This is a genomic window from Rhizobium sp. P38BS-XIX, from assembly GCF_012641435.1.
In the GTDB taxonomy this organism is placed as follows: Bacteria; Pseudomonadota; Alphaproteobacteria; order Rhizobiales; family Rhizobiaceae; genus Rhizobium.
The window spans coordinates 1-40,536 of sequence record NZ_JABAIJ010000020.1 but is presented as its reverse complement, the minus strand read 5'-3'; the positions used below and the strand labels follow the sequence as shown (position 1 = coordinate 40,536).

The 40,536-nt window shown below is 58.4% G+C and carries 41 protein-coding genes; 18 read left to right on the top strand and 23 right to left on the bottom strand.

From position 1 onward, the window contains the following. From HGP17_RS33050 to HGP17_RS33030, 5 genes are all read left to right on the top strand, one after another. Positions 1-472 (top strand): autotransporter outer membrane beta-barrel domain-containing protein (locus tag HGP17_RS33050; RefSeq protein ID WP_168816230.1); only part of this gene is annotated, 472 nt, incomplete at its 5' end. 533 nt (positions 473-1,005) lie between these two features. Continuing rightward, positions 1,006-1,536, top strand: a complete 531-nt coding sequence (locus HGP17_RS33045; RefSeq protein ID WP_168816228.1) for a tail fiber protein — start codon at positions 1,006-1,008, stop codon at positions 1,534-1,536. Between the two features lie 36 nt (positions 1,537-1,572). Then, a complete protein-coding gene (locus tag HGP17_RS33040; protein WP_168816226.1) occupies positions 1,573-2,103 on the top strand; it encodes a tail fiber protein in 531 nt (176 codons plus the stop codon). A 27-nt stretch (positions 2,104-2,130) separates the two neighbouring features. Next, complete coding sequence (locus HGP17_RS33035) at positions 2,131-2,664, top strand: tail fiber protein (protein WP_168816224.1); 534 nt, start codon at positions 2,131-2,133, stop codon at positions 2,662-2,664. Continuing rightward, the gene (locus HGP17_RS33030) at positions 2,664-3,206 is read left to right on the top strand and encodes an N-acetyltransferase (protein WP_246704325.1); all 543 of its coding nucleotides are present in this window, start codon (positions 2,664-2,666) and stop codon (positions 3,204-3,206) included. The genes HGP17_RS33035 and HGP17_RS33030 overlap by 1 nt, the downstream gene beginning before the upstream one ends. Before the next feature lie 34 nt (positions 3,207-3,240). Here HGP17_RS33030 and HGP17_RS33025 read toward each other — a convergent pair whose 3' ends face one another. The 5 genes from HGP17_RS33025 to HGP17_RS33005 form a co-directional block, all read right to left on the bottom strand. After that, entirely contained in the window at positions 3,241-3,534 is a 294-nt protein-coding gene (locus tag HGP17_RS33025; protein WP_168816220.1) for a hypothetical protein, read from the bottom strand. Between the two features lie 195 nt (positions 3,535-3,729). Next, positions 3,730-4,929, bottom strand: coding sequence for an ABC transporter permease (locus tag HGP17_RS33020; RefSeq protein ID WP_168816218.1), 1,200 nt, complete (start codon positions 4,927-4,929; stop codon positions 3,730-3,732). Between the two features lie 4 nt (positions 4,930-4,933). Continuing rightward, positions 4,934-6,076 carry an ABC transporter permease gene (locus tag HGP17_RS33015; protein ID WP_168816216.1) on the bottom strand — a complete coding sequence of 381 codons (1,143 nt, stop codon included), beginning with the start codon at positions 6,074-6,076 and terminating at the stop codon, positions 4,934-4,936. Beyond that, positions 6,073-6,783: an ABC transporter ATP-binding protein gene (locus HGP17_RS33010; RefSeq protein WP_168816214.1), complete on the bottom strand. Its 711-nt coding sequence runs from the start codon at positions 6,781-6,783 to the stop codon at positions 6,073-6,075. The genes HGP17_RS33015 and HGP17_RS33010 overlap by 4 nt, the downstream gene beginning before the upstream one ends. Further along, positions 6,780-7,916 carry an efflux RND transporter periplasmic adaptor subunit gene (locus HGP17_RS33005; protein ID WP_168816213.1) on the bottom strand — a complete coding sequence of 379 codons (1,137 nt, stop codon included), beginning with the start codon at positions 7,914-7,916 and terminating at the stop codon, positions 6,780-6,782. The genes HGP17_RS33010 and HGP17_RS33005 overlap by 4 nt, the downstream gene beginning before the upstream one ends. A gap of 337 nt (positions 7,917-8,253) precedes the next feature. Here HGP17_RS33005 and HGP17_RS33000 point away from each other — a divergent pair, with 337 nt between their 5' ends. Then, complete coding sequence (locus HGP17_RS33000; protein WP_168816236.1) at positions 8,254-8,547, top strand: PAS domain-containing protein; 294 nt, start codon at positions 8,254-8,256, stop codon at positions 8,545-8,547. A gap of 85 nt (positions 8,548-8,632) precedes the next feature. Here HGP17_RS33000 and HGP17_RS32995 read toward each other — a convergent pair whose 3' ends face one another. Together HGP17_RS32995 and HGP17_RS32990 are read right to left on the bottom strand one after the other, a co-directional pair. Then, the gene (locus HGP17_RS32995; RefSeq protein WP_168816212.1) at positions 8,633-9,013 is read right to left on the bottom strand and encodes a nuclear transport factor 2 family protein; all 381 of its coding nucleotides are present in this window, start codon (positions 9,011-9,013) and stop codon (positions 8,633-8,635) included. Positions 9,014-9,039: 26 nt separating this feature from the next. Then, the gene (locus tag HGP17_RS32990) at positions 9,040-9,792 is read right to left on the bottom strand and encodes a glucose 1-dehydrogenase (protein WP_168816211.1); all 753 of its coding nucleotides are present in this window, start codon (positions 9,790-9,792) and stop codon (positions 9,040-9,042) included. Between the two features lie 108 nt (positions 9,793-9,900). Between HGP17_RS32990 and HGP17_RS32985 the strand changes: the two genes are divergently transcribed. Further along, a complete protein-coding gene (locus HGP17_RS32985; protein ID WP_205926242.1) occupies positions 9,901-10,812 on the top strand; it encodes a LysR substrate-binding domain-containing protein in 912 nt (303 codons plus the stop codon). 55 nt (positions 10,813-10,867) lie between these two features. Here HGP17_RS32985 and HGP17_RS32980 read toward each other — a convergent pair whose 3' ends face one another. From HGP17_RS32980 to HGP17_RS32970, 3 genes are read right to left on the bottom strand one after another with little or no spacing between them, the layout of a single operon-like run. Continuing rightward, complete coding sequence (locus HGP17_RS32980) at positions 10,868-12,409, bottom strand: amino acid adenylation domain-containing protein (RefSeq protein WP_168816209.1); 1,542 nt, start codon at positions 12,407-12,409, stop codon at positions 10,868-10,870. Between the two features lie 11 nt (positions 12,410-12,420). Beyond that, positions 12,421-13,410 carry a pyruvate dehydrogenase (acetyl-transferring) E1 component subunit alpha gene (gene pdhA / locus HGP17_RS32975; protein WP_168816208.1) on the bottom strand — a complete coding sequence of 330 codons (990 nt, stop codon included), beginning with the start codon at positions 13,408-13,410 and terminating at the stop codon, positions 12,421-12,423. A gap of 47 nt (positions 13,411-13,457) precedes the next feature. Continuing rightward, positions 13,458-13,787, bottom strand: a complete 330-nt coding sequence (locus HGP17_RS32970) for a multidrug efflux SMR transporter (protein ID WP_168816206.1) — start codon at positions 13,785-13,787, stop codon at positions 13,458-13,460. Positions 13,788-14,167: 380 nt separating this feature from the next. Between HGP17_RS32970 and HGP17_RS32965 the strand changes: the two genes are divergently transcribed. Beyond that, the gene (locus HGP17_RS32965) at positions 14,168-15,073 is read left to right on the top strand and encodes a LysR family transcriptional regulator (protein WP_168816204.1); all 906 of its coding nucleotides are present in this window, start codon (positions 14,168-14,170) and stop codon (positions 15,071-15,073) included. Positions 15,074-15,099: 26 nt separating this feature from the next. Here HGP17_RS32965 and gstA read toward each other — a convergent pair whose 3' ends face one another. Continuing rightward, a complete protein-coding gene (gene gstA / locus HGP17_RS32960; protein ID WP_168816202.1) occupies positions 15,100-15,717 on the bottom strand; it encodes a glutathione transferase GstA in 618 nt (205 codons plus the stop codon). Between the two features lie 103 nt (positions 15,718-15,820). Beyond that, positions 15,821-16,423 carry a TetR/AcrR family transcriptional regulator gene (locus tag HGP17_RS32955; RefSeq protein ID WP_168816200.1) on the bottom strand — a complete coding sequence of 201 codons (603 nt, stop codon included), beginning with the start codon at positions 16,421-16,423 and terminating at the stop codon, positions 15,821-15,823. Between the two features lie 242 nt (positions 16,424-16,665). Here HGP17_RS32955 and maiA point away from each other — a divergent pair, with 242 nt between their 5' ends. After that, complete coding sequence (gene maiA, locus HGP17_RS32950; RefSeq protein WP_168816198.1) at positions 16,666-17,325, top strand: maleylacetoacetate isomerase; 660 nt, start codon at positions 16,666-16,668, stop codon at positions 17,323-17,325. A gap of 67 nt (positions 17,326-17,392) precedes the next feature. Here maiA and HGP17_RS32945 read toward each other — a convergent pair whose 3' ends face one another. Together HGP17_RS32945 and HGP17_RS32940 are read right to left on the bottom strand one after the other, a co-directional pair. Then, a complete protein-coding gene (locus tag HGP17_RS32945; RefSeq protein ID WP_168816196.1) occupies positions 17,393-17,863 on the bottom strand; it encodes an MEKHLA domain-containing protein in 471 nt (156 codons plus the stop codon). Between the two features lie 135 nt (positions 17,864-17,998). Next, positions 17,999-18,901 (bottom strand): LysR family transcriptional regulator, encoded by a 903-nt coding sequence (locus HGP17_RS32940; RefSeq protein WP_168816194.1) that lies wholly within the window; start codon positions 18,899-18,901, stop codon positions 17,999-18,001. Positions 18,902-19,032: 131 nt separating this feature from the next. Here HGP17_RS32940 and HGP17_RS32935 point away from each other — a divergent pair, with 131 nt between their 5' ends. From HGP17_RS32935 to HGP17_RS32920, 4 genes are all read left to right on the top strand, one after another. After that, positions 19,033-20,265 carry an HlyD family secretion protein gene (locus tag HGP17_RS32935; protein ID WP_168816192.1) on the top strand — a complete coding sequence of 411 codons (1,233 nt, stop codon included), beginning with the start codon at positions 19,033-19,035 and terminating at the stop codon, positions 20,263-20,265. A 144-nt stretch (positions 20,266-20,409) separates the two neighbouring features. Beyond that, a complete protein-coding gene (locus HGP17_RS32930; RefSeq protein WP_168816234.1) occupies positions 20,410-21,951 on the top strand; it encodes an MDR family MFS transporter in 1,542 nt (513 codons plus the stop codon). 29 nt (positions 21,952-21,980) lie between these two features. After that, the gene (locus HGP17_RS32925; RefSeq protein ID WP_168816190.1) at positions 21,981-23,189 is read left to right on the top strand and encodes an adenylate/guanylate cyclase domain-containing protein; all 1,209 of its coding nucleotides are present in this window, start codon (positions 21,981-21,983) and stop codon (positions 23,187-23,189) included. Between the two features lie 482 nt (positions 23,190-23,671). Next, positions 23,672-25,234 (top strand): glycosyltransferase family 39 protein, encoded by a 1,563-nt coding sequence (locus HGP17_RS32920; RefSeq protein ID WP_168816188.1) that lies wholly within the window; start codon positions 23,672-23,674, stop codon positions 25,232-25,234. 19 nt (positions 25,235-25,253) lie between these two features. Here HGP17_RS32920 and HGP17_RS33875 read toward each other — a convergent pair whose 3' ends face one another. Both HGP17_RS33875 and HGP17_RS32910 read right to left on the bottom strand, forming a co-directional pair. Continuing rightward, on the bottom strand, positions 25,254-25,676 hold the full coding sequence (locus HGP17_RS33875; protein WP_168816186.1) for a DoxX family protein: 423 nt from the start codon (positions 25,674-25,676) through the stop codon (positions 25,254-25,256). A gap of 153 nt (positions 25,677-25,829) precedes the next feature. After that, positions 25,830-26,441 carry a MarR family transcriptional regulator gene (locus HGP17_RS32910; protein WP_168816184.1) on the bottom strand — a complete coding sequence of 204 codons (612 nt, stop codon included), beginning with the start codon at positions 26,439-26,441 and terminating at the stop codon, positions 25,830-25,832. Positions 26,442-26,701: 260 nt separating this feature from the next. Here HGP17_RS32910 and HGP17_RS32905 point away from each other — a divergent pair, with 260 nt between their 5' ends. Beyond that, the gene (locus HGP17_RS32905) at positions 26,702-27,343 is read left to right on the top strand and encodes a hypothetical protein (RefSeq protein ID WP_205926239.1); all 642 of its coding nucleotides are present in this window, start codon (positions 26,702-26,704) and stop codon (positions 27,341-27,343) included. A 125-nt stretch (positions 27,344-27,468) separates the two neighbouring features. After that, a complete protein-coding gene (locus HGP17_RS32900; protein ID WP_168816182.1) occupies positions 27,469-27,723 on the top strand; it encodes a hexameric tyrosine-coordinated heme protein in 255 nt (84 codons plus the stop codon). A gap of 64 nt (positions 27,724-27,787) precedes the next feature. Here HGP17_RS32900 and HGP17_RS32895 read toward each other — a convergent pair whose 3' ends face one another. From HGP17_RS32895 to urtA, 6 genes are all read right to left on the bottom strand, one after another. Continuing rightward, positions 27,788-29,164 carry a phosphatase PAP2 family protein gene (locus HGP17_RS32895; RefSeq protein WP_168816180.1) on the bottom strand — a complete coding sequence of 459 codons (1,377 nt, stop codon included), beginning with the start codon at positions 29,162-29,164 and terminating at the stop codon, positions 27,788-27,790. A 160-nt stretch (positions 29,165-29,324) separates the two neighbouring features. Continuing rightward, on the bottom strand, positions 29,325-30,020 hold the full coding sequence (urtE, locus tag HGP17_RS32890) for an urea ABC transporter ATP-binding subunit UrtE (protein ID WP_168816178.1): 696 nt from the start codon (positions 30,018-30,020) through the stop codon (positions 29,325-29,327). Positions 30,021-30,096: 76 nt separating this feature from the next. Next, positions 30,097-30,852, bottom strand: coding sequence for an urea ABC transporter ATP-binding protein UrtD (gene urtD / locus HGP17_RS32885; protein WP_168816176.1), 756 nt, complete (start codon positions 30,850-30,852; stop codon positions 30,097-30,099). 5 nt (positions 30,853-30,857) lie between these two features. Then, complete coding sequence (gene urtC / locus HGP17_RS32880; protein WP_168816174.1) at positions 30,858-32,015, bottom strand: urea ABC transporter permease subunit UrtC; 1,158 nt, start codon at positions 32,013-32,015, stop codon at positions 30,858-30,860. Beyond that, the gene (gene urtB / locus HGP17_RS32875; protein WP_168816172.1) at positions 32,012-33,637 is read right to left on the bottom strand and encodes an urea ABC transporter permease subunit UrtB; all 1,626 of its coding nucleotides are present in this window, start codon (positions 33,635-33,637) and stop codon (positions 32,012-32,014) included. Before urtB ends, urtC begins: the two co-directional genes overlap by 4 nt. Before the next feature lie 69 nt (positions 33,638-33,706). Further along, the gene (gene urtA / locus HGP17_RS32870; protein WP_168816170.1) at positions 33,707-34,996 is read right to left on the bottom strand and encodes an urea ABC transporter substrate-binding protein; all 1,290 of its coding nucleotides are present in this window, start codon (positions 34,994-34,996) and stop codon (positions 33,707-33,709) included. 230 nt (positions 34,997-35,226) lie between these two features. Here urtA and HGP17_RS32865 point away from each other — a divergent pair, with 230 nt between their 5' ends. The 3 genes from HGP17_RS32865 to HGP17_RS32855 all read left to right on the top strand — a co-directional run bounded on the left by HGP17_RS32865 (position 35,227) and on the right by HGP17_RS32855 (position 40,110). After that, entirely contained in the window at positions 35,227-38,616 is a 3,390-nt protein-coding gene (locus HGP17_RS32865) for an ATP-binding protein (protein ID WP_168816168.1), read from the top strand. Continuing rightward, positions 38,609-39,547, top strand: coding sequence for a response regulator transcription factor (locus HGP17_RS32860; RefSeq protein WP_168816166.1), 939 nt, complete (start codon positions 38,609-38,611; stop codon positions 39,545-39,547). Before HGP17_RS32865 ends, HGP17_RS32860 begins: the two co-directional genes overlap by 8 nt. Positions 39,548-39,762: 215 nt before the next feature. Beyond that, entirely contained in the window at positions 39,763-40,110 is a 348-nt protein-coding gene (locus HGP17_RS32855; protein ID WP_348649017.1) for a response regulator, read from the top strand. Positions 40,111-40,207: 97 nt separating this feature from the next. Here the strand turns inward: HGP17_RS32855 and HGP17_RS32850 are convergent. Continuing rightward, positions 40,208-40,536: autotransporter domain-containing protein (locus HGP17_RS32850; RefSeq protein ID WP_168816162.1), on the bottom strand; the 329-nt coding region annotated here is incomplete at its 5' end.

The following is a 40,536-nucleotide window of genomic DNA, read 5'->3' as shown; positions in this document are numbered from 1 at the left end:
CGGCTCGAACAACACCATCAACACCCAGTTCTGGGACGGCGGCTTCAAGACGACGCGCTGGATGGCCGACACCTCGATCGAGGGACAGTGGAACCTCGACGAGGCCACGACGATCTCGCCGAAGCTCCGGGCCGTTTACTTCTCGGAAAAGGTCGACGACTACACGGTCAAGAACAGTTCCGGCGATGCCATCACCATCGACGGCTTCAACGAGGACCAGTTCCGCGTCAGCCTGGGGGCCGAGATCGCCCGCTCGTTCACGATGGAGAACGGCACGAAGCTGACGCCGAAGCTCGGGCTGACGGGCGGCTATTCCGGCATGGACGGCGCCGGCGCGTTCGCCGCCATCACCGCCGGCGTCTCGCTGCAGACCCAGAACTTCTGGATGCTCGACACCAGCATCCTCTTCAACATCGAGGGCGATGGACAGAAATCCGTCGGTGCAAAGGTCGCCGCGTCCAAGAAGTTCTAAACGAGATAGCTCCGACGAGGCCGATAGACTCGGCGGAGCTGCCGTAACCTTCAGAAGATCGCGTGATTCGAATTATCTAACGACATGAGCCCGGTCTGTTTGCAGCTCTGCATCTTGGATGCATGCCATTACAATTTAACATTAACCCTCTAAAATTCCATGGATGGCTTTATCTGGCATAAAAGCGCAATCCCGGGTGCGCACCGCAAAACGTTCTTCTATGAGCACACGGGAGAGGAATTACTGCTCCAGCTGCGATCCGCCTTCCTTACGTAGCCAAGAAAAAGTAATCGCGATAAAGTTGTTGCAAATTCGCCTTTTAGTAGAAATTGGCACGTTAATTTCTACTTTATTACTTGTATAAGTCATCCGAAATTCAATTTCTTCAAAGCTGCCGCCGCATTCCGAGCTTTTTAAAAAAATATAAAATCGGCCTTTAAATTTTATACCGCAGATAGATCAATTTGTTGTTGATTTTATCGTAATGATTGAGTGATGATACCAGCGAATAAGTAAATATTCAGGGGTGTGGTATGTCAGAAGTCTTTCTCGGCCAGATTATGCTTACGGGATTTTCTTTCGCTCCAAAGGGGTTTGCCTTGTGCAACGGTCAGACCCTGCCGATCTCCCAGAACCAGGCCCTGTTTTCACTGCTGGGTATCAACTACGGCGGAAATGGAGTGACTACATTCCTGCTGCCTGACCTGCGAAGCCGTACACCCGTCGGCTCTGGCTCGTCCGTAGACCCCAGCTGGCAACCATCACCTTATAATATCGGTGAGCGTGCCGGCGTCGAGAACGTGACCTTGCTGCAGTCGGAAATGCCGCAACACACACACATCGCCAACGGAACGACTGCGCCTGGTACAACGCGCAATCCGAGCGGTACGCTGTATGGCTCCAACTCTGCCGACGTATACGCCCCGTCTTCCGGGCAGCAGGTTGTTCTTTCAAATCAGACCGTATCGCTTGTCGGCGGGAATCAACCCCATATCAACATACAGCCATACGACACCATCAGCTTCAGCATAGCGCTGCAGGGAATCTTTCCGTCACGCAACTAAGCAATCTATATCGATCTATCAGTCGGAGGATCAACGATGAGCACTCCCTACGTCGGAGAAATCCGGTTGTTCGGCTTTTCCCGAGTACCCAACGGGTGGCTGCCCTGCAATAACTCCTTATGGTCTATTGCACAATATGAAGTGCTTTATTCGCTGATCGGCACGACATATGGCGGTGATGGAATAACCACATTCGCAACGCCGAACCTCAGCGGGCGCGTGCCGATTCATCAAGGGACCGGAACGGGCTTGTCACCATATGTCATGGGGCAGGCTGCGGGGACGGAAAACATCACGCTACTGTCTATGCAGCTACCCTCGCACACGCACCCATATCTGGCGACAACGGGATCGGCTAACGCAAAATCAGTCGGAACAACGGTTGAGCTAGGAGCACTCACGGGCGACACGATGTATGCAACCGACTCGGTTGGAGCGTCTCCATATATAACCTCACCCGCATCAACTCAGCCAACAGGGTCAACATCCCCTCACGACAATACAATGCCGACACTGACGGTCCAGTATTGCATCGCCTGGGCTGGCATCTATCCCACGCAAGGCTAAGCAACCCAACTCATCAAGGATATTTCAATGACAACACCATTCCTCGGCGAGATCCAACTGTTTGCCTTCAACTTTGCCCCCTATCAGTGGGCTTTCTGCAATGGTGCGACAATGGCGATCCGGCAGAATACCGCGCTGTTTTCCCTTTTGGGCGTGCAATATGGCGGTGACGGAGTAACGACGTTTCAGTTACCGAATTTTGCCAACCGTGCGGGTTGCAACCAGGGGCGCGGCCCGGGCTTGACGCCGCGCGATGCCGGAGAAACCTTTGGTAGTAACAGTATAACGCTGTCCCAATCGGAAATGCCCGCTCACTTCCATTCCCTGACGATTTTCAATCAGAACAATACTGCCAAGAAAACCGCAGGGCCGACCAGTGGGGGCGTTCTGGGCGTGCCGAGTAGTAGCAGCCCGTTTGCTCAAAATGCTCAAGCCAATGCACAATTCGCCCCAAATGTCATCGGTCAAGCGGGAGGCAATCAACCCCATGAGAATCGCCAGCCCTATTTAGCGGTGAATTTCAGCATTGCGCTCGCCGGCGCATTTCCCTCCTTTGGCTGATGGTGACTGCAACGGCGGACAGGCTGCCGGCATTTCCAGCGCGACGAGTTGATGAGAGGTTGCTTTCTACGGCATGCTCACTGCGCGCTGCAACGCTTGATGATGTGCCGTTTCTACGCTCTCTCTATGCCTCATTTCGGGCAGCTGAATTGGCGCCGATACCTTGGTCGTTGCATGAAAAGCAGGCGTTCCTGAACCAGCAGTTCGATCTTCAACATCGCTATTATGTCGCAACGTTCCCAAAGGCCGATTTCGTGATGATCGAGAAGGATGGCGTTGCAATAGGGCGTCTCTACATCGATCTCAGTACAGATCTTTGGCATATCATCGATATCGGGCTTTTGCCCGAATATCGTGGTCATGGTATCGGCCATTCGCTGCTGGCGGCTATCAAAGCTGCCGCTGTTACCGCAACGAACTCCAGCATTGCTCTCCACGTCGACAAAGCCAACGTGCGCGCCTACACGCTCTATCTATCGCTGGGCTTCATTGTCATCGATGCGACCGACACTCACATGTACATGCGTTGGTTCGCGCATTAGCTTGCGATTGATGCTACCTGCGTGGTTCAAGCTATTAATTGAAAATGGCTTGGTAGATGATACCTTCCTGATCCCTTGCCACCGGCACCAGAAAAATATCCAGAATCCCGAGCGTTGCATTCTTTAACCGGTAGATCTGTTGCGGCAACACGACCTTTGAGCCGCTGCGGAAAAGCAGCGAGAATGGCGCTCTCGTCATTCCGGCAAAACCGCGATCCGGCAAGGGCCGCACTTCGGTCAGCGTAAACGTGACCGAAGCCGTTCCCATATCGACGTCAAACCCTTCACCAACGCAAGGGGCGAAGTGTTCCAGCGCTACGATCCCCATCCCAACTCCAATTGCTTGCTCGCCCCTTGATTGAAAAGAGCGTACGATTCATACCCGTAATCGAACTCTACCAAGAGACTGCAGAGAAGCAAGCCGGCATCGACTATGTCGAGCGATGATCAATGATTTGTGGCTAAGAAGGGCAGAACTTCACTGGTTTCCCCTGTCGTTAAATTGCCATCCCGCCGCAGGTCATCAACGGCCTGAACGCAAGGCCATCGACAGGGGAAGACGGCTGGCGACAATAGCTGGCACCGCGCCGCCCAGAGCGCCGATCGCAAGCCCCAGCAGGCCGGCGGTTGTCATCACATCGCCGGTCACCGCCAGCTGAAACGCAATGCGAGCGCCATTGACGCCGACTGTGCTTGCCTGCCAGCCATTGAAGACCAACCAGGAGGCCGATAGGCCGACGGCAACACCGATCGCAGCAAGCAGAACTGCTTCGATCCAGGTGCCGGCGAAGGCGGCAAAGCCGCTGAAACCGAGCGCGCGAACGGTCGCGATCTCGATCGTGCGATCGGAGACGGAATTCATCATCGTATTCAGAGCGCCCGCAGTCGCGCCGATGGCCATCAACAGCGCGAGTGGCCAACCGAACAGCCGTATCAGGCTCGCAATACGACCCGATTGCGCAGCATAGAGATCGGCCTCGGCGAGCGCGCGCAGCGGCGTCGTACCGATCGTGTCGAGCGTGTTCTGCAATCGCGGTAGTGCGGCCGGATCTGTAAGGCGCATCCGCAGGCTTTGTACCTGCCCCTGCCGATCGAAAGCGGAACGCACCGCGTCCAGATCTCCCCAGATCTCGGATTCGAACGCACTGCCTCGTGCCGAGAAAAGGCCGACCACCGTCCAGTCAACGACGCCGAGACGAACAACACCGCCAATCAATAGGTGAGACTGTTGTGCGAGCCGCTCTCCCACCACGATCTCGCGCGTCCCTGGCGCAAAGAGGCGTCCTGCGGACAGAATGATATTGTCGCGGATCGACGGGCCGGACGGATCCATCCCGCGCAACGCCAACGTCCGGCCCGTATCGGCGGCGTCTAATTTCGCATCGACGGCAACAACAATCTCCCGTGAGGAAATCGGCGCCCCATTCGCATCGCGCATGACGCCGATATCGCTTGTCATGGCGCTCAGCGTGCGAATGATCGAGCCCGGAACATCGGAGCCATTCTCCTGGTTTGTGCCGCCGCCGAGGATGACTGCGACCGAAGAGGAGCCCGCACTTTGCAGAGCGGCTTCGAAGCCTCTCGCCATTGCCAGAAAGCCGGTGAGAACGCAGACAACAAGCGCTACGGACAGAACCATGGAGGCGGAGATGGCAAGACGCCTCGGTATAGAAAAAAGATTTGCACGGATCATCATGGCTGCTTGCCTGGTATGGGAAGACATGGATCTACCTCGTTCTGAAGGCGGAGATTATCGGGAGGCGAAGAGCGCGTAAGGCCGGAAGAGCTCCTGTTGCCAGCGCAAGCACGGTGATCATTGCAAGAGCGCGCACGACGATAGCGGCAGAAAATACCAGGCCGACTGATGGCCCAGTGATGAGCGTTGCCAGTGAGGTCAGCACGAGGCCGGCAGTTCCTCCGACGAAGAAAATGAAAAGCGTCTCGCCGAGGGTCAATGCCATGATCCAGCTGCCGGAAAAGCCGAGGGTCTTCAGGACGCCGATTTCGAAGGTGCGTTCGCGAACGGCAAAAACCATGGTGTTGCCGACGATCATCAGCAGCGTGACAAAGGCCGCGCCGACGACCATGTTCACAATCAGTCCAATGTCGGCATATTGGCGCAGGAAGGCTTCGAGAAACTGCTTTTCCGACCTGGTTTGCGTCGGCATTGAAGAATTGGCAAACAGCCCGTCGATTTTCGCGGCGAGTTCTGTGGTCTGGGCACCCGGCTGCGCTCGGACGATGAAGGCATCGACCGTATCCTTGTTGCGGGCACGCAGGGCATTCACATAGTTATATTGAGCAACCACGAAATAGGTGTCGGTCGAGGCGGTCTCACCGTCGAATATCCCGGCGATTTTGAAAGTCCAATCGCGATTGCCATCCTGCTTCGCCATCTCGAAACTTGTCACCGTAATGGTCTGGCCGACGGTCCACCCTTGCGCATCGGCGAGCGCCCGACCGACGAGGATCGTGCTGCGATCGCTATCCAGTGCGCCGACGAGCGCCGGCGTCAATCCCAGCTCCTTGCCGTTCGAATTCAGGAGGCGTTCCGGGTCGGCGGCGCTCACCGGAATGATATTCTTTTCCACCGTCGCAAAGCCACGCAAGCGCGTCATGTAGCCCACGGTCGCGACATCAGGCTGCGCGCCAATTCGATTGAGATAGGATAGCGGCATTGGCTGCGTGCGTCCGGCCGCACTCATGACGCCGAGAATATCGTCGCTCGCGGCTGTCGATCCCTGGCTGCCGTCGACGAAGCTCGTCGTCAGTCCGTAGATCAGGAAAGCGGTCGCGACGCTGACCATCAGCAACATCGTACGCACAGGCTTTCGCCATGCGCTCTTTCGCACAAGATCCACGAATGTCATGCATCGGCCCTCCCCTGTTCGATAAACGTGCCCTTGTCGAGATGCAGCGTGCGGCCGGCATAACTTGCTGCCTGCGGATCGTGGGTGACCATGATGATGGTTTTGCCAAGCTCAGCGTTGAGGAAGCGCAACATCTCCAGCACCTCGTCGGCCGATTGGCGATCGAGATCGCCGGTCGGCTCGTCGCAGAGCAGCAGCGCCGGATCGGCGACGATCGCCCGCGCGATGCCGACGCGCTGCTGTTGACCGCCGGACATCAGCTTCGGGTACTGTTTCTGGCGACCGGCGAGTCCGACGAGATCCAGAACCTTGTCGACACGAAGCCGGCGCTCTCGTGAAGAAAGCGGTTTGAGCAGCAGCGGCAATTCGATGTTCTCGGCGGCATTCAGCATTGGCAGGAGATTATAGAACTGGAAGACAATGCCCATATTGTGGGCTCGCCAGGAGGAACGGGCCGCTTCTCCCATCTGATCGAGATTGCTGACGCCGATGCGCAGCCGACCATGATCCGGTCTGTCGATGCCCGACAGCATGTTGAGCAATGTCGATTTTCCTGATCCCGATGGTCCCATGATGGCAACGAATTCGCCGCGGGCGATCGCCAAATCAAGGTTCGAGAAGATCGAAATGGTCTCCGGACCGATCTTATATCCCTTCTTGACGCCGCTCAGCGCGATATAGGGCTCTTTGTCTGCTGAAGAGGTCATTGCGAGATGTCTCCTTGCCGCTGTGTCGGATTGGTTGTGATGCGGATGCGCGCGGCCATGTTCGGCAGAATGCCGGCGGGCGGGTCGACAAGCGCGAGACGCAGGGTGATCGTACCTTTCTCCGCCGAAGCGACAGGCCAAAGCTGTTGGACCTCGATGGTAAAGGGCTTTTCCGGAAAGCCGTCGAGGACGGCCTCGCCGCGAAGTCCCGGACGCAGCGCAGCGATGTTGGTTTCCGCCACGTCAGCATCGATCGCCAGACTTTGGGTATCGGTGATCGTCAGCAGGCTTTCGTTTTCCTTGATGCTATCGATCCGGGCCAGAATGCGACCGCCAACATGGGCGTCGAGCCGGGTTACCGTACCTGCGATTGGAGCCCTGACGATGAGCGCATCGATACGCTCCTGCGCCATCGAGACGCCAAGCTGAGCCCTGACGTACGTTTGACGAGCCTGATCGACGGCGTTTTCAGCCATATCCCGGGCAGTCTGCGCTTCTTCGACGGCCTGGGTCGAGACGGCATTCCTGGCGGAGAGTGCTATGTTGCGCCGCAGGGAATTGCTGGCCTGCCGGAGTTCAAGGATCTTGCCGTCGAGGACAAACCTGGCTGCATCGGCATCAGCTCTCGCTTGCTGGAGCGTAAAATCGGCGCTGATATCCTCGATGCCGACCACAATCTGCCCGGTCTCGACATGATCGCCGATGCGGGTACGTATGGAGGCAACCTGCCCCTCATATTTGGAGAACACCGTCACGGCGCGTGGCGCAACGACGAAGCCGGAACCGGTTATCTCCGCCAGGGATGTCGGTCGGGGGAGAGAGGCTTGGCGCGGCGAACCCGCTGCAGAGACCGTTGAAACCGCTCTGCTGCCTTCCTTCTCGCTCAGAGACACGTTGCTTTTGCCAGCGGCGGTTCCGGGATTGGGCTCGATCATCGTCTTAAGGAGAGGCGCAACCTCCGACCAGAGGACAACAAGCGCGATTGCGCCAATGCCCAGTGTGAGCATGACACCCGAGAAAACAAGTCGCCGATGTTTTTGGACCGGCGGCTCGATGGTTGGCAACGAAGGCTCAAGCGAAAAAGACCTGAGCGTCTCGGCAAGTTTGCGATTGTATTCGGTCATCGTGTTCATGCCGCCAACATGAACAATTGACGCGGAGCATCGACCTCAAACACGTTCGAGACAGTCCTCGATCGCGATCTCGTCCTTTCGACGCTTCACCGTCCGCGAGATTATTCGACATCTTCACACCACCTGAAGGTGCACTAAGATTCAAAGACAATCGAAGCTAAGTATAGATAAAGAAAAACATTTTCGCCCAACAGAGCAACGAACAAGAGGAGACAGTCGGCAGAAATTATGCTAAATAGTATTATGATTGCAGGTGGGGATATTATTGGTGACGGCGGACATAGAACAATGCCAGCTCGAGGAAGCAGGCATTTGGACATGGAGTATAGAGAGCAATATGGTCTTTGCGGATACGGCAGTCGCAAAGCTATTTGGCCTTGAGCAGCAGGATACTCTTCGCGGATTGCCACTCGAAAAATATCTGGCTCGAGTCCATGTTTCAGATCGGCCGCGCCTTGCGCGAAGCATAAGGCGGGCAATCATCGACGCGATGCCTTACCGAGAGGAATATCGCGTTCATGATCGCAACGGTATCGCCCGATTGGTGATGGCGCAGGGCCGCTGCTTCCGAGATCGGTCGGGAAATCCCGTCCATTATGCCGGGATCGTTCATCCCGTCGATTGCGCCTGAAAACTCCCAGGCATCAAGATGTAGGCAAGCCGCCGATGAATTGAATCGGCGGCTTATGATGTTTAGGCCGCAGCGATCACGCCGCTTAAGACAGATTTGTCGGATCAGGCTGCCCGTCAAAAAAGAGATAGATCGCAGCGATCTTACCGTCTTTGGCAACGATGAAATCGGTGCCGGCATAGACTGGAGACTCTCCGGGCTCGCCGGCGACCCATTTCACACGGCCTGCCTGCTCCTGAAGCACGTCTGCCGGCGCCAGCGGCGTATAGTGAAAGCTCGGATGCTTGGCGCGGATCTCACCGGCGATCCGTACGATCTCATCGCGTCCGCGATAAATGCCATGTGGCTCAACGAAGACGGCGTCTTCAGCGAGAATCTCGTCGGCCACCTTGCGGCGGAGAGTTTCATCACCCTCCCCGAAAATGCCCTGCAAGTTCCGCTCAAGCAAAGTCGCAATGTCTGCCATGTTTGCTCTCCTTAAAACCGTATCGATCAGATCTGGACTTGGCCGCCATCGACGAAGAGTTCTACACCGTTGACGAAGGACGCATCGTCGGAGGCAAGAAAGAGAACAGCCTTGGCGATCTCTTCGGGCTTGCCGATGCGTCCGGCCGGAATGAGGCCGGCGAGGTAGTTCTTCGTTCCCTCAGCCTGGTTGCCGCTGCCGAAGAGCTCATTGAGGCCTTCGGTGTCGGTGACGCCGGGGCTGATGGCGTTGACACGGATGTGGCGATCTTTCAGATCGAGGATCCAGTTGCGGGCGAAGTTACGGATCGCGGCCTTTGTTGCCGAATAAACGCTGAAGGCCGGCGTGCCGGATACGCTTGTCGTCGACGACGTCAGGACGATCGACGCGCCGTCGCGCAGAAGCGGCAATGCTTTCTGAACCGTGAACAATACGCCCTTCACGTTGGTATCGAACGTCTTTTGATAATGCTCTTCCGTAATCGCGCCCAGCGGGGCGAACTCGCCGCCACCGGCATTGGCAAAGACAACGTCGATGTGGGAATGCTTCTGCTGAACAGCATCATAGAGCCGGTCGATATCCGCGAGCTTGCCCATGTCGCCTCTCACGCCGGTAACGCGACCGCCGATGGCCTTGACTGCGGCATCGAGCGTCTCCTGCCGACGGCCGGTGATGAACACGGAGGCACCCTCGGCCGAGAACGCCTTAGCGGTCGCAAGACCAATGCCGCTGGTGCCACCGGTGACGATTACGACCTTGTTTTCAAACTTGTTGCTCATTGTCATTCTCCTCTGATCCGGCTTGTTTGCCGTTGAGAAGACAATGCCAGCAGAACGCTGATGCAAATAGTCGGCAATAATGCTACTTACCGTTCTATATGGAGAACGATGATGCGAGCGGACCTGAACGATCTGGTATATTTTGCGGAGGTTGTGACACATGGCGGTTTCGCTGCCGCCGGCAGGGCGCTGCGCGAACCCAAATCGAAGCTCAGCCGCCGGGTCGCCGGGCTGGAAGCCAGGTTGGGCGTCCGGCTGATCGAACGTTCCAGCCGGCGTTTTCGCGTGACCGACGTCGGCCAGTCCTTCTACGCGCGTTGTAAGGCGATGCTCGCCGAGGCCGAACGAGCCGAGGCGCTGGTGGCTGAAGCTCAGCTGGAGCCGCACGGATTGATCCGCATGAGTTGCCCGACAGGCCTCATCGAGCCTATTTCCGGAATCGTGACGCAATTCCTGGATCGCTATCCCAAGGTACACTTGCAACTCGTCGCCGTTGATCGGCCAGTCGACCTTATCGCCGAACGGATAGACGTCGCGTTGCGCGTACGCACGGTGCTCGACGGCGACGCTTCGCTGACCATGCGCTCGCTCGGCAATTCGATCCGCATTCTCGTCGCGAGCCCACAGCTCGCGAGCCGCATCGGTACTATCGAGGAGTTGGCAAACCAGCCGGCGCTTTCCACGACCGACGACCAGGGCGAAGTGAACTGGTTTCTGGAGACCGACGACGCTCGCGCGCATACGCTTCGGCACGAGCCGAGAATGGGGTGTGCCGATTTCACTGCCATCCGAGCGGCGGCAATCGCCGGCCTTGGCGTTGCGCTGCTGCCGGATCATACCTGCCGTCAAGCGCTGGCGGATGGGAAACTGGTTCGGGTGTTGCCGGCATGGCGCGGCATGAAGGGACTGGTACATCTCGTGTTCACGACACGACGCGGTCTTCCACCCGCCGTGCGCAAGTTCATAGACACGCTTGCGGCTGAATTCCCAAAGGACGCCTTGGCGGGCGGATCAGGGTGAAGGTCGCCGCATGATAGTTGCCAGAGCCCGCAGAAGCAGGCAATCGGCAGCGCCGTTATTGCTGCATCAGTCGATCAAGATTGTCGCGCATCTCCGTCAAGGCTCGGTAGTCGATCTTGCCGTTCACATTCAAGGGGAGGTCATCGATAAAATGGATCTCGGCCGGAAGCATGTAGGGCGGCAATAAAAGAACCAGGCCCCTCCTGATTGCGTCGATATCGCGCTGACCGCCCGCCACAAATGCCACGATGAAATCGATCGTTCCGTCCGGGCGCCGTGGCCATGCAATAACCGCCGCTTGCTCGCTCTGCGAAGCCCGCGTCAGAGCGGCCTCGATATCCTGGAGTTCGACGCGATATCCGCGAAGCTTGACCTGACGATCCAGCCTGCCCGCGAAGATGACCCCGTGTTCCGCATGCCATCGGCCGAGATCGCCGGTTCGATACCACCGCTCATCTCTGTCGTGAACAAATTTCTCGGCATCCAACGCCGGTGCGTTCCAGTAACCTGCCGTCATTTGCGGGCCACTGAGCCAGATCTCGCCTGTTTCGCCATCTGGCACTTCTTCTCCATTCTGTCCCCGGATCGATAATTTCTGTTCACCGATAGCCCAGCCGATCGGCGTTACGGCTCCCTCGAAGACATTCCCTGCATCAACGCGATAACAGGAAGTGTGGATCGTACCCTCGGTCGGACCGTAAAGGTTGAAGATCGCTGCGTTGGATGCCGCCGCCTGCCATTTGCGGCCAAGGGAAACCGGGAATGCTTCGCCGGCAAAGAGACTATATTTGAGGGAGGGCATGCAATTGTCAGAGACCAGCCCAAGCTCGACGGCTTTGGCGGCGGCAGACGGGACAATGAGACAGGCCGTGAGGTTGTTCGCCTTGATTAGCCGCGGCGCAAGAATAGCGCCATTCTGTGGTGCGACAAACAGCTCCGCGCCATGAAGCCAGCACAGCATCATATCGTGGACTGATAGATCGAAGGTCAGATCGACCGCCTGAAGGACACGGTCACTGGTATCAAGCGGAATGAGCTTATGAACCGCTTCGAGATAAGATGTGAGATTGCCAGCACTGATCGGCACTCCCTTCGGTATCCCGGTCGTTCCCGATGTGAAGAGCAGATAGGCGACCGCGTCATCCTTAAGAGCCCGACGCGAGACGAAGCTATCGAGGTCCGCGCCGTTCGCGAGGAATCGCGGATCGGCATCCACCTCCAGCATGGTGACGCCTGCCGGGAGACTGCCGATATGATGCTCCATCCGGGTGGCGACGCTGTTATCGACAATGAGCGCCGTGGCCTGGGACGACGAAAGGATCTGGCTGTTTCTAACCGATGGGAACGTCACGTTCAAAGGCACATAACCACACCCTGCAAGCAGAATACCCAGGATGGAGGCGTAAGCCGTAAAGGTTCGTTCCGCGCAGATTGCAACCAGCTGGCGCGGTTCGACACCGGCGCTTCTCAAGCGCTCGCAAACCTTGATGGCGGCAAGAAACAGCTCCTCATAGGAGCCCCGATCGCCGGCCACCGTGATTGCAGGCCTTTCGCGAAACTTTCTGGCCGCAGCCAGAAGCGTCTCATCAAACGTCATTCGCCCGCCTCTCATGCATAGACGTCGGTATAAAGCTCCGAGACATCCGGCATCGGGCTCGCCTTGGCAAAATCGACCGCCTCGGCGACGATGTCCTTGATCTCCTTTTCGATCAGCTTGATATCCGCTTCGGTGGCATGACCGTCTTCAAGAATGCGGGCGCGAGAATGATCGATCGGATCATTTTCGGTCTTCATCTTCTGCACCTCTTCGCGAGAGCGGTATTTGGCAGGATCCGACATCGAATGTCCGCGATAGCGGTAGGTCAGCATTTCGAGAATGAACGGGCCTTTGCCCGATCGCGCATGGTCGACGGCTCGAGCGCCGGCGGCGCGCACTGCGCGAACATCCATCGCATCGACCTGTTCGCCGGGAATGCCGAGAGACAGTCCACGCTCAGAAAGATTGAGATTTGCCGAAGCACGCTCGATGCTGGTGCCCATGCCGTAGTGATTGTTTTCGATAACATAGACGACCGGCAGGCTCCAGATTTTCGCCATGTTGAAGCTCTCGTAGACCTGGCCCTGGTTCGATGCGCCGTCGCCGAAATACGTCAGGCTGACACGGTCGTTGCCACGGTATTTGTTGGCGAAGGCAAGGCCGGTGCCCAGCGATGCCTGGGCGCCGACAATGCCGTGACCGCCGTAAAACCCCTGCTCGGGCGCAAAGATGTGCATGGAGCCGCCCTTGCCCTTCGACGCTCCGGCCATGCGGCCGGTCAGCTCCGCCAGGACAATCTTGGGATCCATGCCTGCCATCAGGGCATGACCATGGTCGCGATAGGCCGTGATGACCTGATCGCCCTCGCCGATCGTCATCTGCATGCCGACGACGACGGCTTCCTGACCGATGTAAAGATGGCAGAATCCTGCGATCAGGCCCTCTCCATACATCTGGCCACATCGCTCCTCGAAGCGGCGGATCAGAAGCATGTCGCGGAAGGCTTTCAGCTCCTCAGCCTTGGAGAAAACGAAATTTGGATCGGCGTTCGACTTGGCCATGATATTTCCTTCGTATTGAAAATGAGCAGCGGCACCCCGTAAGGGTTTCAGGCGCTCGATAGCTTGAGACCGACGATTCCGCTCAACGTGACCGCAATCCAGAAAAGGCGAGCGAAGGTCGCAGGTTCGCGGAAGATCACGATACCGACGACGATCGATCCGATCGCGCCGATGCCTGTCCAAACCGCATAGGCAGTGCCGATCGGCAGGACCTGAAGAGCCTTGCCGAGGGCATAGATGAAGGCCGCGAGCAGAACGAAGGACAGGATGGACCATGCCAACCGGCTATAGCCGTCGGCCATCTTCACACTGATCGCCCAGCAGACGTCGAGAAGACCGGAAAGGACGAGCAGTATCCACGCCATACCTGTTCCCATTCATGCCTCCGTTCCATCGTTGTTTCGCCTCGCAATGCCTTGCTGGCTTAAAACCGCATCGGCGAAGGCATCGCTGGAAATGATAGGGAGGCTGCGGCGGTTAGGCCCGTTGTCGTTTGGCAAGTCGATATTTCCGCGCGGCAATTGCGAACACCGGGCCGGCGACACACCTTGCAGAGCAGCAACACGACAACGCCGACTACGCTTGCGAATTTGCAAACGAGAAAGGCCGGCTTGCACGTTTGCAATGCAAAAGAGCTTGTTCGAACGCTATAGTCGATTGCAGAACTGCACGACGGAGAGCTTTTTGCGATAACAAGCTTTCCATTTTGCAATACGAAATACCGAGCCGTCGGGTAGATTTGCGAGGGAGCAAGAGCGTGAGAGATTGGAACGAATTCAGGATTGTGCTCGCGATCGGCCGCGCCGGATCGCTCGTCGGCGCCGCGAAAGATCTCGGTCACGATCATTCGACGATATTTCGATGGCTGAACGCCCTGGAAAAGCGACGCGGGGTCAAGCTCTTCGACCGAAACTCGAACCAATATGCCCCAACGGAAGCCGGCCTGCAGATGGTGATGGCCGCCGAGCGGCTTGAAGCGGAAATCCTGGCGCTCGATCGTTCGATCACCGGTCAGGACGCCCGGCTTTCCGGGAAGCTCAAGATCACCTCATCCGAAACGCTCGCCTATCGCATCCTCAACGAGGTGCTGGCGGGCTTTCGCCGAGAGCATGACGGCATAGAGCTTGAACTGCTGGTGGATAACAGACAGCTCGACCTCCTGCGCCGCGAAGCCGACATCGCCATCCGTGCAACCCGGCCGCACGAAGGCGAACTGTTCGGACGCAAGATCGCCTCCACGCCCTGGACTTTCTATGGCAGCAGCCTTTACCTTGCCGATCGCGGGCGGCCCACGGATGTTGACTCATTGTCGGACCATGCCGTGATCGGCTGGGATAGCGGTGCCGTCGCGGCGGCATCGAAATGGCTGACCGAAAATATTTTGTCGCGCGCCTTCGCTTATCGTTCGAGCAGCCTCATCAACCAGCTGATGGCGGTCAAAGCGGGCCTGGGACTGGCGCTGCTGCCCTGCTATCTGGGCGATCTTGAACCGGATATCGAGCGTGTTCAGCAGCCACTTGAGGAACTGACACGCGAACTATGGCTGATCACCCATAAGGACTTGCGCAATACGGCGCGTGTGCGCGCCTTCTTCGATCATGTCGGGGGCGGCCTGCTTGCGCGCCGCGCATTGCTGGAGGGCGAGCAAGCGAGAGTTCAATAGCCGCCGACTGAGCCAGAGCCGCATTGTTATTTGCGCAGGCCCTCAGCAACGAGCGTTGCATGCACGCTGGGGCGCTCGGCGATCCGTGACACGTACCGGGCCAGATTGGGCCATGGACCGAGATCGATACCGCGCCCCTTGGACCAGTTCATGATGGTGAAGCAATAGGCATCGGCAATGCCGAAACGCCCGCCGACGAGATAGTCCTGCGTGGCGAGATGGTCTTCCAGAATATCGAAACGTGTCTGCAACCTCTGTCTGGCGACATCCGCGGCCTGCGCACCGTACTCCGGATGAAACAGCCAGGGACTGAATGTCTTGTGCAGCTCCGAGCTGACGAAGGTGAGCCATTCCTGAAGTCGATAACGATCGAAGCCGTCCTGCGAGGGTATCAGCATCGCCTCCGGCTTCACGTCCGCAAGATAAAGCAGGATCGCGACCCCCTCCGTCAGGATCTGACCGTCGTCCAACTCCAGGACGGGCACCACATTCTTTGCACTGACAGCCTTCAGCTCACGACCGTCCTCGACACGATGCGGCTCGCTGCGAATATCGACCTTCAAAAGATCAAGAGAAAGTCCAGCCTCGACCGCAACGATATGGGCGGCCATCGAGCAGACTCCCGGCGCATAATAGAGCTTCATTTGAATTTCTCCGTGCAATGTCTTTCACGCCGGCATCATAATCGGTTGGAGAGCAAAAGGCCGGTTGGAAGCTGGCAAGTTCGGGTTGTCACCCGACAAAGCGCTAGATCTGACGACAGGCAATCGCGATGGCGCGAGCAACGGTTTCCGGCACCAGCGCGTGGGCATCCCTCTCGCTCATCAGACCGAGTAGACGCTCTCGATGGAGGCCGCTCAGAAAGAGATCCAGGAGCGTGCGGGCGGCCGACAGCGCGGCGAGACCGGGGATGATCTCATGGTCGGACAGAAACTCGGCCAGGATGGCAAGCCCTCGTTGAAAGCCGCTTTCGAAGAAAGCCTTGCAGGGCTCCGGCATGCGATCCGCCACCGCGATGACTGTTCGTCCGGCAAGAATGGCTGGCTCACTGGTCATCATGTAGGCAAAGGCTGCCCCGAAGCGGGTCAACCATTCGCGATCGGTCTCTGCCGGATAAGTGGCAAGCAGCCCAGTAAAAACACGATCATGAATCTCATCGCAGAGCGCCCGGAATAAGGCTTCCTTGCTGTCGAAATATGCATAGATCGTCCCCTTGGAGACACCGGCCTCCCGTCTCAATTCATCGACGGAGGCGCGATCGTAGCCACGCGAGAAAAACACACGTTCGGCGGCAGCCAGAATTTGCGCGCGTTTTCTCGCATGCGCTTGATGACCGTCTCTTTGCTTCATAACCCTGTACAAATATCGATGCCGATGTTCCAATCCTTAGATTGGCGGACAGGATATGCAGCTTCGCCGTCGGAAGCCGCTTGAAAACTCACAAGACATCCTTGCGGTGCGGCAATGGATCCATGCGAGACACGCAACAGAATCCTCCGCTAGACAGAGCGAACTCACGATGGTGCGCGGCAAATACCGGCCGCCTTTCCAGTCGCAATCCAATCATCCAATTGAGAAAACGGATCTATCCAATGACAATCCAGCTCTACACCTTCTGGCGCTCAAACGCGGCATTCCGCGTCCGCGTCGCTCTCGCCTTGAAGAAGCTCCCCTTCGAGGAAATCGAAATCGACATTCTGTCGGGCCGCCAATTCGATCCGGACTATTCGGAGGTGAATGCGGAGCATGTTGTCCCGACGTTCGTCCACGACGGACATCGCATCTTTCAGTCACTGGCGATCATGGAATATCTCGACGATATCCAAGCCGAGCCGCGGCTCTTGCCTGAAGACGCCAAGGAGAAAGCCTATGCGCGCTCGCTTGCCCTGGTTTCGATTGCCGATTCCCATCCCTTGATCGTGCCGCGCGTGCGCAAGCATCTCGGCCAGGCATTCGATGCCGATGCGGCTGCGATCGAGGCATGGTGCAGTCACTGGACGGAGGAAGGCCTTGCGACCTACGAGCGGCTGCTGACGCGGCGTCCGCCGGCACCCTTCGCGCTGGGGGCGACGCCGACGATCGCCGATATCTGCATCGCCGGCCAGATCGTCATGGCCAATCTCTATAAGCTGGACCTATCCGCCTTTCCCGCCGTGGCGGAGCTGGGAAAGCGCTGCTTCGAGCTTGAGAGCTTCGCCAAAGCGCATCCGTTCCAACAGCCCAGCTATCACACCCGCAAGCAGGATCATTGAGGCATAGACGGAAGACCGGCGGCATCGGGATTTCGCCGTCGACGGCGGTCATCCTTGACACAAACGCCTAGGCGTCCTTCCACTTGGTAAACGTCGCGGCCTGCCCGCGGCGATTTCCTTCGGCGTCGATCAGCTGCCACACAATGCCATCCTCGATCCAGAATCGGCGGCCAGATTTGGCGATCCGCAATCCACGATAATCCGAGATGAAGCCATCGCGCGTGACCGCCTCCAGAAGCGTCTGACGCTCGGCGCGATTGGGAAGCTCGGCCGAAAGCCTTGAAGGAAGCGTCGTAAACTCATCGAACGGATATTCGAAGCAGGCCTGAGCGGCCTTGTTGGCATAAACGAAACGCGGATCAGCATCGGTATTGTGGGCGACGACGACGAAAGGTGCATCGTTGTAGAGCCAATCCGGCCCAAGCCCGTCGCTGACGAGAGGCGTACCGACGATGCGATGAAAACTCTCCGTCAGCAGTTTGAAAAACGAGGGGTCGACTGACAAATTCGCGGCGCTGTCTTCGGGCATGCTCACCATTCATTCCAATCCGGTTACGACGAGGCAAAAGTAAGGGAGGCGTCGTCTCAAACAAGAGGCGCATGCCGTAATTATATACCGGATCCTGACGCTGTACGGTCGGCTGGCGCTCGTTGGGAGGAAGCGGCGAAACGCTCATACCATCCATTTGCGATGTTCGGCGAAGCGCTCTGCCAAAAGGTCGATGAACAGTCTGACCTTGGTCGGCAGATGGCTTCGATTGGGGTAGATCGCACTGATGGTGAATTCGACGGCCTGATAATCCGGCATCATGCGCACGAGGCGTCCCGCAGCCACATCCTCGAAGACGATGAAGCTGGGGGCGAGGAATATGCCGCGCCCGTTTTCGACGAGATAGCGAAGCGTCTCGGCACTATTGGTCATGACGTTGCCTGAAACCTTGACGCCTTCCTGCCTGCCCTCAGCATCCTCGAAGCGCCATTCGTCTCCAAAGGGGAAATAGGCATATTGCAGGCAATTATGCGCGGCGAGATCTGCGGGCACCTTCGGCATTTCGTGGCTGTCGCGGTACTCAGGCGTACAGACCAGCATATGCCGCCAGGGTGTCAGCTTGCGGGAAATGAGTGTCGATTCCTGCGCCGGCAGAGTGCGGATCATCAGATCGTACCCCTCCTCGACCATGTCGATCGAACGCTCGCCGGCGCTGAAGTCGAGCGAGATCGCGGGATAGAGCGTCATGAATTCGTTGATGACGGGAAGCAGGAAACGAACGATGGCGCTGGCGGTGTAGATCTTGAGCGTGCCGCGCGGCATGGTGCTCAACGCGCCTGCCGTTCGATCGGCCTCGTCGAGATCGGCGAGGATCTGCGCCGAGCGTTCATAGTAATATTTGCCAGTCTCCGTCAGACTGACCTTGCGGGTCGTCCGGTTCAAGAGACGCACGCCCAATCGATCTTCCAGCGACTGCACGTGATTGCCAACCATGGTGACGGACATGTTGAGCCGGCGTGCCGCGGCGGAAAAACCGCCGCACTCCACGACCCGGCCAAAGACTGTGAGGCTGGTCAGCCGATCCATTCTGATTATCCACTGTGAGTTGATGATGCTTCCAGATTTGAGGAGATTATCAGAAGGCCGGTTCCGGCGCATCTTCCCCCCATCAAAAATGCCCCCAAGCATTGGGGTGAAGATACTGAAGGAAACGGACGATGGTCGAACTTCCCCGCAACGAAGCGTTCAAGAACGCGAGCCAAGCCGATGCTGCCCCTGTCGGCGAGGTGGCAAAGTCCCCTGCCACCGAGGCTCCCAAGGGGCCGGCGGTCGATGCGCCGGCCCCTGCCGCGGTGAGTGCGCCCAAGACGGGCAGCAAGCTTGTCAAGCGCGGCGTACTCTTTGCGGTCCTTCTTGCCGGCGTCGCGATCGGCGCCGATTTCGGCTATCATTACTGGACAGTCGGCCGCTTCATCGAATCGACCGACGATGCCTATGTAAAGGCCGATTACACCACCATCGCCCCGAAGGTTGCCGGCTACATCAAGGAAGTGCTCGTCAACGACAATGACACCGTCAAGGCCGGACAGATCTTGGCCCGCATTGACGATCGCGACTTTCAGGCTGCTCTTTCGCAGGCCAAGGCCGATTTGAAGGCAGCCGACGCGGCGATCTCCAATATCGACGCGCAAATTCTCCTGCAGCAATCGCTGATCGGACAGGCCAAGGCAACGATCGACGCGTCCCAGGCGTCTCTCGACTACGCACAATCCGATGCTGCCCGTCAGGCCCGGCTGATCAGCAATGGCGCCGGCACACAATCGCGGGCCGAAGAAACGCAATCGGCCAGCAAGCAGGCCGCAGCCGCCGTCGAACGCGACCAGGCAGCGCTCGTTGCTGCGCAGAACAAGGTTCCAGTTCTGCAGACCCAGCGCGACCAGGCCGTCGCCCAGCGCGACCGCGCTGCCGCTGCCGTTCAGCAGGCCGAGCTCAACCTCTCCTATACGGATATCGTTGCCGCCGTCGACGGCACGGTCGGCGCCCGCTCGATCCGGGTCGGCCAATATGTCACCTCTGGCACGCAGTTGATGGCCGTCGTGCCGCTGCACTCGGTCTATGTGGTCGCCAACTTCAAGGAAACGCAGCTGACCTATGTACGCCCCGGCCAGTCGGTGGATATCAAGGTCGACAGCTTCCCGGATGTCGCCATCAAGGGCCATGTCGACAGCGTCTCGCCGGCAAGCGGTCTCGAATTCTCGCTGCTGCCACCGGACAATGCGACGGGCAATTTCACCAAGATCGTGCAGCGCATTCCCGTGAAGATCGTGATCGACGACGAGCATCTCGCCGGGCTGCTGCGCTCCGGCATGTCTGTCGAACCCGAGATCGATACCAAGGCCTTCCAGACCTCGACCGCCAACGCAGGAGGATCGTCCGGCCACGCCGGATGATCGCAGCTGTCATACATCTTGCTATCGGCATGAGATTATTCCGGCGTCGCCGGAAGGAGAAGTATCGTGACCACCCTTCAGACAGCCGCAAACAACAATTCCGCCCCTGCGAACATCGCTCCAGCGCCGGTTGCCCGACCTGCCATGAGCCCGCTGCGCATGTGGACCGCCGTGATCGGCTCCACGCTCGGCGCCTTCATGGCCGTTCTGAACATCCAGATCGTCAACGCATCGCTTGCAGACATTCAAGGCGCGATCGGCGCCGGAACAGACGATGGCGGCTGGATATCCACTTCCTACCTGATCGCCGAAATCGTGGTCATTCCCCTCAGCGCCTGGCTGGCGCGCGTCTTTTCGGTGAGGCTCTATCTGCTCACCAACGCTGTCCTCTTCCTGCTCTTTTCGGTCGGCTGCGCCTTTGCGGCAAACCTGCAGCAGATGATCATTCTGCGCGCCATTCAGGGCTTTTCCGGCGGCGTGCTGATCCCGATGGCCTTCACGATCATCATTACCCTGCTGCCGAAGCCCAAGCAGCCGATGGGCCTTGCGCTTTTTGCCCTTTCCGCGACCTTCGCGCCGGCCATCGGCCCGACCATCGGCGGCTACCTCACGGAGAGCTGGGGCTGGGAATATATCTTCTACGTCAACCTCGTCCCCGGCATCCTGATGGTCGGCATGCTCTGGGTTTCGCTCGATCGCACGCCGATGAACCTCTCCCTGCTTGCCAAAGGTGACTGGCCCGGCATCATCACCATGGCGATCGGTCTTGCCGCCTTGCAGACCGTGCTCGAGGAAGGCAACAAGGATGACTGGTTCGGTTCGCCCTTCATCGTGCGCCTATCCGTCATCGCCGCAGTCTCGTTGACACTGTTCCTGATCGTCGAGCTTCGCGCCGCCCATCCGCTTCTCAATCTGCGCCTTCTGGTCCGCCGCAATTTCGGCTTCGGCATCATCGCCAATTTCCTGATGGGCGTTGCTCTCTACGGCTCCGTGTTCATTCTGCCGATCTATCTCACGCGCATTCAGGGCTATAATTCCGAACAGATCGGCATGGTGCTGGCCTGGACGGGCATTCCTCAGCTGCTGCTGATCCCGTTGGTGCCGCGACTGATGAAACGTTTCGATGCGCGTCTGCTTGTTATCGTCGGCTTCGCGCTGTTTGCCGCATCGAACTTCATGAACGTCCATATGACCGGCGACTATGCCAGCGATCAGCTTTTCTGGCCGAACATCGTGCGCGCCATCGGCCAGGCATTGGCCTTCACACCGCTGACCGCGATCGCAACGGCCGGTATCGAGCAGGAAAATGCAGGCTCCGCTTCGGCGCTCTTCAACATGATGCGAAACCTCGGTGGCGCGGTCGGCATCGCGATGCTTCAAACCTTTCAGGCCAAGCGCGAGCAATTTCATTCGAACATTCTCACCAACTCGGTGTCCATGTTCGAAGAGGCGACACGCGCCCGTGTCGCCAGCCTCACCAACTACTTCATGAGCCATGGCGTCAGCGATCAGGCTGCAGCCACGCATAAGGCGATCATCGCCGTCGCCGCAAGCTTGCGCAAGCAGGCCAACATCATGTCGTTCAGCGACACGTTCTATCTGCTTGGCGTGGCGCTGGTCATCGCCCTGATTGCCAGCCTATTCCTCAAGAAAGGCGGCCACCTCTCCGGCGGCGGCGCCCATTGAGCACGGCGTAACGAGCGGAGGACCGAGCAATGACCTTGTTTCACGACGCACCCGAAACTTCGAGCCGCAACGCTCGTTCGAAGTACACCCGAAACGACGCAACGGCTGCCCTGAGCCTTATCGAGTGGCTGACCGGAGACGAGTGCCATGCTCTCGACGAGGCCAGCCTTGTTTCCGGTCTCGGCCGCCGCCTGCAGGCGCTCGGCCTTCCCGTTGACAGACTGACGTTGCATCTGACCACGCTGCATCCCGAATTCATCGGCCGCACCTTTGCCTGGGCGCCCGGTGAGCCGATCGAGATCCATGACCGGGAACACGGATCACGGCTGGTTCTGGCCAATACGCCCCTGCTCAAGGTGCAGGGCATGCGCGAGCCGTTGATCGTCGGTCCCGGCGAAAGCCTGCATGGACCGTGGCAACACATCGACATTTTTGCCGGACGAAAGCTCGTGCAGCTGGTGATCGCCCCCCTTTGCAATGCGGATGGACCGATCAGCACCGCCGTATTCGCGACCCGCCGTCCGGGTGGCTTCACCCCCATAGAGCAAGACGTCATCGAGCGGATTCTGCCGGCATTGCGCAATACCTGTGAGCTGCGTGTGTTGCGTCAATGCGAGCTCAGCCTGCTGGACACCTATATCGGACCCATGACGGCAAGCCGAATCCTTGCCGGCCATATCCGCCGCGGAGACATCGAATCCATGGAGGCCGCGCTGCTCTTGTGTGATCTGCGCGGCTTTACCGAATTATCCAATCAGCTCCCCGGCGCCACCGTCATCGGTTTGCTGAACGAGTACTTCGACAGGGCTGTGCCGGCGATTACCCGCGAAGGCGGCGAGGTCCTCAAATTCATGGGCGATGCCGTTCTCGCCTTCTTCCCGGATATCGATGCCGCCCGAGCCTGCGAAGCCGCATTGATTGCGGCGAAGACGATCCTCGATGAAATCGAGACCTTCGTCTATGACGGCATTCGCATCAAGGTCGGCATCGCGCTCCACTATGGCGAGGTCCGATACGGCAATGTCGGGTCCGGCAATCGTATGGATTTCACCCTCATCGGCCGAGACGTCAATGTGGTCAGCCGCATCCAGGGTATCTGCAGCGAAAGGGGCGATGCTCTCCTGATGTCGGAATCCTTCCGTCGGCAGGCCGGTATGGCAAATGCGATATCGATCGGCCCGCAACGACTGAAGGGGCTTGTCGAGCCGATGGAGCTCTTTACCATCGCAACCGAATAGAGCGTGATAATAAAACCCTGGGCGGCAGATCGTCTTCAAAAGGATTGCGGGCTCGCCCCATTGCCGTACCCTGATGCACCCTTTCAATGGAAAAGGCTGGCACGGAGCTTGCGCATAACGTTGCGAGCGTGCCATTGAGTATCTCCATCAGGCTGGATTGGATATTCGCGAGACAGGCACACACCGTCCTGTCTCTAGGATATTAGGCTGGGAATAGTGATTGCTTACTCCGTTGCGAAGGTTCTGGTCAGGCCGGCGCTTCAGTTGAATACATCGAAGAACGAGGATGCATTCGTGAATTCGTTGTATATCGCAGCAATTCCAATCGATTTAGGGCTAATCCAGGACGACTGTCATAAAACCATTTCAGAAAAATTCATAAGCCATGCGACGTCTCCGTTCAGAGCGGAGATGACAAGTCGCTATGAGCGAAAGTGATTAAACGCTGACAAGGACATCGAGACAGCGCTACGGAGATTTGCATGACGCCTTTTCCACATAGCGGTTTTTCGCACACCTTCAATCGGATCAAAGGGACGCCCAGCATGGGTGTCTTCTCCGACTACAAATGGGTGCCCTGGATCCTCGCCGTCTACTTCATCGTACAAGCGACCATTCGCATACTCATTTCGAATTCCGTACGCATTGACGAAGCGCAGCAATTTCTGGTTGGGCAATGGCTGGCCTGGGGATATGACGCTCAGCCGCCGCTTTACAACTGGCTGCAATACGGCGTGTTCGAGATCTTCGGCACCAGCATCGCATCGCTGGTCATACTCAAGAACGCACTGCTTTTCCTTGTCTATCTTGCCTATCATAAGTTGGCGCGGCAGCTCCTGGTTGACCGCAGATTAGCGGCTCTCGCGACCTTGTCGCTGCTGACCATGCCGCAGATGTTCTGGCAAGCGCAACGCGACCTGACCCACACGGTCGGCACGTTGCTCACGATTACCTTGTTCATCTACTTCGTGGTGAAGACGGTTCGCAATCCGACGATCTCGTCCTATGCGATGATCGGCTTGTGGGCTGGGCTGGGCATGCTCACCAAGTATAATTTCTCCCTCATCATCGTCAGTGTCCTGGTCGCAATTCTGTGCCAGCCCGGCGGGTTCAAGAGAGTGGCGAACTGGCGCTTCCTTCTGACACTTTCAGTTGCAGCACTCGTTTTCCTGCCGCACGCGCTGTGGATGATATCCAATATGGATCTCGTTCTGACCACGACCGTCAAAACTATGTCGGAGCAGGATCAAGGCAGCAAGCTTTCCGATATCGGCCATGGTCTGATCGAGCTGATCACGACATCCGTCGTCATCATTGCCCCGACCACGGTGATATTCCTGCTGTTTTTCCGCCAGTCTTTCCTCCGGGCGATGCGTGCAAAAAGCCAATGGAGCGACTTCTTTTCAAGGATCTTCTTGAGTACGGTCGCGATCCTGCTGATCCTGATGGTGTTTGCAACCTTAACGGAGTTCCGTGATCGCTGGTTGCTTCCCCTGTTGTTCCTGGTGCCTCTCTACTTCTGTCTGAAGCTTGAAGCTGCGGGCGACGCAAAGCCGGAAGAGGTGAGGAAATTCTTCACCCTCACATTCGCGATGATGATTGCACTACCGATCATCATTGCCGCAGGTGTCATGCTTCCGCGCGTATTCAATTCTTATGAACATCTGAACACGCCCTATGCGAGTTTCATCAACAAGGTGATCCCCGAGGAAGGCAAACTGCCGAGGGCAGTGGTAACCACGACGTGGCTGAAAGCCGGCAATATCCGTGTGAACATGCCACACACGACAGTCATATCCACAGAGTATCCCAAATCGGACCTGACGCGAGAAGCGATCGGAAACGGGCCTGTTCTACTGGTCTGGAACGAGCGTGACGGTCATCAGTCGACCATGCCGCACACGCTGCAGGATTGGCTGACGACGAAGTACGGGGCCTCCGTCGTCCTGCCTTCACAAAACGATGTCGCGCTTCCCTATTATTACGGGCGAAAGGCGGATCGGTATCATTTCGGCTATGCATGGTTCGTCCCACCTGCGCAATGACAAGCGCGAGATCATGCACTCATGCTCTTGCCGGCCACCCCATCCTGACGGCAAGCACGCTGCCCGGTCCATGCACGGCGGCGAAGAACAGGCCGGCGAGGAAGGTGAAATGATCGACGAAAAAGCCGAACTCAGCCTGGTTCGCAGCCCAACGGCTGGGACCATGGAATGAAAATCCGAGAAAGACGACATAGACGGCTGCGATCAACGCCGCCGGCGTGAAGAATGCGCCGCTCAGAAAAGCGACGACCAAAAGTGTTTCGAGGATGGCCGCACACCAGGCCAGAAACAACGGGAACGGAAAGCCGGCCGCAGCGATATAGCCTGCGGTTCCACCCATATCCATGAATTTGAATGAGACGGCCATCAAAAAGACGGCGGCGAAGATCAGGCGAGCAATGAGAATGGCGGCGGTCTGCCAGGTCGTTTGAGCGTTTTCCACGGTATCCCTCCAGATTGAAGCGGTTGATGCTCCAAGGACGGACGGAAAAAGAGGATTCCGACACCGATTAGAAATTTTTCTTGAGACGACGGTCGCAATAACGCAACGCCTCAATCGACGCTGATCTCACCGGCAATCCGGCTTTGTAGACATCTAGCCCGCGGATTGCTTGATGAGGTACTGGCAAATCAAGCGATCATCGCGCAGACACTGCTCGGTTGCCGGAAGACCCGTGGCTTCCGAGAAGAAGGCTGCAAGCGCGCGACAGACACATTTTTCTTCTCGAACGGCGCTTCCGAGCGGGCAGCTGTAATTGCGCACCAGGACTCCATCGGACTGGACAATGGCTTCCGTGCTGGCCCCGAGCGCATCCGCCGCCGCCATGGCGGCCTTCAGCCCGCTTTCGAAATCGACCGGCTTGGCCAATCCGGCATCGCGGGCAAGCTGACGGCCGGCCTCGTCAAGAGCATCGCCAAGATCGGATGCATCCGTTCGATTGGCGAGCGTCTTCAGCAGGCTGAGCAGGATGACGCGGTATCCACCCGATGCGATATCCTCCGTGCCCGGAGAGGTTTCGTAGAAAACGGCCGGCTTGCCCAGGCCGCTATATTGCCGAAGCTTGCTTTGGCGAATGAGCCCTTCCGCCTCCAGTTGCTTGACCTGCACGTTGACGGCGTTGCGCGTCACGCCAAGCTGCTCGCACAGTTGAGAGATTGTCAGCGGGTTTCGCCGCAGCAAGCTCAAGATTTCATTCTTCGTCGTCACTGCTCACCAAAATCTTTCTGGACACGGCTGGATATCGCAGATCGAGCTAAGCATCAACAAAAAACATTAATAACAATTTTTATTGTCATTAATGATGTTAAATGATACCTCCCGCTTGCCAAGCCCGAAACGAGCCAGCGGCAAGGCCGATCCAAAAGGGGATCGATTGGACAGTCCGCGCGACGGTGATCACCTGCCTTGAAGGATGCTTGCCGGCGCGGAATCGACGAACTGGCCCGAATGGAGAAGGGAAATCGAAAATGAAGATCTGTCAGCACGTCTTGCGGTCAGCCACCGCAATCTCGGCAGCAACCGCTTTGATGTTTACTGCGGTGGCCGCCAACGCAGAAAGCTACAAGGCGCATCTTACATCGCTCAACACCGGTAAGATCGGAACATCAGCACAAGGCGACGCAACCTTCAAAGTCGTTGGAAACGATCTCGAAATCCATATCAAGATGACCGGCGTTCCCGCTGACATAGAACATTGGGAGCACTTTCATGGCTTCCCCGGCGGCCAGAATGCCACCTGTGTGACGCCGGATCTGGACAAGAACAAGGACGGATACCTGGATCTCGGCGAAACCGAGCCCGTTTCCGGCACGACGATGGTGCCCTTCAACGACAAGCCGGAAGAAATGAATATTCCGACCCATACCTATCCGCATGCCGACGCCACAGGAGCCTATGAATATACGAAGGTGGTGCCGCTGAAGGCGCTTCAGGAGAAATTTGGCGAGGTCTACAAGGGTGGATCAATCGATCTCGATAAGCGCGTCATCATGGTTCACGGCGTCCCGGAGGGTCACGCTCTGCCTCCAAGCGTTGGCTCGCTCGGAACCATCCCCTCGCATGTCACCCTTCCGATCGCCTGCGGCAAGATCGAGAAAGTGGCCGACTGAACGATCATCGAAAGCGAGCAGTCGAAACAAACCGACCGCTCGCGGACGCTTTTCCACGCCTCGTCTGATCACGCGCCCATGGCGGCCAGTATCAGTGAGCGGCTTTCACTTCCGGAGCATCGACCATGAATACGTCTCTTATCCCGAACAACAGCCTGATCACCGCAACACCCGAAGACGGGCGGCAACTGGCCATCAAGATGGCCCGGCTTGTCATCAAGACCACGCAGCCGGACGATTCCATCAGAAAGACACTACGCGAAATCTACGAGAAGGATGCGGCGATGCTGATCCAGATCGGCCAGGTGGTTGCGACGGAATTTTCCACGATCGCAGCTGCCAATCATTATTGGGCAAGCGCCGATAGGCTCGATGCCTAAAGGCAGGAAGGGGTGATCACGCGTCGGCAGACCGGGTGCCGGCCGACGCGTGAATGGGCGGATATTATTTTGTCTGCGCGGCCTTTTGTGCAGAAAGATCCATCGCCATCTGCGATGCGGCCTGAAGATTGAGACGCGAGTAGACGCCGAACGACGAGCCGTCGTCGAGGAAGCCGCCGCCCGGACCTTCGGTCTCGGTCAGGATCTGATTGGCCTCTTCAAGGCTTAAGGATGGGAAGGCGGCGGTCAGAAGGTGGCCCGCTTCCGGCGCCAGCTTGTTGACGTCTTCCTTCACGCCGAAATTCTTGGGGTAGACGACCGGCAGGCCATAGGTCTGCGTCACGTCATAGGCCGCCTGATTCATGGCCGGATTGCTGAGCCTGCCTGTATCATCCTTGGCGCAAACGGCGATTTCGGCGCCGCAATTGCTCTTCAGAGCCGCCGTCACGTCTGCCCGTGCCGCCGCCAAGGCTGCCGGATAATCCTTGATGACAGGCGCGCCCTTCACGGTCTGGCCGACATAGGCCGGATCGTTCGCAAGCAGATGCGCCAGATCGTAGGTCGCAAGCGTGCGCCCGCCCAGCACGTCCATGGCGTAGTGCGCGCCGATGATGATGCGGTCGTTGCCATATTCGGAGGCGCGCGTGATCATCTCCGGATAGCGTTCCGGCACGAGAAGCGCCAGCAGTATGGATCCCATGTAGCCGTAGGTCGTGTGGCCGCTCGGGAAGGATGGGCTGTCGACCAGGTTCATGACCGGTCCGCGATTGTAGACCGTGTTGTTGGCCGGCGCGCCGAAATAGTCGCGGCCGACGATCGCAAGAACCTGAGGCTCCGTCTGGAACGGACGGGAATCGCCGTAGGCATCCGCGCCAGCCGTCCCGGCCGGACGACCATAGTTTACACCGAAGACATCGGAGCTTCCGCCATTCTGCTTCAGAATATCCGCGGCTTCTGCCGACACCGCCGTTTTGCCGTCCGTCGTGGCGTTGGCGAAGAAATACTTGCCGGAATTGGAATCCGAACCGGTCGTGCCGTTCGTATAGGCGATCAGATCGGCAACCGCCTGCGATATGCTGGTGAAATGCTCCCGGTCCTGATAATGCGCCCTTGCGACATAGGCGGCTCCGAGCGTGGTGCCGAGACCGTCAGCGAGTTCAGCGAGATTGCCGTCGGTGATGAAGGCGTCTCTCAGCGCCTGCTGCTGTTGCTCAGCAAAAGGCAGCAATGTCGGCTGCCGTATGTCGCCCGTCTGAATTCCGCCGGTCACGGTGAAATTCGAAGAGAGGGCTGCCTTCCCATTTTGGGTCTTGCCGAGAACCGACAAGGGCGAAAGTCCCTTCAGGACCGCGATGTTGGTGGCTGTTTGCGCCATCGCCGGGACGATTGCGGTCGTCAGGCTGAGGCTAAAGGCGATCGCAGCACAATTCAAAATCCGCATGGTTCACTCCAATTCGAGCCGATGGGTCCGCGCACAATTTCCCACTACGGCCGGATTGGCAACATGTTTTTAAGCCCTGCAGCAGGGCAAAAAACGCCAGAAAGATGAGACTTTATCAAGAGTTGAGCAATGACACGGCGTCAACCATGTCACCAATTTGTCAAACAGTCAGATGACGGCGGGCTTCTGGCGTATCCAGCGTCTGCGCCTCGCCCTGGTGCACGATTTCGCCCCGATCCATGATGTAGACGTAATCGGCCAGCTCTCGGCAGAAATCGAGATATTGTTCGACGAGAAGAATTGCCATGCCCGTGGAATCGCGCAGGTATTTGATCGCCCGACCGATATCCTTGATGATCGAGGGCTGGATGCCCTCCGTCGGCTCATCGAGAACGAGGATCTTCGGCCGAGTGACCAAGGCACGGCCAATGGCGAGCTGTTGTTGCTGACCGCCGGAAAGATCGCCGCCGCGCCTCGACAGCATCGATTTCAAAACCGGAAAGAGTGTGAAAATGTCCTCCGGCAGAAATCGTTCCTTGCGGGCGACCGGCGCGTAACCCGTCTCCAGATTTTCCTTGACCGTCAGCAGCGGAAAGATCTCGCGGCCCTGCGGAACGTAGCCAATGCCAAGCTTGGCGCGGGCAAAGGGCGCCATGCCGTTCAGAGCGACGTCATTGAACGCGACCGTACCGCCGCTCAAGGGATGTTGCCCTGTGACCGCCCGCAGCAGCGAGCTTTTGCCGACGCCATTGCGCCCCAGGACGCAGGTGATCTTTCCCATCTCCGCCGTCAGCGATATCCCGCGAAGCGCCTGTGCCGCACCGTAATGCAGGTTTGCTTTCTCTACAGCCAGCATCGCGATGCTCCCCGGTTTGTCGAACTCTCGTTTGGCAAAAAAACATGCATGGGACGTGATGAACTTCCTTGCATCGTCATCGCCCCAGATAATTCTCGATGACTTTCGGATCGTTGCTGACGTGATCGATCGATCCCTCCGCCAGCACCGACCCTTCCGCAAGGCACGTCACCTTGACCCCGAGTTCGCGAATAAAGCCCATATCGTGCTCGACGACGACGACCGAACGCGTCTTGGCAATCTCCTTTAGCAGGATGGCTGTCTCGGCCGTTTCGGCATCGGTCATGCCGGCGACCGGTTCGTCGACCAGAAGCAGTTTCGGCCCCTGCGCCAGAAGCATGCCGATCTCCAGCCATTGCTTCTGCCCATGCGAGAGGTTTGCCGCCAGCTCGTGCTTGCGATGCTGCAGCCGCACCGTGTCGAGAATCTCCTCGATGCGCTGGCGGTCCGCAGTTGTCAGCCGGTAAAACAACGTCGAGAAAACGCCACGGCTGCGATTCAGCGCCAGCTCGAGATTGTCCCAGACAGTATGGCTTTCGAAAACCGTGGGCTTCTGGAATTTCCGGCCGATGCCGAGTTGGGCTATATCCGCCTCGTCCTTCTTGGTCAGATCTATCTGGCCGTCGAAAAATACCTCGCCCTCGTCCGGGCGTGTCTTTCCGGTGATGATATCCATCATCGTCGTCTTGCCGGCACCATTCGGACCGATGATGGCGCGCAGTTCACCCGGAGCGATGACGATCGACAGGGAGTTCAGCGCCTTGAAGCCATCGAACGACACCGAGACGTTGTTTAGATAAAGCATGCTTGTCGGCTTGCCGTCAGGTATCATGATCTCTACTCCGCAACCTGAATGGAGTGATCGGTACCGGTCTTTTCCATCACTGCCGAGGCTTTTCGCGCCCGTCTGTTCTCCGCGTAGTGACGGACCGTGCCGACGATGCCGCGCGGCAGGAAGAGCGTAACGGCCACGAACAGGCCGCCTAGTGCGAACAGCCAGAAATCGGGAAACGCACCGGTGAAAATGGTCTTGCCGCCATTGACGAGGATCGCGCCGATGATCGGACCGATCAGCGTGGCGCGACCGCCCACAGCCGTCCAGATGACGACTTCGATTGAATTGGCGGGCGCGAATTCTCCAGGATTGATAATGCCGATCTGCGGCACATAGAGCGCACCCGCGATCCCCGCCATCATCGCCGATACCACGAAGACGAACAGCTTCATGTGTTCGACGCGATAACCGAGGAAGCGTGTCCGGCTTTCGGCATCGCGCACGCCGATCAGCACCTTGCCGTATTTCGAGCGAACGATGGCCGAAGACAACATCAAGGCTGTTGCGAGGAACACTGCAGTTACAGCGAACAAGACTGCGCGCGTCTCGTCGGCCTGGATGTTGAAGCCGAGAATATCCTTGAAATCGGTGAGGCCGTTATTGCCGCCGAAACCCATGTCGTTGCGGAAGAAGGCAAGCAGCAGCGCATAAGTCATCGCCTGGGTGATGATCGACAGATAGACGCCGTTGACACGCGAACGGAAGGCGAACCAGCCGAAGATGAAGGCAAGCAGGCCGGGTGCAACGAGGACCATGAGCATGGCGAACCAGAAATGATCGAAGCCGTACCAGAACCATGGCAAATCCTTCCAGTTCAGGAAGACCATGAAGTCGGGCAGGACCGGGTTGCCGTAGGTGCCGCGCGAGCCGATCTGGCGCATCAGGTACATGCCCATGGCATAACCGCCGAGCGCGAAGAAGGCGCCATGGCCAAGCGAGAGAATGCCGCAATAGCCCCAGACGAGATCGAGCGCCAGCGCCAGCAGCGCATAGGTCAGATACTTGCCGAACAGCGACATCAGATAGGTCGGCACATGCAGCGCACTCGTTTCCGGCAACAGCAAGTTCGACAGCGGTACAAAGATCGCCACGACAAGCAAGACCGCGATGGCGATGCTGATGCGACGATCCAGCGAGCGAAGGAGAAAGGCCGTGATCATGCTTCCACCGCCCTTCCCTTGAGCGCGAACAGGCCGCGCGGACGTTTCTGAATGAAGAGAATGATGAGAACGAGCACCAGGATCTTGCCGAGGACGGCTCCCGCATAGGGCTCAAGGAATTTGTTGAGGATACCGAGCGAGAAGGCTCCCACGAGCGTCCCCCAGAGATTGCCGACACCGCCGAAGACGACCACCATGAAGCTGTCGATGATGTAGCCCTGGCCGAGATTTGGAGAGACATTGTCGATCTGCGAAAGCGCTACGCCCGCCATGCCGGCGATGCCCGACCCCAGCGCAAAGGTGAAGGCGTCGACCCAGGATGTGCGAATGCCCATGGACGACGCCATGCGCCGGTTCTGCGTCACCGCGCGCATTTGCAGACCGAAGGCCGAACGCTTGAGGAGGAGCAGCAGCGCGACGAACACGCCGAGCGAAAAGACAATGATCCAGAGCCGGTTCCAGGTGATGGAGAGATAGCCGAAGTCGAAGGATCCGGACATCCACGAGGGGTTGCCGACTTCCTGATTGGTCGGCCCGAAGATCGAGCGCACAGCCTGTTGCAGGATCAGGGATATGCCCCAGGTGGCCAGCAACGTTTCCAAGGGTCTGCCATAAAGGAAGCGGATCACGCCACGCTCGATGACGAGACCGACGGCACCGGTGACGATGAAGGCAACCGGGAGCGCGATCGCCAGCGACCAATCGAAGAGCGCGGGATAGGACGTCCGGATGATGCTTTGAACGACGAAAGTCGAATAGGCGCCGAGCATCACCATCTCGCCATGCGCCATGTTGATGATGCCCATGACGCCGAAGGTGATGGCAAGACCGATGGCGGCCAGCAACAGCACCGAGCCGAGCGAGAGGCCGTACCAGACATTCTGCACCGCATCCCAGATCGTCAGTTGATCCTTAATGCTGGCGATGGCGGCGGCAATATCGGGCTTGAGGCTGTTGTCGACTGTGACCGACGAGAGGATGCCGATGGCGTCGCGGCCGCCTTCGACCCGAATGGTCTCGATCGCCGCTCTCTTGTCTTCTGTCGGTCTGTCGGAGCCGAGCACGGCGACCGCTCTTGCGCGCTCCAGCACGCCGCGAATTCCTGCATCCTTCTCGCTCTGGAGCGCCGTCTCGACGGCCTCTAGCGAATCCGCGCTCGGGGATTTCAGGATGGATTGAGCCGCCTCGAGGCGAGTTGCGCGGTCGGGGCTCATCAGCGTCAAACCGCCGAGAGCCGCGCGAACGGCACGGCGCAGATTATTGTTGATCTTGATCTTGCTGAGATTGTCCTTGGCTTCCTGGCCGGCAGCCTGAGCCGTCAGCGGATCGGTAAGGCTCATCATATCGTCAGCGGATTTTGCGATGAAAACCTGGCTGTCGGATTTTCGCATGTAGAGATCGCCGTCCGAAAAAGCCTGCAATGCCGATACAACCTTCGGATCGCCAGTTTTCGCCAGATCCTGAACGATGGCGCCTGCCTGCTGGAAGTTGGCCTGACCGAGTTGGTTGATGAGCCCGTGGACGTCTTCCTGGGCGCGCAGGCTCGTGGCGGTCAGCGTCAGCAGCAGGCAGAGGCCGGCGACCAGCGCCGTGGCCATGCGGTAAACGAGTTTGTCGTGCATTGTTGTCCCCTCAAGATGCCGCGGGCAGCAAAGCCTGCCCGCGGCGGTCTCTTGTGAAATCAGCGGAGATCAGGAACCCTTGCCGCCGCACTTGCCGGTGGTGACGTTGAAGTTGCCGCAGTTCATCGGCATGCGCCAATCCGAGATCAGATCCTTGCTGTCGGGCAGGTAGTCGGACCATTCCTTGCCGACCACCGAAGGGGTCTGCGAGACGACGTCGAACTGGCCATTTTCCTGCACTTCGCCGATCAGGACCGGCTTGGTGATGTAGTGGTTCGGCATCATCGTTGCGGTGCCGCCGGTGAGGTTTGGAACGCTGACGCCAACCAGAGCGTCGATCACCTTGTCCGGATCGGTAGTGCCGGCCTTTTCGACGGCCTTCACCCACATGTTGAAGCCGATATAGGCGGCTTCCATCGGATCATTGGTCACACGCTTGTCGTTCTTGGTGTAGGCGTGCCATTCCTTGATGAAGGCGGTGTTGGCCGGTGTGTCGACGGACTGGAAGTAGTTCCAGGCGGCAAGATGCCCGACGAGCGGCTTGGTATCGACACCGGCAAGTTCCTCTTCGCCGACCGAGAAAGCGACGACCGGAATGTCCTCCGCCTTGACCCCCTGGTTGCCAAGTTCCTTATAGAAGGGAACATTGGCGTCGCCGTTGATGGTGGAGACGACTGCCGTCTTCTTGCCGGCCGAACCGAACGTCTTGATCTTGGAGACTTCCGTCTGCCAGTCGGAGAAGCCGAACGGCGTGTAGTTGATGATGATGTCTTCGTCCTTGACACCCTTGGACTTCAGGTAGGCTTCGAGGATCTTGTTGGTCGTGCGCGGATAGACATAGTCGGTGCCTTCAAGCACCCAGCGCTGCACGCCTTCGTTCTTCATCAGATAGTCGACGGCCGGGATCGCCTGCTGGTTTGGCGCAGCACCCGTGTAGAAGACATTGCGCTCGGACTCCTCGCCCTCGAACTGGACCGGGTAGAAGAGAATCGAATCCAGTTCCTTGAAGACGGGCAGCACGGACTTGCGCGACACCGAGGTCCAGCAACCGAACACGGCGGCGACCTTATCCTTCTGGATCAGTTCACGAGCCTTTTCTGCAAAAAGCGGCCAGTCGGAAGCCGGATCGACGACGACGGGCTCGAGTTTCTTGCCGAGAACGCCGCCCTTCTTGTTCTGCTCGTCGATGAGCATCAGCATGGCATCCTTCAGCGTCGTTTCCGAAATCGCCATGGTGCCGGACAGCGAATGCAGCACACCGACCTTGATGGTGTCGTCGGCTGCGAAAGCGCCGTGAAATGCTGTCGTGGACATGATGGCGCCGAGCAGCGCGCCTGAAACGAGAGTCTTAAATTTCATCTACAGTTCCCCTCTTTTTTGTCTGCTGCAACGGTCGGTAAACAGGAATTTGCCGTTGCCTGCAGCGACTATCCGGCAGCCCCTGGGGAAACCACATACGTAATATGACGTAGACGCCGGGGCGAAATCTGCAGCTTTCGGCACCCCCATGCCCTTAAGCACCGTCTCGATCCATGTTACGACATCTCTGGACTGCCGGAGAGTTGCGGCGGGACGGCTGAAGGGTAAGCATGGCTGCGCGGCAACGCATCATTCCGGTAAGACGCGAGTACAATCGCTGGGTCGCAAACCAGACGCTGGAAGACTACGCCCTGCGTTTTACCGCCAAGAGCGCGCGGCAATTTTCCTCGCAGCGCATCTCGCAGACGGCAATCGGCGCGATTTCTTTCCTGGCGCTGGAAGCCATCGGCGGCGCCATCACGCTCTCCTACGGCACCACCAATGCCTTCTACGCCATCATCGTTGCGAGCATCGTCATGTTGGCGGTGGGCTTGCCGATCAGCCGCTATGCCATCCGCCATGGCGTCGACATCGATCTTCTGACACGCGGCGCGAGCTTCGGCTACATTGGCTCGACCATAACCTCGCTGATCTATGCCAGCTTCACCTTCATGCTGTTTGCGATCGAAGCCTCGATCATGTCCGGCGCGCTGGAACTGACGCTCGGCATACCTGTGTGGATCGGCTACATCGTCAGCGCCGTGATGGTGATCCCGCTCGTTACGCATGGCGTTCGCCTCATCAGCCGCTTCCAGCTGTTGACGCAACCTTTCTGGATCGTGCTCAACGTCCTGCCTTTCGTCTTCATCGCTTTTACCGATTGGGGAAAGTTCGATCTGTGGCGCGCCTTTGCAGGCATTCATCATCCTGCCAGCGCCTCAGGCAATGCAGCGCCCTTCGATCTGGTGGAGTTCGGCGCCGCCTCCGCCGTGATCCTGGCACTGATGTCGCAGATCGGCGAACAGGCCGATTTCCTGCGCTTCCTGCCGCCGGACGGCCATCGCAAATGGCGCCATCGCGTCGCCGTCTTCCTTGCAGGACCGGGATGGGTGATCATCGGTGCGCCAAAGCTTCTGGCCGGCTCTTTCCTTGTTGTCCTGACCCTGACTTCGGGCGTGCCGGCCGATCGCGCTGCCGATCCCGCCCAGATGTACCTGACAGCCTTCGGCTACATGATCCCCTGGCACAACGCCGCCCTGCTCCTGATGGCCGCCTTCGTGATGATCTCGCAGCTGAAGATCAACGTCATGAACGCCTATGCCGGCTCGCTCGCCTGGTCCAACTTTTTTTCGCGACTGACGCACAGCCATCCCGGCCGCGTGATCTGGCTCGTCTTTAACGTCGCCATCGCGCTCCTGTTGATGGAGCTCGGCATTTATCGGCTCCTGGAAGAAACTCTTGGTATCTTCTCGATCATCGCCATGGCGTGGCTTTGCACGATCTCGGTCGATCTCTTCGTCAACAAGCCGCTGGGGCTTGCACCGCCCGGCATCGAATTCAAGCGCGCACATCTCTATGACATCAATCCGGTCGGCCTCGGCGCCATGGCTCTCTCGGCAACCATCGCCCTTGCAGCGCATTTCGGCGCTTTCGGCTCGGTCGTAGCGTCGCTCGCGCCTTACCTGACCCTGATCGTTGCGCTTATTGCCTCGCCGGCCATCGCCTGGACCACGAAAGGCAAATACTATCTCGCCCGCAAGCCACGTCAGAGCTGGAAGAACCAGACGACGATCACCTGTTCGGTCTGCGAGCACCCTTTCGAGCCGGAGGACATGGCCTGGTGCCCAGCCTATGCAGCACCGATCTGCTCGCTTTGCTGTTCGCTCGACAGCCGTTGCCACGACATGTGCAAGCCGAAAGCCCGGCTCAACACGCAGGTCGCCACCGTCGCCAAGACCCTGCTGCCGGAAAGCATCGTCGCAAGACTTGCCACGCGCCTCGGTCGCTATGGCATAGCCGTTGCCGTCGCGCTGACCGCGATGGGTGCGATCCTTGCCATGATCGCCCATCAGGTCGGCGCCGCCTCGCCCGAAACGGCTTTCGTGGTCAATCGCACGATCCTGATCGTCTTCTTCGTCTTTGCGGTAATCGCCGGCGTCGTCTGCTGGTTCTACGTGCTTGCCCATGACAGCCGCGTGGTCGCGGAAGAGGAATCCTCTCGCCAGAACACGCTGCTTCTCAAGGAAATCGCTGCGCATAAGAAAACGGATGCTGCCCTACAAGGCGCCAAGGAGGCGGCTGAGGCCGCAAACCGCGCCAAGAGCCGCTATGTCGTCGGCCTCAGCCACGAATTGCGCACCCCGCTCAATGCCGTGCTCGGCTATGCGCAAATCCTGGAGCGGGACGAGACGATCCCTGCCCCCAGGCAGTCCTCCTTGAAGGTCATCCGCCGGAGCGCCGAGCATCTGTCAGGCCTGATCGACGGGCTACTCGATATTTCGAAGATCGAGGCCGGCCGTCTTCAGGTCTATTCCAACGAGATCAACATCCAGGATTTCCTCGACCAGATCGTCGACATGTTTCATCCGCAGGCGCAGGCCAAGGGGCTGATGTTCGTGCACGAACGTTCCACTGCCCTGCCCGATTATGTGCGCACAGACGAAAAAAGGTTACGCCAGATCCTCGTCAACCTGTTGTCCAATGCCATCAAGTTTACGGACGCAGGCAGTGTCCGCTTCGAGGTCGGATACCGCAATCAGGTGGCGACTTTCACTGTTTCGGATACCGGCCGGGGTATAGCTGAAAAGGACCTGACCCGCATCTACGAACCTTTCCAGCGCGGCGAGGCCGATAGCGTCAGGCCAATGCCCGGACTGGGCCTCGGTCTGACCATTACCCGGCTGCTGACGAACACGCTTGGCGGCGAGATTTCCGTGACGAGCGAAAAGGATTTAGGCTCGACGTTCCGCGTGCGGCTGATGCTGTCGGCGGTGATCCGCCCGATGAAGCCGCCGGCGCAGGAGCAGCGCATTACCGGCTATGACGGACCGCGACGCACCATCGTCGTCGTCGACGACAACGAGGATCACCGCGAGCTGATGCGGGAAATCCTGTCGCCGCTCGATTTCATCGTGCTCACGGCGGCCGGTGGCCCGGATTGCCTGACGCTGATCGAGGGTATCAAGCCGGATCTCTTTCTCGTCGATATCTCCATGCCCGGCATGAATGGCTGGCAGCTTGTCTCGCGCCTTCGGGAAAATGGCCAGACGGCGCCGATCCTGATGCTATCGGCCAATATCGGTGATGCCGCTGCGGCGAGCGACAGCGATGACAGCCACAATGACGCCATCTCCAAGCCAGTCGATATCCGCCAGCTTCGCGACAAGCTCGCGCTGCATCTCGGACTGAAATGGGCCTATGCCGATGCCTCCGCGCCAATAGTCCCGAAGCCTCCGCCGCTTCTGAAGAGTCCGGGTATAGCGCATGTCCGCGAACTGATGCGGCTTGCCGAAATCGGCTATATCAGAGGCATCGAGGCGAAACTTGCTGACCTTGCCAAGCTGGAGGAAAACAGACCCTTTACCGATGCTTTGCGGGCTCATGTTCAGGCATTCGATCTCGGCGGCTTGTTGGCGGCGCTGCGCAATTTCGACATGGAAGAGGTAGACCAGAGTGAGTGAGACGGCCCTGCCCCGCGACATAGTCTTGCTGGTGGACGATTCACCGGAAGCGCTTGGCTTCTTGACGGATGCGCTCGAACAATCCGGTTTTTCCGTGCTGATCGCAACCTCGGGTTCCGCAGCGCTCAGCATCGTCGAGCGTATTACGCCCGATCTCATCCTGCTTGATGCCGTCATGCCGTCGATGGATGGCTTCGAGACCTGCCGCAGGCTGAAGGCCAATGCCGCGATCGCCCAGATTCCGGTCGTCTTCATGACTGGACTGACCGAGACCGAACACGTGGTCAACGCGCTGGATTCCGGCGGTGTCGACTATCTGACCAAACCGATCAACATCGACGAACTGCGCGCCCGCATCCGGGTTCATCTGCGCAATGCCCGCTCTGCCCAGAGCTCCCGCGTGGCGCTCGACGTCGCGGGACGACATTTGATGGCCGTCCGCCGCAATGGCTCTGTCTTATGGTCGACGCCGCAGGCGACCCGCCTCGTCAACGCCGCCTCGGGAACCGACGAGGGCTTGAACAGCCTGGTGATGCCGATCGCCGCTTTTATATCCGCCCGAGACAATGGTGGCGCACCTCACGACACGAACTTTGCCGTCAAGATCAAGGGCGAAGTCGCGCTGCAGCTTTCTTTCCTCGGCACCATAGGTGCCGACGAATATCTGTTTCGTCTGACCGCCACGAAGCAGGTGCCGGACGACGAGCTTCTTCGCTCGCGATTCAAGCTCACGCAGCGGGAATCCGAAGTCCTGCTATGGATCGCCAAGGGAAAGGCGAACAAGGACATTGGCGAGATCCTCGGCCTTTCAGCGAGAACCGTGAACAAACATCTTGAGCAGATCTATATCAAGCTCGGCGTTGAAAATCGCTCTTCCGCCGCCGTGATGGCAGCGGCTGCCTTTCACGAAAACCGAGAGAGCAACGCCTGAAAAGTCGACGGCTCGGCCGAATGACGGCGGCCCCAGGAATGAGCGCCGGCTAAAACAATCTCAAATGGCAGCCACTTCAAACAAACCCTTCGGCCGCATGGAACCAACTCATGCAGACATGGTTATGTCTCCTACCGTACAAAAGCTCGCGCGGATGTCCCGGAGCTCCAAGCCGATGGAGAAGCAAGCTGGCCGACCCTCAAGACCAAGTTTCCGTGCTCGTCGTCGAAGATGAACCTCTTCTGCGCCTGTCGATGGTCACTGAGCTCGAACTTGAGGGCTTCACCGTCTTCGAGGCAGGGAATGCCGCCGAAGCAATCGAGATCATCGAAGCAAACCCGGAAATCCGATTGCTCTTCACCGATGTCGACATGCCGGGCACAATGGATGGATTGCTGCTTGCCGCCTTCGTTCGAGATCGCTGGCCGCCCATCAAGATCATCGTCACCTCGGGACATCGCCTGCCCGAAGACTGCGAGCTCCCGGAAGGCTCGCCCTTCATGAGCAAACCCTACGTTGTCAGCGAAGTCATCTCTACGATCCGCATTCTCGTCACTGGGTAGAATGAGGGCCGTTGGCTCAGAATTACCGTAGATGCAGCTGCATAAGCAGGTCGCCGCGGCTGTCACGGCGACCTTGTTGAGCATGAGGCAGGTTGGACTAGAACTTCTTTCCTGCGGCGACTTTTGCACCGACGGATTTCTGCCCATCGCCTTCGATGTTGAAGAGGATGCTGGTGTCGAGCATCCAGAAGTTCTGGGTCTGCAGCGAGACGCCGGCGGTGATGGCGGCGAACGCGCCGGCGCCGTCCATGCCGGAATAGCCGCCGGTCAGCCCGAGCTTCGGCGTCAGCTTCGTGCCATTCTCCATCGTGAAGGAGCGGGCGATCTCGGCCCCCAGGCTGACGCGGAACTGGTCCTCGTTGAAGCCGTCGATGGTGATGGCATCGCCGGAACTGTTCTTGACCGTGTAGTCGTCGACCTTTTCCG

What these genes read in the sequence shown, in the direction of transcription:
- HGP17_RS33045 (WP_168816228.1), top strand. Translation starts at nt 1,006, where the DNA reads ATGTCAGAAGTCTTTCTCGGCCAGATTATGCTTACGGGATTTTCTTTC.
- HGP17_RS33040 (WP_168816226.1), top strand. Translation starts at nt 1,573, where the DNA reads ATGAGCACTCCCTACGTCGGAGAAATCCGGTTGTTCGGCTTTTCCCGA.
- HGP17_RS33035 (WP_168816224.1), top strand. Translation starts at nt 2,131, where the DNA reads ATGACAACACCATTCCTCGGCGAGATCCAACTGTTTGCCTTCAACTTT.
- HGP17_RS33030 (WP_246704325.1), top strand. Translation starts at nt 2,664, where the DNA reads ATGGTGACTGCAACGGCGGACAGGCTGCCGGCATTTCCAGCGCGACGA.
- HGP17_RS33025 (WP_168816220.1), bottom strand. Translation starts at nt 3,534, where the DNA reads ATGGGGATCGTAGCGCTGGAACACTTCGCCCCTTGCGTTGGTGAAGGG.
- HGP17_RS33020 (WP_168816218.1), bottom strand. Translation starts at nt 4,929, where the DNA reads ATGTCTTCCCATACCAGGCAAGCAGCCATGATGATCCGTGCAAATCTT.
- HGP17_RS33015 (WP_168816216.1), bottom strand. Translation starts at nt 6,076, where the DNA reads ATGACATTCGTGGATCTTGTGCGAAAGAGCGCATGGCGAAAGCCTGTG.
- HGP17_RS33010 (WP_168816214.1), bottom strand. Translation starts at nt 6,783, where the DNA reads ATGACCTCTTCAGCAGACAAAGAGCCCTATATCGCGCTGAGCGGCGTC.
- HGP17_RS33005 (WP_168816213.1), bottom strand. Translation starts at nt 7,916, where the DNA reads ATGAACACGATGACCGAATACAATCGCAAACTTGCCGAGACGCTCAGG.
- HGP17_RS33000 (WP_168816236.1), top strand. Translation starts at nt 8,254, where the DNA reads ATGGTCTTTGCGGATACGGCAGTCGCAAAGCTATTTGGCCTTGAGCAG.
- HGP17_RS32995 (WP_168816212.1), bottom strand. Translation starts at nt 9,013, where the DNA reads ATGGCAGACATTGCGACTTTGCTTGAGCGGAACTTGCAGGGCATTTTC.
- HGP17_RS32990 (WP_168816211.1), bottom strand. Translation starts at nt 9,792, where the DNA reads ATGAGCAACAAGTTTGAAAACAAGGTCGTAATCGTCACCGGTGGCACC.
- HGP17_RS32985 (WP_205926242.1), top strand. Translation starts at nt 9,901, where the DNA reads ATGATGCGAGCGGACCTGAACGATCTGGTATATTTTGCGGAGGTTGTG.
- HGP17_RS32980 (WP_168816209.1), bottom strand. Translation starts at nt 12,409, where the DNA reads ATGACGTTTGATGAGACGCTTCTGGCTGCGGCCAGAAAGTTTCGCGAA.
- pdhA (WP_168816208.1), bottom strand. Translation starts at nt 13,410, where the DNA reads ATGGCCAAGTCGAACGCCGATCCAAATTTCGTTTTCTCCAAGGCTGAG.
- HGP17_RS32970 (WP_168816206.1), bottom strand. Translation starts at nt 13,787, where the DNA reads ATGGGAACAGGTATGGCGTGGATACTGCTCGTCCTTTCCGGTCTTCTC.
- gstA (WP_168816202.1), bottom strand. Translation starts at nt 15,717, where the DNA reads ATGAAGCTCTATTATGCGCCGGGAGTCTGCTCGATGGCCGCCCATATC.
- HGP17_RS32955 (WP_168816200.1), bottom strand. Translation starts at nt 16,423, where the DNA reads ATGAAGCAAAGAGACGGTCATCAAGCGCATGCGAGAAAACGCGCGCAA.
- maiA (WP_168816198.1), top strand. Translation starts at nt 16,666, where the DNA reads ATGACAATCCAGCTCTACACCTTCTGGCGCTCAAACGCGGCATTCCGC.
- HGP17_RS32945 (WP_168816196.1), bottom strand. Translation starts at nt 17,863, where the DNA reads ATGGTGAGCATGCCCGAAGACAGCGCCGCGAATTTGTCAGTCGACCCC.
- HGP17_RS32940 (WP_168816194.1), bottom strand. Translation starts at nt 18,901, where the DNA reads ATGGATCGGCTGACCAGCCTCACAGTCTTTGGCCGGGTCGTGGAGTGC.
- HGP17_RS32935 (WP_168816192.1), top strand. Translation starts at nt 19,033, where the DNA reads ATGGTCGAACTTCCCCGCAACGAAGCGTTCAAGAACGCGAGCCAAGCC.
- HGP17_RS32930 (WP_168816234.1), top strand. Translation starts at nt 20,410, where the DNA reads ATGAGCCCGCTGCGCATGTGGACCGCCGTGATCGGCTCCACGCTCGGC.
- HGP17_RS32925 (WP_168816190.1), top strand. Translation starts at nt 21,981, where the DNA reads ATGACCTTGTTTCACGACGCACCCGAAACTTCGAGCCGCAACGCTCGT.
- HGP17_RS32920 (WP_168816188.1), top strand. Translation starts at nt 23,672, where the DNA reads ATGACGCCTTTTCCACATAGCGGTTTTTCGCACACCTTCAATCGGATC.
- HGP17_RS32905 (WP_205926239.1), top strand. Translation starts at nt 26,702, where the DNA reads ATGAAGATCTGTCAGCACGTCTTGCGGTCAGCCACCGCAATCTCGGCA.
- HGP17_RS32900 (WP_168816182.1), top strand. Translation starts at nt 27,469, where the DNA reads ATGAATACGTCTCTTATCCCGAACAACAGCCTGATCACCGCAACACCC.
- HGP17_RS32895 (WP_168816180.1), bottom strand. Translation starts at nt 29,164, where the DNA reads ATGCGGATTTTGAATTGTGCTGCGATCGCCTTTAGCCTCAGCCTGACG.
- urtE (WP_168816178.1), bottom strand. Translation starts at nt 30,020, where the DNA reads ATGCTGGCTGTAGAGAAAGCAAACCTGCATTACGGTGCGGCACAGGCG.
- urtD (WP_168816176.1), bottom strand. Translation starts at nt 30,852, where the DNA reads ATGATACCTGACGGCAAGCCGACAAGCATGCTTTATCTAAACAACGTC.
- urtC (WP_168816174.1), bottom strand. Translation starts at nt 32,015, where the DNA reads ATGATCACGGCCTTTCTCCTTCGCTCGCTGGATCGTCGCATCAGCATC.
- urtB (WP_168816172.1), bottom strand. Translation starts at nt 33,637, where the DNA reads ATGCACGACAAACTCGTTTACCGCATGGCCACGGCGCTGGTCGCCGGC.
- urtA (WP_168816170.1), bottom strand. Translation starts at nt 34,996, where the DNA reads ATGAAATTTAAGACTCTCGTTTCAGGCGCGCTGCTCGGCGCCATCATG.
- HGP17_RS32865 (WP_168816168.1), top strand. Translation starts at nt 35,227, where the DNA reads ATGGCTGCGCGGCAACGCATCATTCCGGTAAGACGCGAGTACAATCGC.